This is a genomic window from Botrimarina sp., from assembly GCF_040219535.1.
Classification (GTDB): domain Bacteria; phylum Planctomycetota; class Planctomycetia; order Pirellulales; family Lacipirellulaceae; genus Botrimarina.
The window spans coordinates 398,609-454,236 of the sequence record NZ_JAVJSH010000012.1 but is presented as its reverse complement, the minus strand read 5'-3'; the positions used below and the strand labels follow the sequence as shown (position 1 = coordinate 454,236).

Below are 55,628 nucleotides of genomic sequence, written 5' to 3'. Positions count from 1 at the left end.
GCCGGCGAACGGTCCTACGAGTCACGCAACGGGGTGAGCTCGACCGCCTACTGGGCCGGCCCCCCCGGCGCGGTGAGCGACGGGCTCGCCTGCTTCTCCGCGACCATGATCGCCAGCACGATCACGCAGTGGGGCACCGCGGACCACAAGAAGATGATCAACGGCCACGGGTTCGGCTTCCACAGCCTCCACCCCGGCGGGGTCGAGGTCGCGATGGCCGATGGCTCCGCCCGCTTCTTGCAGGAAAACATCAGCCAGATGACGGCGGTCCAGCTGCTGGAGATCGCCGACGGCGCGGTGATCGACCTGCAATAGCCCCCGAACCCCGTGCGCACCATGCCCGCTACGCTCCGATACGCCCTCGGCGCTGCTGCGCTCGCGGCCTCCGTTGCGGGGTGCGGCGAGGGCGGCCCGCCGCGCAGCCCGGTCAGCGGCCGCGTGACGTTCAACGGCGAGCCGATCGACGAAGGGCGTATCTCGTTGCTGCCGATCGCGGACACCGGCGACGGCACGGTCACCGCGCCCATCACCGGGGGCGAGTACGCTCTGCGCGGCGACAACGCGCCGGCCGTCGGCGAGTACCGCGTCGAGATCGAGGGGTTCCGCAAGACCGGCAGGACCGTACGCAACCTCGCCAGCCCCGATCGCAACAAGGCGGCGCCACCCACCGTCGACGAGGTGACACCCTTTGTGCCCCCCCAGTTCAACTTGCAGAGCACGCTCTCGATCCGGGTCACGGCGGAGCCCACCCAGAAAGACTTCGACCTTGTCGCTCGGAACCGCTAACACCAACCCCACCGCATGTCGCGCGCAAAACAAATCCGCCTTTGCTTCCCCGACGAGGGGGCCTCGGCCAGCGCGCGGCTGCTCTGGACCGAAGCGCCAGCCACTTGCGAGGCCGTCCTCTCGGCGCTGCCGGCGCGCGGCGACTCGCACCACGCGATCTACTCCGGCAGCGAGTGCGTGCTGCTGCTGCCCGAGGTGTTGCGATTGCCGAAAGAGAACGCGACGTCAAAGGTGCGGCGCGGTCAAGTCGCGTTCACCTGGATGCAGGCGGGCGCCGCCTACGGTGTGGAACAAGACTTCGCCGAGGTCTGTTGGTTCTACGACCTCGACGCCGAGCCGCGCATGTGGGGCGGGGTGGTCGAGGTAAACATCTTCGCCGAGATCACCGAACCGGCCGACGACTTCTACCGCGTCTGCTTCCGGATGCGGCGCGAAGGGGTCAAGCCGTTGCTCATCGAGTCCGCGCCGGAGGAGGACACCCCCTGATGGCCGACGCCCCGATTCTGCCCGCGTTCGACGCGGCCGCTTTCTGCCGCCAGCACTACCGGCTCGAGCGGGCCGAAGTGGTCGGCGTGCTCCAAGGCGGCATGTTCGCCAAGCCGCTGCTGCTGCGCGCCGGGGAGGGTCGGTTCGTGCTCCGCCGCCACACGATCCGCTCGACCAGCGAAGCGTTCCGCTTCCAGGCCGAGTCCATCGACGCGGCCGCGCGGGCGGGCGTCGCTTGCGCGGAGGTCGTGCCGGCCACGTCCGGCGCCTGGAGCGTCCCGGCCGGCGACGGGTCGCACGTGGTGGCGCTGCACCGGTACGTCGACGGGGAGGTGATCGACTGGCCGCGGTGGCGCGAGCGGTGCGAGCGCGAGCCCGGTTTCCTCGAGTCACTCGGCCGCGCCGTCGGGCGGCTCCACACGGCGCTCGCCGAAGCGCGCCCCGCGGGCGACCCGGAATTAAGCGTCGGCGCGCCGCCGATCCGGTTCGATCGCCTCCCAGAGATCCGCCGCCACTGGGAGCGGTCGGTCCTCACGCTGCTCGCCCGCGGCGAGCGCGACGACGAGGCCCGCGCGGCGATCCTCGGCTCGCGGGCGCGGATCGACGGCCATTGGGACTGGCTCGAGCGGCAAGTGGCGCGCTGCGAGGTGGCGTCGCTCCCCCGCCAGCCCGTGCACGGCGACGTCTCGGCGGTGAACATCGTGTGGGCCGCCGACGGGCAGCCGGCCTTCATCGATTGGGACGCGGCCCACGTGGGTTGGCGGCTTTACGACGCGCTCGGCGACATCCTCAACCGCACCCCCAACGGCCGCCCCGACCAGAACCGCTTCCGTGTCGACCACGTGGCCCGCTATCTGGCGGGATACGAGTCCGCGCTCCGCTCTCCGCTCACCCAGCCCGAGCGCGAGGCGATCCCGGCCTTCTGCCTGGCGCGGCAGCTAGAGGACCTGCGACAGCGCGTGGCCACGCTGCCGACACTCCCCCCGGCAAACCGCCGCCTGTACGCCGAGCTGATCGCGATGCGCGTCGACATGATGGACCAGATCGCGGGGGCCGAGTTCCCCTTGTTGCAGACAGCCTGACAAAAACACGACCCACCTATCCTGGGGCAACCGACATGAAACGACTCAACATGCGCAGCGACACGCAGACGCTGCCCACCCCCGGCATGCGGCAGGCGATCTTCGAAGCCGTGCTGGGCGACGACACCTACGGCGAAGACCCGACGGTCAAAGAGTTCGAGTCGCTCGCCGCCGAGATGGTCGGCATGGAAGCCGCCCTGCTGGTGCTCAGCGGCAACATGGGCAACCTCGTGGCGTTGATGGCCCACGGCGCCCCGGGCGACGAGGTGATCCTCGACCAAGACAGCCACATCTTCTACTACGAAGTCGGCGGCCTTGCGAACATCGCCGGCCTGATGCCGATGCCGGTCCGCAGCCACGCGGGCATGCTCGATCCGCAAGAGGTCGCCGCGGCGATCCGCTCGCCCAACCTCCACTACCCGACTCCGCGCCTGCTCTGCTTGGAGAACACGCACAACCGCAGCGGCGGGCGGGTCGTGCCGCTGGACCTCCACAACGAGCTGTGCGCGGTCGCGCGCGAGCGCGGGCTGTCGGTTCACCTGGACGGCGCAAGGATCTTCAACGCGGCCCAGGCGGCGGGCGCCGCGGTGACGGACTACACCGAGAACGTCGATTCGATCCAGGTGTGCCTGACCAAGGGGCTCGGCTGCCCGCTGGGGTCGTTCGTGGCCGGGAGCCGGGAGTTCATCGAGCGGGCGGACCGCGCCCGCAAGCGCCTCGGCGGCGGCATGCGGCAAGCGGGCCTGATCGCGGCGGGTGGGACCTACGCGCTGCGGAACCACGTGGACCGGCTGAGCGAGGACCACCGCCGCGCACGGACCCTGGCCACCGCGCTCAACGGGATGCCCGGCCTGTCGGTCGACATGGCGACCGTCGAGTCCAACATGGTCTACATCGACCACACCGGCCTCGGCATGTCGACGGGCGAGTTCACCGCGGCGCTGAAGGAGGCCGGCGTGATCGTCAGCACGCGCCCGCCGCACCACGTGCGGATGTGCACGAGCCTCGAGCACGACGACGCCACGATCGAGGAGGTCATCGACCGGGTCGCCAACATCGTGCAGGGGGCGCCCGCATGCGTATGACCGCCGAGAGCGGCGCCGCGACCAGGGCAACCGAGTTGCTCACGGCGCTGGTGCGTGTCGATTCGATCAACCCGATGGGCAGCCCGTACGACCGCAACGAGCCCGTCGAGCGACGCGCCATCGAGGTCGTCGAGCGCTGGCTGGAGCCTTGCCGGAGCCGGCTGAGCTTCGAGCGCCAGGCCTGCGGCGGCCGCCACGAATCGCTCATCGTCCGGCTCGAAGGCCAGGCCGACACGGCCGCCGCGCTGTTCGAGTCGCACCTCGACACGGTGCCGGCCGACGACTGGCGCGACCGCGCGCTGCACCCGGTCGTCTGCAACGGCGAGCTCTTCGGCCGCGGCGCGTGCGACGACAAGGGGAGCGCCGTCGGGATGATCTTGGCCCTGGAGCGGCTCGCCGAGTCGGGCGTCACGCCGCCGAGGCCGATCGTGTTGCTGCTCGCCGGCGACGAGGAATTCGCCCAGACCGGTATCCGCCGCTTCCGCGACACGCACGACCGGCCCCTAGCGTACGGCGTGTTCGGCGAGCCCACGCAGCTCTGCCCGGTGATCCAGCACAAGGGCACGATCCGCTGGGACGTGACCGTGGCCGGCGCGAGCGCGCACACGTCGCAGCCCGAGCTGGGGGACAACGCAGTCCTCGGGATGATGCAGGTGGTCGCCGCGCTGGGGCGGTACCAAGAGTCGCTGCAGCTCGCGTGGACCAGCCCGTTCATGACCGGGCCGCTCGTCACGGTGACGATGATCCGCGGCGGCCGCACCCGTAACGCCACGCCCGACGAGTGCACCATCGCGGTCGACTTCCGGATCCTCCCCGGCATGGACCCGACGGCCGAGAAGCAGCGCCTCGTGGAGTACCTCGACCGGGAACTCGACCTGAAGATCCGGCATGGCGAGAACCAACTGATGACCCCCGCCCTGGCGACCGACCCCGAGTCCGAGCTGTGCGAGGCCGCCTTAACCGCGTGCCGCGCGGTGGCCGGAGACCACGTGCGGCTGCGTGGCGCCCCCTACGGCACCGACGCCGCTTGGGTGAGCGACCTCTGCCCCGCGGTCGTGCTCGGGCCGGGCGACATCGCCTTCGCGCACGCGATCGACGAGCGTGTCGCTATCAGCCAGGTCGTCGCGTCGGCAGAGATCTACCACCGCCTGATGCTCGAGCCCCTGTCCGACCTCCCCGTGTAGCCCCTGCGAGTCACCGTGCGACACCTCAGCTCTCCTTCTCGCCGGTCAGGAGGCCCGGCCGGACAGATCGACACGACTCCCAGCGTCGTGGGTTGGGCGGCGCTGCTGGCGGCCGCTCTCGCGCCGGCGGCCCTCGCCGCGGCGCCGTCGGCCAGCCTGTCGGTCGTCGCGCCCGGCCGCGTGACCGACCTGACCCGCGCCGAAGCGCGGCTGAGCGTGCGGAACGACTCCCCGTCGGCGGCGACCTACGACGTTGAGCTGTTCCTCGAGTCGACCCAGGGGCGGCAGCCCCTGCGTACCGTGTCGGTCAGCGTGCCCGCGGGAGAACAGGCGCTGGTGTCGTCGTGGTTCCCGACGGCGGGGCTCGGCGGACGCAACCGGGTTGGCTACCGCGTCGCCCCGGCGACCGGCGGCGATGCCCTTGCGGGCGCCAGCCCGCTGCAGGTGGTGGCTAGCGACACCCGCGCCGTGCCGCTGATCTCCGCCGCGTGGATCGACCCCGGCGCGGTGCTCGGCAGCGTTTACCCGAAGGCGCGGCCGATCACGTCGGCCGACGTGCGCGACTCGGTCGACGCCGCGCAGGCCGTCGGCGTCGACACGCTGATCATCACCTACTCCGAGTACGTGCTGAACGGCTGGGGCGCGTTCTACCCGAGCCAGTCGCTGCCCGGGCCGGGCAGCGGCGGCCCCGCGCCGTTCGACCTGGTCGGCACGGTGCTCGACCAAGCGTCTAAGAACGGGCAGAAGGTGTTCGTCGGCCTCGGACGCGGCGACGACCTCTACCTCACCTACGACGGCTTCAACGACCCGGGGCGTAACGCGGCCGCACTGGCGCACACCGGAACGATCGCGTCGGAGCTGTGGGAGCTCTACGGCGACCAGCCGTCGTTCTACGGGTGGTACCTGACGCACGAGGCGGCCGACATCGCGCGGGCGTCGGCGTCGTACTACAACCCGGCGGTGCGGCTGCTGCGGGAGTTCTCTGCGGACAAGCCGGTGATGGTTTCCCCGTCGGGCACGCCGATCGTTTCCGCGGCGGCGCTCAACAGCTCCGAAGTCGACGTGTTCGCCTACCAAGACGCCGTCGGCGCGGGGTATGTCCCCTACGTGTACACGTTCGATCCGCAGCAGCGGATCGACACGCTGCCGCAAGTCTTCGCCAGCTACGAAGCGGCCCACGAGGGCGTCGACAAGCACCTGTGGGCGAACCTCGAGAACTGGCAGATGGACGGCCCGGCGTACGCGTCGGCGTACCCGGCCGCTAGCGAGCGTGTCCTCGCACAGCTCGAGATCGAGAAGAACTACGTCGACACGATCACCAGCTACGAGTGGCTCGGATTCATGGAGTCGCCCGACAGCACCGCCGTGCTGGGCGGCCCGGCGGCGGTCGACGCGTACGTCGGCTACCGCGACTCCTACGAGTCCGTCCGCCCCACGCTCAAGACGGTCAACTACGTCGAGAATCCTGGCTTCGCCGTCGCCGCGGGCGGATCGTGGAGCGGCTCGACCGACCGCTGGCGGCCCTCCGAGGGGCTCGCCGAGGAGGCGATCAGCCTGTCGACCGACACGCCCACCGGCACGGAGGCCTCGCTCCGGCTGGACGTCGACCAGCCCGCGCCGCTCGGCTGGCTCTACCAAGACGTGCCTGTCGCCGAGGGCCAAGAGTACAAGTTTTCGCTGTGGGCCAAGGCCCTCGACCGCGGCGGCGACGGCCGCCTGGCCGCGCAAGTGTGGATGCTCCCCGACCCGCAATCGGGCACGATCCTCGACTCGGCGGCCCTCTTCTTCGAGTCCGCCGACTGGGCCTTCCAGAGCGCCGACCTCACCGTGCCGGCCGGCGCCGGCGTCGCGCGGGTCCTCTTCGCGCCGCAGACCGCCTCGTTCGCCGCGGGGATGGGCGACTACCTGATCGACGGCGTGTCGCTGGTCGGCGCGGCGGGCGGCCCGGGCGACTTCAACGGCGACGCGTCGGTCGACGCCGCCGACTACGGCGTGTGGCTGCGCACCTTCGGCGCCGCCCTCGACCCCCGCGCCGACGCCAACAACGACGGCCTCGTCGACGCCGCCGATTTCACCGTCTGGCGCGACGCGTTCGAGGCCGCGAACGCTAATGGCTCTGGCGGAACGGTCCCCGAGCCCTCGGGGGCCGCCATCGCACTGCTGGGCGGCCTCGTCGCCCTCGCCGGCCTCACCAGGCGACGGCGCCACCCCGCGGTGCTGGCCGCTAGCGTCGCAGCCGTCCTCGGCGCCAGCGGCGCCCTCCCGGCGGCGGCCCAATCGACCGCCCAATCGACCGAGCTCGTCCCGCACGGCTTGAGCCTATCGGTCGTCCCCCCGGCGGCGATCACGCAGCAGGCGCGTTTCGAGGTGCGGGCCGCGCTACGCAACCGCCGGCCCGAGCCGGCGAGCTTCGATGTCCGCGTGCAACTGCACCCGCCTACCGGCCCCGCCGTAACGCTCCTCGAAGAGCGACGCGACGCGCCCGCCAACAGCCAAGAGCTCGTCAGCGTGTGGCGCGAAGCGAAGGGGCTCACGGGGGAATACCGGGTGACCTGCGAGGCCACGCCCGCCGAGGGCGAAGTCCTGTCGGCCGAAGGGCCGCTGCGGGTCGTGAGCGCCGAGCAAGCCGCGCTGCCGCTGCTGCAGGTCGGGTGGATCGAGCCGGGCGCGTACGCGGGCGGCTACCCCTCGCAGCGGCCGCCCGACGAGGCCTACGTGCGTGCGGCGATCGACCGCTACGACGACCTCGGCTTCGGCGCGCTGATCCTCGCCTACCCCGAGTCGATCTACTCGGGCGGCGGCGTCTATTTCCCCAGCCGAACGCTCTCCGGCTACAACCGCCCGCTCGGCTTCGACGCGATCGGCGCGATCCTCGATCAGGCGTCGCAGAACGCTCAGCGGGTCTTCGTAGGAATCGGCCGCGGCGCCGACCTGCACCTCACCTGGACCGGCCTCGACGACGCGCAGCGGCAGCGCGCCGCGCTGAGCCTGAGCCAACAGGTGGCGACCGAGCTGTGGGCGCTCTACGGACACGAGCCGTCGTTCTACGGGTGGTACCTGACGCACGAGGCCAATGAGCTGGAGCGCGCCGGCGAGGCGTACTACAACCCGCTCACCCGCTTCCTGCGCACGCTCTCGGCAGACAAGCCGGTGCTCATCTCCCCCTCCGGCACGCCGGTCGTTTCGCCCGCTGCGCTGGAGAGCCTGGAGGTCGACGTCATCGCTTACCAAGACGCCGTCGGCGTCGGCTACGTGCCTTATGAGCACACGTTCGACCCCGAACGCCGCATCGCGCAGCTCGAAGAGGTCTTCGCCGCGTACGCCGAAGCGCACCGCTCGGCCGACAAGCACCTGTGGGCGAACCTCGAGCTCTGGCAGATGGACGGCCCGGAGTACCGCGGCGCGTACCCCGCGTCGTTCGACCGTGTCCGCCGGCAGATCGCGATCGAGAGCCGCTACGCGGACGTCCTGACGGCCTACGCGTTGCCCGGGTTCATAGAGCCCGCGGGCAGCGGGGTGCAACTCGGCGGCCCCCGGGCGGTGCGGCTGATGGACGACTACACACGGCACGCCGAGCGGGTGCTCGCCCGCGGGACCGCGGAGTCACCCGGCAGCGAGCGCAAGGGCGATTGATCCCACGGGCCAAGCCGGACCGATCTCACTCGGCAAACTCCGGCCCGCCGGCCAAGAGCGCCTCGACGGTCCACGCCATCATCCACATCAGGTTCTCGGAAGGCTTGGTCGTGGTGGCGCCGGTCACCCGCACGTAGCCCTTGTCGGGGAAGCTGTCGCGGCCGGTGTGCTCGAGCAGCCAAGACCACGACTTCTCGATCTTCGGGCCGTAGTCTTCTCGGAACTCCTGTGTGATGAGCTCGCGATCGCGGAGCTCCGAGTGGAGCAGGATCGCGGCCGCGGTCTGGCCGACCCACTTGTCGTCGCGGCCGAACATGCCGTGGGCGCCGTCGTCGAACTGGCAGTTGTCCAGCATCCACTCCAGCGCGCGGAGGCAGTGGTCGTCGATCGTCGCGTGCAGCTCCGGGTCGTCGACCAGGTCGCGGAGCTCGAGGAGGAACTCACCAACCACGAAGCACGACCAACCCCAACCGACCTGGTCGTACTGCTGCCCGGTGAAGTGCTCGGCGCCGCCGCCGGGCCAAGGCCCGACGAGCCAGGTCCCTTGGGCGGGCGACCACACGCCCCGTGCGCTGCCCGGCTGGTGGTCGGTGAGGAAATAGCGGGCGAGGCCCTTGGCGTCCTCCAGGGCAGCCTCTTCGCCGGTCACCTGGTAGAAGCCGACCAACCCGGTCCCGACCTCGCCCAGGTCGCAGGAGAACTGCGCGTCCTCGAAGTCGCCGTTGGGATAGCCCACGCCGAAGTAGCTGTCGTCGCGTCGGTGCCGCTGCAACCAACGGTAAACGGCGTAGGCCTTGAGCGTCAGCAGGTCCTCCTCCGGGTTGTGCTTCGCGAACCACTCGAAGCACGGCGAGAGGGCCTTGCCGTAGACCCAGGCCGAGGAGTTCGTGTCGCGCGTCTCGCCGGCGATCTGGATCTTGTTGGTCAGGGGGGTCGGCGGGTCGTGCAGCGTCGCGAAGACGAACACCGCGTAGCGGTCGGCGGCCACCTTGTACCGCTCGTCGCCCGTCTGCTCGTAAAGCTGGTAGAGCGCGCGGACCTGCGGGCCGATCCCTTGCACCACCGCGATCGTCGGCGTGCCGGGCGGGCTGCGGTGGGGGCACTTCTCGAGGTCGGTGGAGCCATACGGCGACTGCCACTCGACGAACCGGTCGCCCAGCCACTTGGCGTTCTCGAGCCACCGGGGCTCGCCGCTTTCGCCGCTCTCGCCGGCCGGCGCAAGAGCCGGCGCGGCGACCAGCACGGCCAGCGGGAAGAGCCACCTCGCTGCACGACGGGAACGGTTCACCATCACTACGCGGTCCTTATCGCTGCGGGATCGGCGGGGCTACCCGCCGCCCAGAGAGAGAAACAAGATGCCCGCCACCTGCAACGCCACGCCGGCGAGCATCGTCGAGAAAGCCGACGGCGGGGCGCCGCGCCACTCGCTGGTGAGCCAGCCCCACCAGTTGTTGCCGATGATCAGCGTCGAGATATAAACCGGCCAACCGATCGCCGGCCCCAGGTCGCCCATCCTCACCGCGCCCATGCCGTAGCCGACGGTCGCGGTGATGAAGAACGCCGCCATCGCGACGCAGATGACCGCGTTGCGCACCCGCTCGGTGCTGCGGAAGTGGTTCCACGAGCGGTTGCGGTACAGCAGCACCAGGCAATAGATCAGGCTGGGCATCGCCCCGGCCGAAACGGCCAGGCCCCACACGGCGTTCGCCGCGTCGTTCTCGGCGGCGCCCGCCGCGACGGCGATCCGCGCGATCTCCCGGCCGCTGGCCAGCGCGAGGTTCAACAGCGTCGTCAGCACGCCGGCGGCCAAGCAGATCGCGATCCCCCGCGCCGCCGACGCGTCGCCCCCCGCGCCCTGGGCCGCCGCGCGGTTCTGGTCGCGCTCGCGTACGTAGCCCGCGCGGGCGCACAGGGCGACGCCGAGCAGGATCAGCCCGTCGGCCACGAGCACGCGCGTCGTTTGGCCCGCCGTCACGGCGTCCGCTTCCAGCCACAGCAACGGGATCAACGACCCCAGCGCGATCGAGCTCCCCATGATGATGCCCGTGCTCACGGCGAGGCCCATCGAGGCCACCGCCAGGCCCAGCATCACCACGCTGATGCCCCATCCGAAGCCGTAGGCCACCACCGGCCACACCTGCGACCAGCCCGCCTCGACGTACACGCTGCCGAGCTGGGGGATGGTCCACCAAGCCACGATGAGGGGGAAGATGAGGTACGCGTGCGCGGCGTAGAGCAGCCACGTGTTCTCCCACTCCCAGCGGCGGACGAACTTCATCGGGAGCAGCGTGGCCGAGCCGATCACACCGGCGATCACGATCGTGGTCATCCCGACAGCGGTGGCGCTCATCCAGCGGACCTCCAGGGATCAGGAAGCGTCTCGCGCGGCGGCGTCGTCCGCCAGCGCGACGGCCACGCGCATCGACTCGATCGCCTCGGCGGGCGTGGCGCCGCGGTACTCGGTCTCGCCGCGCAGGCACTGAACGAAGTGCCGCAGCATCGCGCCGAACGCGCCCCGCGGCTCGCCGTGGATCGTCGCCCACCCGGTCTGGTCGAGCACCCGCTGGCCGTGCTCCGACGTGTTCATCCGCAACCCGTCGCTATCGGAGCGGACCTCGAGGACGCCCCCGTCGGCCATCACCTGCACGCCCGTGTTCCACTGCAGCAGGTCGTGCCGCTGGTCCGGGTACAGCCACGACGTGTGCACCACCGCGATGGCGCCGTTCTCGAATTCCAACACCCCCCAGTTGATGTCCGGGTTCTCCAGGCCCATCGTGTTCCGGCAGTAGCCGTGGGCGCGGGTGACCTTGCTGCCCACGTACCAGAGGACCAGGTCGATGTCGTGGATCGCGTTCTCGATGAAGCTGTGCGTGCGGCTGTAGAGCCCGAAGAGGCTGCGGTCGAAGTTGCGGTACGCGTACACGTTCCGCGCCGGGCCCAGGCCTTGCAGACGCTCTTTGACCTGCGCGTAGCGGTAGTCGAAACGCAGCAGGAACGAGGTCATCAGCAGCTTGCCCGACTCCTGGGCCGCGCCCAGCATCGCCAGCGCGTCCTCCTCGGTCGTGGCGAGCGGCTTCTCGACGATCACGTGCTTGCCGGCCCGCAGCGCCGGCTCGGCGACCACCCGGTGCAGCGACTCGGGCGTGACGACGATCACGGCGTCGACGCCCGGGTCGTCGCACACCTCGGCCGCGTCGGTGGCGACCCTGGCGCCCGGGTGGCCCTCGGCGGCCGCGGCGGCGCGGTCGGCGTCGCGGTCGCAAACGCAGCTCACCCGGACCCCGGACACCGCCTTGAGGGCCTCGAGGTAGCGGGCGCCGAACTCGCCGGCCCCCACCACAGCCACGTTGACCAAATCCATGCTAGGCTCGCCTTGGATACCAAGAAAGCACTTGTATACTTGCGCCTCGCAGGAACTTAAGCGCCCCGGCGGGCCAAGTCAACCTTTTCTCGCGCAGCCGGCTTTCCCCATCGGCACGCAAGCGACGCTCAGCGCTCGCCGGCGGCGCGCAGCTGCCGGTCCCGCAGCGCGCGGCCGATCCCTTCGTCGGGCGCGAGTTGCACGTAAACCCTCGCCACGCCGCGCCGGTCGGCTTCCCGGAGGAACTCGTAGAACGCGGCCGCGTACTCGTCGGGCGTCGGGTACACCGCGTACAGCTCGAACGAGCCGCGCAGGCGATCGACGGCTTGCAGCCCGCAGTAAGCCGCACGCTCCGACCCGCCAAGGGTCAACGACTCCGGCGCGTCGACCAGACGGACCTCGGCCCGCGGCTGGTAGTGCGGGTGGGCCACGCCGGGCGAACGGACCGCCTCGTGGGCGCCGCTGGTTGGGGCGCCGCTGCTTGGGGCGCCGAAGCTCTCGCGCGCGTCGGGGAGCACGCGGCGGATCTGCTCGGTCGTGACCGCGCCGGGGCGGAGCACCGCGGCGACGCTTCCCGTGCAGTCGACCACCGTCGACTCGAGCCCGAGGGAAGGCCCGTCCTGCCGGTACACGGCGTCGATCCGCCCGTCGAGGTCCTCTAGGACCGACCGCCAACGCGTTCCGCTCGGCCGCCCCGAGCGATTCGCCGACGGTGCGGCGATCGGCGCCCCGGCCAAGCGCAGCACCTCGCGCGCGACCGGGTGGTCCGGGACCCGCACGCCGACCGTGCCGAGCCCCGCGGTCACCAGCGACGAGATCTCCGGCCGCTTCGGCAGAACGACCGTCAGGGGACCCGGCGCGAACGCGGCCAGCAGGGCTGCGGCGCTGGGGGTGAGGGCCGAAGCCGCGAGGCGCCACTGATCGATCTCCGCGACGTGCACGATCAGCGGGTTGTCACTCGGCCGGCCCTTCGCGGCGAACAGCCGCCGCACGGCCTCGTCGCTGGTCGCGTCGACCCCCAAGCCGAACACGGTCTCGGTCGGGAACGCGACCAGGCCCCCCGCGTTCAGCAGGCGGGCCGCTTCGCTCGGCGAATCGATGAGGGCGGTGCGAGTGGGCGCCAAGGAAAGAGAGCCTCCCGTGTCACAACCCTACCCGCTCACCGAGGCCACCGGGCTCGGCCGAGATCGACCAGCCCCAAACGGCGCCAGCGCCGCAGGGCGCAGCGCCCGGCAAAGCGGTCGGGGTGGGATTCGAACCCACGGATGGTTGCCCATCGCCGGTTTTCAAGACCGGTGCATTCGACCACTCTGCCACCCGACCCATGGCGGCCCGCTGGGCGACCCCAGCCGATTCTAGCAGGCGAAGTCGCCCGCGCCAGTCTGGCGCCGACCGCGGCCGAGACCGTGATCTCTTGCCAGAGCAAGCGGCCGGTCACCGGCCCCAACCCCGAAGAGCCAAGCGAGGCGCCGCTTCTGCGGGGCTTGGGCGACTATTTCCTGTGCGGTCGTGGCTGTCGGGGCATGAAGCCACGGCGCTTCGCACCGTGCGTCGGTGTCCCCGCGAGGCGGATTCTCTCGGCTAGAGTCGCGCCTAGGTGATGTCCACCGACGCCAGTTCCGCGATTTTCGAAGCTGCTAAACTGACGGAGGTCAGCAGCACTGCGATCTACGGTCGCGACGAACATGCTGGCGTTGCTCCAGCCGATGCGACTTCAGAGGTACGGGTCGTTGCTGAGGTAAATGAGCATTCCCTAGTAGACACGGTCGCCAAAGTCGGAGCAGTCAACTGCCCTCCCGAGGATCGCTCCACAGCAGTCGCCGCGATTGCAACTCGTCCCAACCTCCAATACGCTCGTTCGCAGACAATGAAGCCAGTAATCGGCGATTTTTACGAGCAAAGCTTTCCCTTAACGACTCCGAGCAAGGAAACATAATGCCACACAGCATTAAGGCGACGGCTCGTCGGCAAACCATTACCTTTCACGTAGACTACGCTTTCTTATTCGCAATGGTTGCAATGCCGCTCAGCACCTTCGCTGAAGTCATTACATCGACCTACTCAACCGCCCGCTTTACGCATGACGGCGGGAGCCAATTGTCTGTCGACGAGTGGTCATCAGCATCTTCAAAAAACGCCAGTACGAGCTTTGCGAAGACTTTTATATCGCTGAATGCCCAAGCATTTGAGTCCGGCGGATTTGCGACTATTGACACGGCTAGCTCAGTATCAACCGGACCAGTGGCAGATTTGTTCGCGAATTCGATATCAAGAGGCGATATGACTGTGGGATTGCGCCCGGGCCCCGGTAGATCAACTGCAGATGTGCGAATTGCTTTGAGCGCAACGTATCGCAACGGCATCCCTGGTGCGAGCAGTGGTGGGGATTTTCAGTTCTTCAGGCAGAGACGTTCTAGCCCCAACTTGCTGGGCTCGTCGGGCGATGGCTACCACGAATATAACGGGCTGCCTGTGCGTGTCGAAGAAGGGTTAATATTCGACGGGGCGTCATCACAAGTGCACGACTGCAACCTCGATGACTGCGCGGGCGTCACCACACGGCCCACATCACGCTACCGAATGTCATTTGTTTGGAGGTACGACGACGAACCGTGGATTGGCAGCGCCGACAGTTTCCCCATTCCGGTCAGTAATCTCGGAGGCAACGATTCAACGAACGAGGACGAAGCGATATTGCCGGCAAATGTCATTGGAACTTACCTGACGGAACCCACTTCTGCAGGCAGCCAGATTGCCCCCATCTCTAACCAGGATGGCTTCGTCTATTTCCAGGGGCAAAACTCAGCGGACCCAGAGGGCAGTTCTGAGGAACCAGCGCTGGCATACGCAGTAAGTTCTAATGCAGGAGTTCCAATCGAGAGCATCAGGTTGGGTGAGCTTCCCGGAGACAACTCGCGTCTCATGATATTTGACGGTGCTGATGTGAGTCCATACCTACCTGGTGAGACACATACGTTTCCTTCTCCTGTTACGACGTTCCTAATCGGTGGCGTTGATCCGAGTGCTGGACTGCCTTCCGATGAACTGCTTAATTCTACTATCGGACTTGATTTTTTTGGAGAAGGGCTTGCCGACGTTGCATTTTTCACAATCGGTCCACCTATCCCTGGCGACACGAATGCCGACAATCTTGTTGACGCAATAGATTATGGTGTTTGGATGCGGTCTTTCGGTGCCAACGTAGGTTGGTATACCAATGGCGACCTCAATGGCGATGGCGTCATAAACGCAGCTGACTACACCGTCTGGCGCGACAACCTTACATCGCCGGCCGTTGGAGTTCCCGAACCGACAGGCTTTGCGTTGGTCGCAGTCGCCTTCATGTCCATATGCAGGCCCCCTCACCGATAAGCCCCAACCCGCGCCACAACCCGCTTCTCCCCGTCGAACACCACCAAGTCCCCCGCCCGCAACGATCGAATCGGTTTCAGCGGCACGGGCCTGATCAGCGGCTTACGATCCCGGTGAACGATCACCTGCGTTGATTGCGGTGGTTCAGTAGCGAGCCAGACTTCGACGCTCTCGCAGTTGTCGAGCGTGAGGTTGGGTCGCCCTTGGCTTGGATAGCTGCTCGGCGAGATCATTGACACGGCTTCCATGCTCGCAGCGTAGTGCGATCAACCAGGGCGTCTACGGCGCCAATTGCTGGGGCTGGACTGGGTGGCGGCACAGCCGGTTAGTGGGCTCCGAGATCGCTGCTGCCATCGGATGACAGCTGCGAAGTAGAGGGGACCCGCCAACCCGCGTCGGCAGTGACGGCGAGCGGCGCCGAGGTGAGTCTAGGGCGCCCATGACGACGCCAACTTTGCTTGATGGCGGTGGGCCAGACCTACCAGGAAGTCGCGTTCAAAGGGGTCGGGCGATCTGTCGCAAGCTCGCCGAGGTTGAGCTGCACGATGCGGCCTAGCGACCTCCAGAAAGTGGCCTAGCACTGCCCGGTCGGGTGCCGCCTATCCTCGGAGGTCGTCACGACCTCTGAGGCTGGGCGGCGCCCCATAGGAGAGCTCCAAGCCAGATTCCCGGGGCCGCGAAGTCCCCGCGGTGCGGCTCACCTCCGCAGGTTGGCCGGCCGCACTAATCGCCTCGGCTTCATCGCTCTAGGCAGGTTCCGGCGCCGCTTAGGCTAGATCGTAGAGCCGCGTGGCCGATTTCTCCACGCGGGCGCGCTCGCCGCTCGCCCTTTCAGGAGCGGCGGCGCCATGCCCACCGCCAAAGCGGTAGAAGCCCGGCTTCGGCGACGCCGTCGGCGGCCAATTCTCCGGCCAGAGAGAGCACGTCGTCGACGGCGACTCGGCCATCGGAGGAGCCCCGTAGCGAGAGCAGAGAAACGCTACGTAGGCCGGTACGGCGCGCGTTAGAGCGCGGACCTAGCCCGCCTATCGGCGGAATTTCGCGGAGCCGACAACCCGATCAAGACCGCTGCCGTCGGCCACGACGCCGCCCGACCAACAGCGGCCTTCGCCCGCTTTCAGCGTTCTTCCAAGCCCCAGCGTGTGATCAGGACCTCGGCGCCGGGCGTCATCTGGCGGAGCTTCCGGGCCATCTCGGCCTTGTCGCTCGGCGTGGCTTTGTCGAGCTTCGACTTCATCACGGCGATCGTCTCGCGCCGCTTGCGGCGGCGGCGGATTTCACGTTGGCGTTCGGATCCAGCCATAGGGGAAAGCTAGCGGAAGGGTCAAAAACGGGCGGCCGAGGCGCAGCGCCCCGTAGCCCGGCGACTCTAACCTGCCGGCCGCCACGCCGGCAAGGGGCTGGGAGGGGTCAGTGGCCTGTAGCCGGTGGTCCTTCGGTCACTTTTCGCCAACGCGGTTGGCTCACGCGCCGACTTGGAACGTGAACTCGTCGTCTGCGAAGTCGACCCGAACGGTCGCCCCCTCCGCTTGCTCGCCGCGGAGCAGCTCGGTGGCCAGCGGGTTTTGCAGGCGCTGCTGGATGACCCGCTTTAGCGGCCGCGCGCCGTAGGCCGGGTCGTAGCCGAGGTTGGCGATCTCTTGGCGGGCCGCCTCGGTGACCTCCAGGCCCAGGCCGTTGCGGTCGAGCAGCCGCGCGAGCGCGGCGAGCTGCAGGTCGACGATCCGCCGAACCTCTTCGCGCCGCAGCGGGTGGAAGACGATCGTCTCGTCGATGCGGTTCAGGAACTCTGGCAAGAATTGCGCGGCCAGCGCCTGCTCGACCCCGTCGCGCATCTCGTCCACCGTGCCGCCCTCCTGGGCGATCTGCTGGATGAGCTGCGAGCCGACGTTCGAGGTCATCACGATGATCGTGTTCGTGAAGTCGACCGTGTGCCCGTGGTTGTCGGTCAAGCGGCCGTCGTCGAGCACCTGCAGGAGCAGGTTGAACACGTCGCGGTGCGCCTTCTCGATCTCGTCGAGCAGGACCACCGCGTAGGGCCGGCGGCGGACGGCCTCGGTGAGCTTGCCCCCTTCCTCGTAGCCCACGTACCCGGGGGGCGCGCCGATCAGGCGGCTGACGGTGTGCTTCTCCATGAACTCGCTCATGTCCAGGCGGACCATCGCTTGGTCGCTGTCGAAGAGGGTCTCGGCCAGCGCTTTGCACAGCTCGGTCTTGCCCACGCCGGTCGGGCCGCAGAAGAGGAAGCTGCCGATCGGGCGGTTCGGGTCTTGCAAGCCGCTGCGGCTGCGGCGGACGGCGTTGGCGACCGCCTCGACGGCCTCGTCCTGCCCGACCACCCGTTGGTGCAGGCGCTCTTCGAGCACGAGCAGCTTCGCGCGCTCGGTCTCGAGCATCCGCGTGACCGGCACGCCGGTCCACGCGCTGACGACCTCGGCGATCTCGTCGGGGCCGACCTCTTGGCGCAGCAGCTTGCGCCGCTCGGCCTCGGGCTTCGCGTCGGACTCGGCCGTGCGCGCGTCGGCGGCGGCCATCTCCTCTTCCAGTTTCTTCTGCCGGTCCCAGGTCTGGCTGAGCTTCTGGATCAGCTCCTCGATCGGCTCGCCGGCCGCTTGCCGCTCGCGGATCGTCGCGTTCAGCCGCTCGTACTCGTGCTTCACCTGCTCCAGCTGCTGGCGCACGTCGGCCGTGGAACCGACGCCCAGCTTCTCGGCCTCCCACTGCTCGTTGAGGCTCGCCAGCTCGTGGCGGAGCGACTCCATCTCCTCGTTGATCTCTTCGAGCCGCGCCTTGGCGTGCTCTTCGGTCTCGTCGGCTAGTTGCCGCGCGGCCAGCTCGAGCTGCACCAGGCGGCGCTGGCGCTGGTCGATCTCGGCGGGCACGCTCTCGAGCTCCATCGCCAGGCGGCTCATCGCTTCGTCGACGAGGTCGATCGCCTTGTCGGGCAGCTGCCGGTCGGCGATGTAGCGGCTGGACAGCTCGGCCGCGGCCACGAGGGCCGAGTCCTTGACCTTCACGCCCTTGTGGTGCGCCTCGTACCGCGGCTTCAGGCCCCGGAGGATGGCCAGTGTGTCTTCGACCGAGGGTTCGCCGACGAAGACCGGCTGGAAACGGCGCTCGAGCGCGGCGTCTTTTTCGATGTGCTTGCGGTACTCGTCGAGCGTCGTGGCGCCGATGCAGCGCAGGTCGCCCCGCGCGAGAGCCGGCTTCAGCAGGTTCGCCGCGTCGGCCCCCCCCTCGGCCGCGCCGGCGCCGATCACCGTGTGCAGCTCGTCGATGAACAAGATCACGCTGCCCGCCGCGTCCTCGATCTCCTTGAGCACGGCCTTCAGGCGCTCCTCGAACTCGCCGCGGAACTTGGTTCCGGCCACGAGCGCACCCAGGTCCAGCGCGATGACGCGCTTGTTCTTAAGGCTGACGGGCACGTCGCCCTGCACGATGCGAAGGGCGAGGCCCTCGGCGATGGCCGTCTTGCCGACGCCCGGTTCGCCGATCAGCACCGGGTTGTTCTTGCGCCGGCGGGAGAGCACCTGGACCACACGCCGGATCTCCGCGTCGCGGCCGATGACCGGGTCGAGCTTGCCCGCTTCGGCGCGGTCGACCAGGTCGATGCCGTACTTCTCCAGCGCCTGAAACTTGCCCTCCGGCGCTTGGTCGGTCACGCGGGTGCTGCCGCGCACCTGCTTCAGCGCGGTGAGCAGCTCGCGCTCTTCGATCGCGTTGAGCTTCAGCGTGTCCTTGGCCTTGCCGGGCGTCTTGACGAGGGAGAGCAGCAGGTGCTCGGCCGACGTGTAGTCGTCGCGCATCGCGGTGGCCTCGGCCTGGGCCGCGTTGAGCACGTTCATCAGCTCGCGCGACGGGCTCGGCGGCGCGCCGCCGGAGGCCTTCGGCAGGTGGCCGAGCTCCGCCTGGACGATCTGCGCGAGCTGCCCGACGTTCGCCCCCATCTTGTCCAGCACGGGCCGCACCACGCCCTCGGTCTCGGCGAGCAGCGCGCTGAGCAGGTGCAGCGGCTCGGTCTGCGGGTTGCCCGCGTCGGCCGCCAACTCTTGGGCGTTCTGCACCGCTTCGGCGGCTTTGATGGTCAGCTTGTCGGGGCGGAAGGGCATTGCCGGGATCGTTGGTGGGGCGGGATGGAGGTCCTGGGTTGCTCGGACTTTGGCTCTACAAACACGCGTCGCACGGCCGCCCGCGCCTGCAAGAACGGCAGTCCTCAGCGGCCCACACAGGGGGTGCGAATGGCGTGCCACGTGAAGCCCGCAGCCGGGGCCCTCGGCGTCGCGTTGTGACGGATAGTTCGGCTGTTTCCGAGGCTCGCCGGAGGGCCCCCGCGTTCCGGGGTGATCCGGCTGGACTGGGCGGCCGCGTGAGACACAGTTTCGGCGGACTCCTCGCATCAACCGGACCGACTATGTCTGCCGCGCCGCAAGCCCCGGCGGGTTCTCCCGCCCTCGAGTCGATCCTCCCCCCCGACCTCGCGGCGGCGATCCGGGCCCGGATGGACGCGGACGAGCACACCGCTGCCGGCGGCGCGGTCGCCGACGCGGTGCTCGGCGCGAAGCCCAAGATCGCTTTCCCACCGCCCCCGACCGAACCGAAGTCCCTCGCCGAAGCGGGCCTCGGCGAGGGCCTGGTCGACGCGCTGCTGCTCAAGGCCCTGCTCGGCGCGGTCAACGCCACGACCGGCGAACTCGCCCACCAGGTGCGCCTGTCACGCGCGATGGTCAACGAGGTCCTCGGCCGCCTGCGCGACGACCTGCTGGTGACCATCAAGGGCCAAGCCGGCGGCGCCGACTACGTTTACCAACTCACCGAAGCCGGCCAAGCCCGCGCGCGCGGCCACGCCGAGCACGCCAACTACGCCGACGCCGCGCCGGTCCCGCTCGCCGCGTACCAGCGCGCGATCCACGCGCAGGCGCTCGGCCAGACGCGGGTGACGGTCGACCGGCTCCGCGACGCGTTCGGCGAGCTGCAGGTGTCCGACGAGCTGCTCGGGTCGGTGGCCCAAGCCGTGTCGGACGGCCGCGGGCTGTTCCTCTACGGCCCGCCGGGCAACGGCAAGACCACGATCGCCGAGCGGCTGTGCGAGGCCTTCGGCAAGCGGCTGTGGATCCCGCGCACCGTGTCGGTCGGCCCCGACCTGCTGCGTTTGTACGACGAGAGCTGCCACCAGGCGGTCGACGCCCAGGAGCTGGCCGGCGTGGAGTACGACCGGCGGTGGGTGCTGATCAAGCGGCCGACGGTCGTCGTCGGCGGCGAGCTCACGCTCGAGCAGCTCGACCCGGCGTTCAACCCGACCTCCGGCGTCAGCGAGGCGCCCGTCCAGATGAAGGCCAACGGCGGCGTGCTCGTGATCGACGACTTCGGCCGCCAACGCGTCGGCGCGACCGAGCTCCTGAACCGCTTGATCGTGCCGCTAGAGAAGCAGGTCGACTACCTGTCGCTCGCGTCGGGCCGTCAGGCGCGGATCCCGTTCGAGATGCTCTGTGTGCTATCGACCAACCTCGAGCCGCGGCAGCTCGTCGACGAGGCCTTCCTCCGCCGCATCCCGTACAAGATCGAGGTGGTCGACCCGTCGCTCGAGCAGTTCCGCGACCTGTTCGCGATGTACGCCGCGCAGCTCAAGCTGGAGCTCGCCCCCGGCGTGGTCGACGCGCTGCTGGAGGAGCACTACCAACCGACGGGCCGCCCGATGCGCTTCTGCCACCCGCGCGACCTGCTGCGCCAGGTGCGGACCTACTGCCTGGTCAACGACATGCCGCCGCGGGTCGACGCCGACGCGATCAACGCGGCGGTGAAGAACTACTTCGCGGGGTTGTGATCTCTGGAACCGCGCCTCGCCGGCGCCCGACGAGCCGCGGCGCCTCGCACCGTCAGTAGCCGAGCAACCGCCTGAGCTGAACCCGGTCGGGGTCGTTCATGCAGAGCACGTGGACGGTAGTTCTGCCGACGTTCGACACGCCTTCTATCCGCGCGCCACGTAGCACGAAGTGCTCGTCCCAACGATCGGAACGCGGGTCGAAGAGGGGCGCCATTTCGCCCGTAACGGGATCGACGCCGGCTAAGTTCGACCCCTTGTGCAGGTTGCAGTTCTGGCACGCCAGCGCGAGGTTGTCGCGCGAGTCGGTTCCGCCGTGTTTGCGAGGGACCACGTGCTCCACGTGAAAACGCAGTGCGTCGTCTTCTTCGCGAAGCCGACAGTATTCACACCGACCACCCGCACGCTCAGCAACGCTTTGCCGGGTCGCTCGGTCCATCAAGCCCCGCCGACCGACGTCTTTGTCGCCTGCGCCTTAATGACGGACAAGACGTTGCCGTAGCGGACGAGCATCTCGTACTCGGCGAGCTCGTCTTCGGTCATTTCGCCCTCGTTCCTCTTGGCGGCGAGGTCCGCAACGCGCTGCTGAACGGGCTCGGGAACTTCAATCGATGCGAGCTCTCCCGCCGTGGCGGCGGTAAGTTCGCCGAACGGCGCCAGCAGGCTCGTCAACATCGAGGATTCGCGAGTCTCCATACGCCGATTGTAGCACACCGGCGGTTTACTCGGCAAAACACCCGCTAGCAGGCTGTTGACTTATCAGCGACCTGCGATGCCGCCAGGAAGGCGTTATTCAACGGATGCTATGCAAGTATCTCACGCACCACTCGCGCTTCCTCCACGCCGGTCAGCTTCTGGTCGAGCCCCAGGTGCGGGAAGACGAGCCGCTCGTGGTCGATGCCGAGCTGGTGGAGGATCGTCGCGTTCAGGTCGCGCACGTGGACCGGCCCCTCGGCGATGTTGTAGCAGTACTCGTCGGTCGCGCCGTGCACGGTCCCGCCCTTGATCCCGCCGCCGGCCATCCAGATCGAGAAGCACCGCGGGTGGTGGTCGCGGCCGTAGTCGTCGGCCTCCAGCTTGCCCTGGCAGAACGTGGTCCGGCCGAACTCGCCGGCGAACACCACGAGCGTGTCGTCGAGCAGGCCGCGCTCCTTGAGGTCCTTCACGAGCGCGGCGGCCGGCTGGTCGACGTCGTACGCCTGGCCGCGGACCTTCTTCGGCAGCCCCACGTGGTGGTCCCAGCCGCGGTGGAAGAGCTGCACGAAGCGCACGTCGCGCTCCGCCATCCGCCGCGCGAGCAGGCAGTTGCGCGCGAACGAGCCGGTCTTGCGCGACTCGGGGCCGTACATCTCGAACACGTGGTCCGGCTCCTCGGACAAGTCGGTCAGCTCGGGCACCGACGCCTGCATGCGGAAGGCCATCTCTTGCTGGGCGATCGTGGTGCGGACCTCGGGGTCGCCGACCTCTTCGGCGTGCTCTTGGTTAAGCCGGTTGACCAGGTCGAGCATCGCCCGCCGCGTGGGTCGGGTGACGCCCTTCGGGTTCGACAGGTAGAGCACCGGGTCGCCGGTCGACTGGAACGACACGCCCTGGTGCCGGGACGGCAAGAACCCCGCCCCCCACAGCCGGCTGTACAGCGCCTGCACGTTGCTCGTGTCGCCGGACCAGTAGGCCGAGGGGAGCACGATGAAGTCGGGCAGGTTCTCGTTCATGCGGCCCAGGCCGTAGCTGAGCCACGCGCCGAGGCTCGCCTTGCCGGGGATCTGCGAGCCGGTGCAGAGGAGCGTCTTTGCCGGGTCGTGGTTGATCGCGTCGGTGTGGAGCGAACGCACCAGGCACAGGTCGTCCGCCACCGTGCCCAGGTGCGGGAGCAGCTCGCTGAGCTCCATGCCGCACTCGCCGTGCTTGCTGAACTTGAAGCACGACGGGGCGACCAGCTGCTCTTGGCCGAGCGTCATCGCCGTGACGCGTTGGCCCATCGACACGCTCTTGGGCAGCGGCTCCTTGAACCGCCCGGCGAGGGCCGGCTTCGGATCGAACAGGTCGAGCTGGCTGGGGGCGCCGGCCATGAACAGGTAGATCACCCGCTTGGCCTTCGGGGGGAAGTGCACGCCCCCCGCCCCGGCCGACCCGCCAGAAGCGAGCGCGCCCAGCGCGACCGACCCCAGGCCCATGCCGGAAGCCTGCAAGAAGTGGCGCCGGTTGACCGCGCCGAGGATGTCGAAGGAGGGGGGCATGCGGGTAAAGGCCTCGGGCTTCGGGCTTCGGGCTTCGGGTTTCGGGCTTCGGGCACTTTTTGGGGAGGCGTGCTTCCCGAGGTCCGAGGCCCGAGGCCCGAAGCCTGCCCGAAGCCCCACCCGGTCACTCCCGGTTGCGGGTCTGGTCGAGGTTCAGCAGCGAGTGGCACACCATGGTCCACGCCGCGCGTTCGTCCGCGTTGCCGTCCCCGCCGGCCGATACGGCCTGGGCGGCGTCGGCGTCGGCCGCGTAGCGGGTGCGGAACGTCTCGAGCGCGTCGGCTAGGGCCGCAAGCGTTTCGGCCGATGGCGTTTGGATCGTCACGGCCTCGTAAGCTTGTCGCAGTCGTTCTCGGTCGTCCGCGTCGGAGCCTTCCAGCAACCGGCCGGCCAGCGCGCGGGCGGCGGCGAACTGCTGCTCCTCGTTCATCAACAAGAGCGCCTGCAGCGGCGTGTTGGTCCGCTCGCGGCGGGCCACGCACGACTCGCGGTTCGGCGCGTCGAACACGGTCAGCACGGGCGGCGGCAGGCCGCGTTTCCAGAACGTGTAAATGCTCCGCCGCACGGCCTCCGCGCCGGAGTCGGCGTCGTAGGCCTTCGGGTAGCTGGAGGGCATCGTGACCGCTTCCCACAACCCCGGCGGCTGCGGCGGTTTGACACCGGATCCGTACATCTGCGGGTTCAATAGCCCGCTCACGGCCAACGCCTGGTCGCGGATCACCTCCGCGTCCAGCCGGTAGCGCGAGCCGCGGGCGAGCCAGCGGTTGCGGGGGTCGTTGGTGAAAGCCTCCGTCGGGGCGGTCGACGACTGGCGGTAGGTCTCCGACAGCACGATCTCTCGGAGCAGCTCGCGCACGTCCCAGCCCGACCCGACAAAGCGGCTCGCCAGGTAGTCGAGCAGCTCGGGGTGGCTCGGCGGCTCGCCCTGCGCGCCGAAGTCCTCGGACGTCTTCACGAGCCCCACGCCGAACAGGTACTGCCAGAAGCGGTTCACGGCGACCCGCGCGGCGAGCGGGTTCTCGGCGCCGACGAGCCACTCGGCCAGGTCGAGCCGCGTGGCGGGCCCGTCGCGGTCGGGCAACGGCGGCAAGAAGCCGGGCGTGCCGCGCTCGACGGGCTCGCCCGGCGCGTCGTACTGGCCTCGCAACAGAACGTGGGCGGGCCGCTGCTCGGACCGCTCCTTCATCACCAGGGCGGCGGGCACGTCGCGGCGGACCCGCTCGGCCTGCTCCCGCAGCGACCCGATCTGCTCCCGCAGCGCGGCGCGCTCCGCCGCGGCCGGGTCGTCGGCCGACGGCTCGGTCTTCAGCGCGACTTGCTCGTCGGCTTTGCTCGGCTCCGCCGCGGGCGCGGGGGGGAGCGACTCCAGCTGGGCTTCGAGCCGCGCGATCTGCTCCTGCAGCCGGCCGAGCTGCTCGCGCTGCGAGTCGGAGGGCAGTTCGACATACGGCGGCTGCAGGCCGCGCCGGAAGTCGGGCGTGCCGCGTTTGCCGGTCTCCGGCTCGCCGTCGAAGTTGTTGAAGAACGCGTACAGGCGGTAGAAGTCTTTCTGGGTGATCGGGTCGTACTTGTGGTCGTGGCACACCGCGCACTCGACCGTGAGGCCGAGCATCGCCGTGCCGAACGTCGACGTGCGGTCGACCACGTTGCGGTTGAAGCTCTCCTCGGGGAGCGCGGTGCCCACGTCGATGATCAGGTGCAGCCGGTTGAAGCCCGACGCGATTAGCTGGTCGGTCGTCGGCTCGTCGTACAGGTCGCCTGCGACTTGGTAGGACAAGAACTTGTCTAGCGGCAGGTTCTCGTCGAACGCGCGGATCACCCAGTCGCGGTACGGCGTCATCTGCCGGTAGTGGTCGTGGTGCAGGCCGTTGGTGTCGCCGTAGCGGACCAGGTCGAGCCAGTACCGCGCGAGGTGCTCGCCGTGACGCGGGCTGTCTAGCAGCCGGTCCACCAGCCGCTCGTACGCGTCGGGCCGCTCGTCGGCCAAGAACGCTTCGACGACCTCGGGCGACGGCGGCAGGCCCGTCAGGTCGAGCGCGAGGCGGCGCACCAGGGTCCGCTTGTCGGCGCGGGGGCTCGGCTCGAGGCCGCGCTGCTTCCACCGCTCCGCGACGAACCGATCGATGGCCCGGTCGCTCCAAGCGGGCCGGCCCTCGGGCGCGTCGGGCTGGCGGACCGGCTGGAACGACCAGTGCTCCTCGTACGGCGCCCCCTGCTCGACCCACCGATTGAGGATGTCGACCTGCTCGGGCGTGAGCGACTTGTGCGACTCGGCCGGCGGCATCTGGTAGCCCGGCTCGTCCGACTCGATGCGGTAGGGGATCTCCTCGACGTCGACCTCGCCCGGCACGTCGAGCCGCACGCCGGCCGCGCGGCTCTCGCCGTCCGGCCCGTGGCAGTGGAAGCACTTGTCCGAGAGGATCGGCCGCACGTGCTGGCTGAACCGCAGCGGCGCGTCGTCGGCCGGGGCGGTCGTCGCCAGCAGCGCGGCGGCCGCGCCGAGGAGCCGAGGCAAGAGCCGTGTGCAGAGGGGCATCGCGAAGCAGAAAGCGGGAAGAGTTTCAGAGCCGGCTCGCCGACCGGACCGGGCCCCAGGTGAAGGCCTCACTTGGGCAGCTTAGCCGGCCCGGCGGGCGCCTGCCCGAGGGTTCGATGGGAGGGCCGACGCCAACGAGCGACCGACGGCTTCGGGGATCAGGAGCGTGGTTCGATGAGGGCCGGTCAATAACCACACCGCCACGCCCCCGCATCTTACGCGGTTTCCGGCGATCGGTGGACCATCCCCGGCCGTTCGGCGGAACCGCCGCCGCGCCGAAACGCCCCCAGGGCGGCCAGCAATCCGCTGCGAAAAGGGCTACCTCAGGGGCGATAATCGGCTTCGCTTGCTGACTGCGGGAAACGGACACCCGTGCTCGGCTGGGTGGGCGTGTAACGCTTCGCTAACCCGTTGCCCCACAGGGCTTTAGCAGCGGTTTTTGGGCCGCTTTGCGTTACACAGCGAATTTTTGGTGTGTGTCGCGTTTCAAACGGGCCGAACCGCGTGGCGAGCCGCAAATCCAATCCTGACAACGGTTTGCGTCACGCTAGGCGACTTCGGCGGTCTGCCGCACCGTTACACCGCGCTCGGCCATGATGCGCTTCGTCTCGGCGATCGAGTACTCGCCGAAATGGAAGATGCTGGCCGCCAGGGCGGCCGACGCTTTGCCCAGGAGGATCGCATCGGCCAGGTGCTCCGGCTTGCCGGCGCCGCCGCTGGCCACGACCGGGATCGACACGGCCTCGGCCACCGCGCGGGTGATCTCCAGGTCGTAGCCGTCTTTGGTGCCGTCGGCGTCCATACAAGTGAGCACGATCTCCCCCGCGCCGAGCCGCTCGACCTCCCGCGCCCAGGGGACCGCGTCGAGGCCGGTGGGAGTCCGCCCGCCGGAGATGAACACCTCCCAGCGGGGCGAGCCGTCGGGGGACTCGACGCGCTTGGGGTCGATGTTCACGACCGTCGCACACGAGCCGAACGCGCGGGCGACCTGGGTGATGAGCTCCGGCGTGCGGACGGCGGCCGAGTTGATGCTGACCTTCTCCGCGCCGGCCTGGATCAGCCGCCGCACGTCGTCGAGGGTGCGGATGCCGCCGCCGACGGTGAACGGCATGAAGCACTCCTCGGCCACGTGGCGGACCATGTCGGCCGTGATGTCGCGGCTCTCGTGGCTGGCGGTGATGTCGAGGAAGACCAGCTCGTCGGCGCCCTCGGCCTCGTACCGCTTGGCGACCTGGACCGGGTCGCCCGCGTCGCGGAGGTTGACGAAGTTCGTGCCTTTGACGACCCGGCCGCGGTCGACGTCCAGACAGGGGATCACACGGGCGGCTAGCATGGGAGTGGATCAGCGGCGAGGCTGGCGGAAGGGAACGAAATGAACAAGGCCGCGGACCTCGACCGGCTCGAACGCAAGCGTCAATTCGCTGCAGAAACGGACGACGTCTCCGACCTCGACGAACATGGGGTGAGCGAAGATCACACCAGGATGCTCGACGATCGTTTTCGTGAGCCGCAAGAAGTCGCGATCGTGGGTGATCAGCAATCTGCCTTCGCGAATCGCGTAGTCGAATTGCGATTCGTCGGAGGACTCGATGAGCCTAGCTTCGGTCGACGTCGTCACATCGACGCCGCGTTTTCGCAACCCGTCGGCGATCGAGTGGTCCACGCATTCGTCGAGGTGGAACCGAATCACACGTCGGCCTCACCCACCGCACGCGTCAATTCGGCTCGCCTTTGCTCGAGCGGGCCCGGGCCCGCCTCCCGCTGGAAGCGGAGGGCCTCTTCGTGGTCCCGCCGCATTCTTTCTTCGATCTCGTCGCGATGGTCCCAGTAGTACGCCATCGCCCCATACACGTCGGCCAGTGACAGCCGCGGGAAGGCCTGGATGACTTCGTCGGGCGTCTCGCCCAACCGCTCGATGTGGTGGGCCACGTCCCACACGCGCACCCGCGTGCCCGCGACGCACGGCTTGCCGCCGCACTTGTCGGGGTGGCTGTCGACGTGGGGAGCTAGCAAGGTTGGTTCCATGACCTCAACTCTACACCAAGGGGGGGCCCGTCGCCCGCGGCGACGCGGCAGTTCCTCGCCCGCACTCCGGCAGGCTCTCCAAGAACAGCCGCCCATACGACTTGGTCTCGACGCGTGGGTCGAGCACCACGACGGTGCCGCGGTCCTTCTTCGTGCGGATCAGGCGGCCGAAGCCTTGCTTGAACTTCAGAACGGCCTCCGGGAGTTGGTAGTCGCTGAAAGGGGCGCCGCCGGCCGCGCGGATCGCTTCGAGCCGGGCCTCCAGCAGCGGGCGGTCGGGCACGCTGAAGGGGAGCTTCGCGATGATGACCAATTGTAGCGCGTCGCCGGGCACGTCGACGCCTTGCCAGAAGCTGTCGGTCCCCAGCAGCACGCTGCGGGGGTTTTGCTTGAACTCGTCGACCATCTGGCTGCGCGGCTGGCCGTCGGCCTGGGAGAGCAGCCGCAGGTTCCACTCGGCGAGGAACGGGGTCAACGCCGACGCGGTGCGGCGCAGGTGGTCGTAGCTGGTGAACAGCACGAACGCCCGGCCGTCGGTCTCGCTCACGTGCCGCTCGATCCGCCGCACACACTCCCGCTCGTACGCGGCCCGGTCGGCGGTCGGGTCGGGCATGTCGGGGCAGGTCACCAGCCGCGCTTGCCTGGCGTAGTCGAACGGGCTGCCGAGCTGGGCCGTGTCGCACTGCGTGAGGCCGATGCGGGATTGGAAGAACTCGAAAGCCTTGGCTCCCCCAGCGCTCGGCCGCGAGCCCCCGACGTGAGTCCGAGGTGTTGCCGCTCGTTCCACCCCCGACTCACGTCGGGGGCTCGCGGCCGGGGAGCTCTCATTGCCTTTTCCCACAGCGAGCGTCGCGCTGGTCAGCACCACGGTCGATACCGTGTCGAACAGCTGCTCGCGCAGCGCGGGGCCCACGTCGAGCGGCGCCGCGCCGAGCGACACCCTGGGAACCCCATGCCGACTCGTGCGGGCGTCCATCCAGTAGACGGCCGACTCGTCCGCCTGCGTGCGCCAAGCCTCGAGCGCGCCGGCCAGGCCGATCAGTCGGTCGTGGGCGGCGAGGTAGTCTTGGCGTTCGACCTCGTTGTCGAAGCCGTCGCCGGCCCGTTTGACCTTGCTGGCGAGCGTGAGCAGCTCGGCGCCGAGCGTGGCATCGACCAGCTCCGGCTCGGTCACCCGGCCGTTCTTCGGGCCGCGGCGGGCGCCCCACTCCCACAGGCCGCCGAAGAAGTCGTCCGCCGCGTAGCGGCAGCGGTCGACCTGCCGCATCGCGTCGGTCAGGTTCGCCGCGACGAGCAAACCCTTCTGGGTCCGGTCGTTGTAGAGCCGGTTCAGCAGGTACTCGACTTGCCCGACCGACACGTTCAGCCCCAAGTGGTCGCCGGCCACGCCCTCGACCGTGTGGGCCTCGTCGAGCACGACGATATCGTAGTCCGGCAGCAGGCTCGCCCCCTGGCGCCGAAGGGCGATATCGCTGAACAGCAGCGCGTGGTTCACGACCAGCACCTGCGCGTGCTGCATCCGCCGGCGCGCCGCGTAGTAGTGGCACTTCGCGTGCGTCGGGCAGCGTCGGCCCAGGCAGTTGCCCGAATCGCTCTGGACCTCGTCCCACACGCCGGGGTCGGGCCGGCGGGCAAGGTCGGCGAGCGAGCCGTCGACCGTTTCGCCGGCCCAGCGCTTCAGCTCGCGCAGCTCGGCGACTTGGTCGTCCCGGTCGAACAACGAGCCGGCCCGGCTGAGGGCCGCGTCCAGGCGCCGCAGCGACACGTAGTTCCGCCGGCCCTTGGCGAGCACCGCGGTGAACTCGCGCGGGATCACCGCGTTGAGCAGCGGCAGGTCCTTGGCGATGAGTTGCTCTTGCAGCGCGATGGTGTGCGTAGAGATCACCACGCGACGCTGCTTCTTTGGCTTCGGCTTCTCTCCGGACGCCGACGCTTCCGGCTCCCCTTGGTTCTCGGTGGCGGCGAGGATCGCCGGGACCAAATAGGCGAAGCTCTTGCCGACGCCGGTGCCGGCCTCGGCGATCAGGTGGCGGCGGCCGGCGATCGCCCGCTCCACGGCCTCGGCCATAGCGAGCTGTTCGGGGCGGTCCTCGTAGCCCGGCAGCCGCCGAGCGATCGCGCCGCCGGGGCCGAGGATGTCGCGGGCGGTGATGGTCTGGCTATCCATAGAGACTTAACCGCCAAGACGCCAAGAGCGCGAAGTTCGCCAAGGAACACAACAGCTTCGCGGCCTTAGCGGCCCGACGGTTCATTCCGTTGGCTGCCAGGTGATCACGCCCTCGTCGGGGCTGCTCGCGGTGGCGTACAGCCGCTTCGGGATGCGGCCGGCCAGGTAGCTGTCGCGGCCGGCCGTGCAGGCGGCGCGCATCGCGTCGGCCATGCGCAAGGGGTCCTTGGCGTGGGCGATGGCCGTGTTGAGGAGCACCCCGTCGACGCCCAGCTCCATGGCGGCCGCCACGTCGCTCGCGGCGCCGACGCCCGCGTCGACGATCACCGGGTAGTCCGGGTCGTTCTCCTTGAGGTACTCCAGGCAGATCGTCAGGCTGTTGCGGTTCAGCACGCCCTGGCCCGATCCGATCGGGCTCCCCGCGGGCATCACGCTGACCGCGCCGGCCTCCTTCAGCCGCTTGGCGACGACCGGGTCGTCCGACGTGTAGACCAACACATCGAACCCGTCGGCCACGAGCTGCTCGGTCGCCTTGACGGTCTCGATCGGGTCGGGCAGCAGGGTCCGCTTGTCGGCCAGGCACTCGAGCTTCACCCAGTCGGCGCCCGGGTTCTCCAGGCCCAGCAGCACCTCGCGGCCCAGCCGGGCGACCCGCACGGCGTCGTCGGCGTTGAAGCAGCCGGCCGTGTTGGGGAGGATCGTGTACCGCTTCGTGTCGAGGTGATCGAGCAGGTTGTTCCCCTCGGCGTCGATCAGCCGCTCGCGCCGCACGGCGACGGTCACGCAGTCTGTGCCCGACCGGTCGAGCGCGTCGGCCATCAGGCCGTAGCTCGAGTACTTGCCGGTCCCCACGATCAGCCGGCTGGCGAGCGTGTGCGAGCCGATCTGGAGGGACTGCGGATTTCGGATTGTGGATTGCGGATTGGACATGTGGCCATCATCGCTCCGCGGGCCGTTCGGTAAAAGCGGCCCGGAATCCACCAGCGGATTGCCGAGAGCGGATCCGCAATCCGAATTCCCCAATCCGCAACCGAAGTCAGCCACCGCCGACCAGCGTGACGACCTCCAGCCGGTCGCCGGCCTGGAGCTTCGTCGCGGCGTGCTCGCTGCGGGGCACGACCTCCAGGTTCCGCTCGACCGCGACGCCTTGCGTGCGGATATCGAGCAGCTCGAGCAACGCCGCGACGGTCGTGCCCTCGGGCACGTCGCGCGTCTCGCCATTGACCTGGATCGGCACGCGGTCGCTCCTGCCTGCTGCTCCTGCCTGCTGCTCTTGCTTCTGCCCTCTGCCCACTGCCTACTGCCTACTGCCCTCTGCCCTCTGCCTACTGCCCTCGCTCTTCTGGCGTTCACTGGTCGCGGACAAACTCGGTCCTCAGCATCGCGCGAGCGATCGGGATGAACGTTCCGCGTTGCGGCTTGTTCGCCGAGTACATCGACGGGTTCCAGGGCAGGCCGTACACGACGGCTTGGCCGCTCGTTGCTTCAACCACGTACAGCACCGAACGGCCCATCCGCCCCGCTCCGCCCGTCTGCAAGTCGCGGGCGAGGCCGGTCACCATCAGGTACTTGGGGTTCTGCACGTTGCCGACGTTGAAGTCGGCCGCGATGTTGTAGGTGAAGTAGCCGTTGAACCCCGGCCCGCGGCGGTTGATCACCGCACCCTTCAGGTCGCCGGTGAGGAAGTCGAGGAAGAACAGGCCCTCGACATCGTCGGCGACGAGTCCCGTGGCGACGACAAAGTTGTCGTGGGCCGCGGTGGCCATCGCGTCGGCCACGATCGGGGGGAGCCCGACCGTCGGCAGCTCCGCGTCGCTGCTCCAGGGCCCGGCGCCCCGTTGTCCGAGCAACAGACCGGCCGCCAGGCCGCTGCTGAGGCAAGCCACGCCGAGCAGCCACAGGTTCGCGTTACGCATCCGCCCTCGTACTCCGGTCGGGGGTCCGCCCCGCCGGTGTGGTGCGGGGCTGTGCTAGCCGGACCCGATCGTACCGGGCGGCGCTCTGCCGGACCAGACGAGGGGCCGGTCCGCTGCGCGGACGGCTGTCGGATGTCGGCTGTCGGCCGTCGGCTGTCAGCGGGTGGAGGCCCCGGCGTCAGTCGTTCGAGCCGCCGAACCGCATCAGGTAGTACGCGAGCGTCAGCACCGCTTGCAGCGCTCCGGCCACGTACGTCCACGCGGCCGCGTTGAGCACCGCGTTGACGTGCTCCATCTCGGCCACGGGCACGATCTGGTGGTCGACAAGCTGCGCCTTCGCGCGGTTGCTCGCGTCGAATTCGACCGGCAGGTTGACGAGCTGGAAGAACACCACCGCGGAGAACGCCGCGATCCCGAGCAGGATCAGCGGCTGGAAGCTCATAATAAGACCGGCGATAAGCAGCAGCGTGCTGAAGCCCCCGCCGAACTGAGCGGCCGGCACCGCCAAGTTGCGGACCACCAGCGGTGCGTACTGCTTGGCGTCCTGCAGCGCGTGGCCCGCCTCGTGGGCGGCGATTCCTACCGCGGCCATCGTGTGGGCGCCGTAGACCCCTTCGCTGAGCCGCAGCACCTTGTGGCGCGGGTCGTAGTGGTCGGTCAGCTCACCGCGGATGGGCTCGATCTCGACGTTCTGCAGCCCGGCCGAGTCGAGCAGCAATCGGGCGGCGCCGGCGCCGCTCAATCGGGCCCGCACCTGCGACGCCGCCGTGTACGCCGAGCGGGTCCGCGCCTGGGCCCACATCGAGAGGATGAACGCCGGGGCGATCCAGAGGAAGTAGCTCCAGTCGATTCCGATCATAGCAATAGTCCTGGTAAGGCGAGCCCACGGCCGGGGCCTATTCGGGTTCAGTACGCCGGCCCTGGTCGGCCGGTTCGTTGTCGTCGGTCGGCGGCTCGTCGCTCGGGAGGGCTTGCGGCGGCGTCGTGGGCGGCTGTGTCGTGGACGGCTGTGTCGTGGGCGGCTGGGGGTCAGCCGGGTCAGCGGGACGCTCTTGGGAGGGGAGGACCTTCACGGCCTCGCCCGGCGGGGGCACGACACCCTGCGGCAGCCGCATGCGGCCGAACAGCTGGAACAACTGCTGCAGCAAGAGCCGCGGCGTGACGACCGGCTCGCCGTTTTGGAACAGCCCCGTGGCGTTGACCGTGTTGGACTCCACGTGGCCGTTGGTCTGGTCGCCGAAGGGCTGAAAGTCGAGCACCCGCCCGTTGAGCACCGCCTGGGGGCGGCCGTCTTGGTCGACGAGGAACAGTTGCTCGCAGAGGATCTGCTTCGCGCGGGTCTCCTTGAACAGCTTGTCGCGCAGCGCCGAACCCAGCGCGAGGAACAGCAGCGGGTACACGATCCATCGCTCGCGGTCGCTCACGGGGGCGCCTCGATCGGGCTGGAGGGGGCGTCGGCGGCCGGCGCGGCGGCCACGGGCGGGGGGGCGCCCTGGCCGGTCGGCCGGGGGCCTTCGTCGGCGGGCGTGAACAGCAAGCGGCCGAACCGCCGGTCGGCGCCCGCTTCGCGGAGCACGAAGCCTCGGCCCCGCTGCAAGAATTCGATCTCGAACCGCCGCCGCTCGGTCGGGTCGCCGGCCGACTCGGGCAGGGGGGTCTCGTCGCCGTTTGGGCCGTCCTCTTCGGAGCGGGGCGGGGCCTCGGCGGGCGCCGTCAGCTCGATGTCGAGCAACGCGCGTCGGCCCTCCTGGGGGATGAGGCTCCAGGTCCCGGCCAGCGGCGGCTGGTCGGCGAGGGCCAGGGTGGCGTCGCCCTCGGCGCCCAGACGCATCTGGACCCGCACGCCGGCGGCCGATTCCAGGTCGGTCGGCGGCTCGTCCGCCACCGCGGCGGCGACCTCCGCGTCGGCCGGGTCGATCGGCGTGTCGGGCGACGACCGGGGCCACTCGCGCACGACCCGCTCGGCAGCCGACTCGGGCCGCCCGGTCCACACGCCCACGACGCGCTGCGCCTTGGGAGTCGCCCCACCGCAGCCGGCGAGAGCGGCCAGGGCGAGGGCCGCCAAGCAGCCGAGCCGGCGGTGCGGCGAGCACGGTCGCTTCATCGGGCAAGGGGGCGGGGGAGTGGGGGCGGGGGGTCCGGAACGCGTCGGTAGGAAGTCTAGGCCTTGGCCGCCGCGCCGCGAAGCGTCCGCGGGCGAGCCCAGGCGAGCCCGGTCGGGCCCGCTAGGCATCGGACTGGCGCCAGCCGCGCTCAGCGGGCGAGGGAACTTAGGCCAGGCGGCTGGGGAGCTTTTCCCACCCGGCTCGGATCCGCTCGCTGACGGTCCGCAGGTCGGGCACGCCGCTGGTCGCGTCGACGCTCTCGACCGAACAGGCGCCGACGGCCGTGGCCGTACGCATGGCGTCGTCGGCCGATTGACCGCGCAACAGCGCTAGCAAAAAGCCGGCGATCGTCGCGTCGCCCGCGCCGGTCGTGCCGACGACCGGCACGCGGTAGCAGGGCTCGTAGAGCGACCGGCCGGCTTGCTGGGCGAAAGGCTCGCCGACTCGGGAGAACCGCGCGGCGTCGGCGCTGAGGCCGGCGAAGAGGCCGTCGTCGCCCAGCTTGATTAGCACGACCGCCGGGCCGAATCCGAGGACTTCGTTCGCCAGGCGCGAAAGCGCGGCGAGGCTCTGCGTCGCGGTGGCCGGGCGGCCGAGCATCTGCATGAGCTCGTCGTGGCTCGGCGTGAAGCAGTCGACGTGCGGCAGCACCCGGCGGAAGAAAGCCGGCCAGTCGCACCGCGAAGCGGGCCCGCCGGGGCTGATCCCGCACATGTCGAGCGACGTCACGAGCCCGGCCGACTGCGCGCGGCGGAAGAGGCCCGCGAGCGCGGCGCCGCCGTCCTCGTAGGTGCGACGCATCACGGGCGGGTAGCCGAAGTGCAGCACCGACGCGTCGCGGAACGCGTCGTCGGCGATCATCTCCGGCGAGAACTCGTCGTTCGCGCCGGGGCAGTGCAGGAAGCACCGGTCGGCGCCAGCCGGGCTGAGCACCACGCTGTACGAGGTGGCCGCGTGGGGCGTTTCGACGAGGCGCACGTCGGCGCCTTGCTGGAAGAGGCGATCGCGGACGAGCTCGCCGAACGGGTCGCGTCCGACGCCGCACACGAGCCGGGTCCGCGCTCCCAGCCGCTGCAGCGCGAGGCCGGTGTTGCTGACGGCGCCGCCGGTCGAGATCGTCGCGGGCCCGATCTCGATCAGCGCGCCGGGCTGGTAGGCCTCGTCGAGCGGCATGCGGGGGATGATGTCCAGGCAAGCGTGGCCCGCCACGACGGCCTCGGCGCCGGCTTTGTTATCCATGCCCAAGCTTCACCCGAGCGGCCTGGCGATGGTCTGGCCGCGAAGGTAGTCGAAGAAGGTCTCCGGGCTGTTCACCCCGCCGCCCACGCCGCTGAGGTTGACCCCGCCGTAGGGCAGGCCGTAGGCGAACACGTTGTGCGCGTTGATCCAGCTGTTGCCGGCGACCATCCGCTCGGCCACGCGGCCCGCGCGGGCGAGGTCCGAGGTCCACACGCTGTTGGCCAGCCCGTACTCGAGGCGGTTCACGGTGGCGACCGCTTCGGCCTCGTCGCTGAACTTGGTGAGGAACGCGGCCGGCCCGAAGATCTCTTCGCGCCAGCACACGTTGTCGACGCCGCCGGTGAGGAGCACCGGCGAGACGAAGAACCCTTCGTCGAAGTCGGTCGGCCGGCGCTCGAGCAGAGCCGACGCGCCGCCCGCGAGGCCGCGCTCGTAGTAGCCGAGCACCCGGTCTCGCTGGGTCTGGCTGACGAGCGGCCCCATCTGTGTCGACTCGTCGAGGCCCGGGCCGATCTTGGTCGCGGCCAGGCGCTGGCGGGCCAGGTCGACGAAGTCGTCGAAGACCTTCTCGTGCACGACCCAGCGGGTGGCCGTGCAGCAGACCTGGCCGGTGTTCAGGGTGATCGCGTCGGCCAGCGAGTGGGCGGCTTGGGGGAGGTCGACGTCGTCGAACACGACGGCCGCTCCCTTGCCCCCCAGCTCGAGCTTGGCCGGGATCGGCCGCGCGCCGCACGCGGCGCCGATCTTCTTGCCGACCTCGGTCGACCCGGTGAACGACATGCGGCGGATCAGCGGGTGCTCGGGCATCGGCGCGCCGACCGAGGGGCCGTCGCCGAGGACCACGTTGATCACGCCGGCCGGCAGGCCGATCCGCTGCGCGACGTGGCAGACGTACAGCGCCGACAGCGGCGTCACCTCCGAGGGCTTCACCACCACCGTGTTGCCCGCCGCCAGCGCGGGCGCGACGCCCCACATCAGCAGGTCGAACGGGAAGTTCCACGGCAGGATGAAGCCGCACGCGCCGTAGGGGGTGCGGTGGGTGCGGGCCTCGATGCGGCTCAGCGGCAGGGGCACGTCGTACAGCGTGTTGACGGCCAGGTCGGCGAAGTACCTCAAGCACTCGATGCCGAACGGGATGTCGAACCCCCGCGCGGCGGTGATCGCCTTGCCCACGTCGAGCGACTCGAGCTCGGCGAGCGCCGCCTGGTCGTCTTCCAGCGCGTCGGCCAGGCGGTGCAGCCAGACCGATCGCTCGTTGGGCGCCAGCGCGGACCAGTCGGCGAACGCCCGGTCGGCGGCCTCCGCGGCTGCGGCCACCTCGGCCGCGCCGCCCATCGCGATGCGGGCGATCGGCTGGGCGGTCGACGGGTCGAGCACGTCCAGCTCGGCGCCGGCCTCGCCGGTGTGGGGCGCGCCGTCGATGACGCTTCGCAGCACGCCCGAGCCGAGGAATTCGGCCGCGGCGGGCTGCAGTTCGCGTTGAGTCATTGTGGGCATAGAGAAGACCTCGTGCCGATGAGGAGTTGGCCGGCGGCCGGTCGCGCCGGGCGGGGCGCCGGCACGCCGGGAGCGACTGCTACTTGTACGATAGGACCGGATCGGTGAGCCGTCGATCTTCGTCGATCGGGCGTAGGGGCGTCACCCCCTTGGCGGCCAGCGCGTCGTGGTACGAAGCGAGCGCTTCTCCCGCGGCCATCCGGCCGTCGACGATCGCCCGCAGGTGCTCGATGAACAGGAGAGGGTCTTCGGCGTTGCGGATCTTGCGGCCGAACAGGGCCGCCCGCGCGCCGTGCCGCTGGGCGTCTTCGAGGAGCTTGAACGCGTCGAGCGTGGTGCCGCTCGAGCCGCCGAGGATGCCGACCACCTGCGACGGGTCAAACCGGGTGAGCTCCTCGCAAGCGGCCGGGCCCAGGTAAGGGATCTTGAGGAACTCCGGCCGCTGCCCGAGGGCGACGCCCGCCAGCGTGCGGCAGATCATGTCGTTCATGTAGGCGCCCAGGTCGCTATCGGCCAGCCCCGCGTCGACGTTCGGTGGGAACACCTCGAGGAAATGCCGGAAGCCGGTCTCGGCGCACTCGGCGCGGAAGTCGCGGTAGGCCTCGAGCGCTTCCAGGTCGCGCCGCAGGTCGTTGTTGAACGTGATCGAGTAGAGGCCCAAGTTGACGCGCGGCGGGCCCGGCGGTTCGCCGTCGGGCCCCGCTCGGCCGTGTTGGGCTTCGCGCAGGCAGCAGGTCCGGAACGGGCGCGAGGGCTGCTGGTGGTAGCGGGCGCCGCGGGCGAGCCAGATGTCGGTCGTGTCGTTGGCGCGGACGGCCGGCGTCACGTCGGACGACTCGAACAGCCGCTCCTGGTGCGCAAGCACGCTCATCGTGCTGACCGAAGCGAGCAGGATGTCGATCTTTCCTTGGGCGACGACCGTCCGCGCGTCGGCCAGGAACTCCGGCTTGGTCAGCGGCCGGCCCTCCCCCGAGTGCGAGGCCCGGGCGCCGAACGCCTCGACGCCCCACGCCATGTCGGAGTCCTTCGCGTCGGCCAACACGAACTCCCCGCAGGCCGGGTCGTTCCGGATGCGGTCGAGTTTGCTTCGGAGTCGCTCGTGCATGGCTTTACGCGATTCGGGAACAGCGGTGGGCCGCCACTATAGCCCGAACGGGCCCCCTGCGGCAGCGAGAGAAGGCCCGGGGCCCACCGGTGCGGTGCGGCGGGTTTGACGCGCGGAGTTCCCGCGGGTCCGCGCAGAAAGCCGTCTAGAAACAAGGCGGGCGCGTCCCGCGGCGGTGTGGCGAGCCGGACTAGGATCGAACTATCCGGCCGCGCGGGGCGGTTCACTGCGGCCGCAACGCGGCTCGCGGCACACTCCCGACTCCCTTTTCCCCAGCAGACCCTCTTCGCCATGCCGCCTCGACTCCCGGCGCTCGCACGCGGCGGGCTCTCCCTCGTCGTATCACTCTGCGCTGTCTCGGGCTTCGCGCAAGAGACCTTCACGTACGTCGGCCCGAGCGGCCAATCGACCTGGGAAACGCCCGCCAACTGGTCGGGCGGCAGCGGCGTGTTCAGCGGGTGGCCCGGCGAATCGCCGGAGGCCGGCACGCTCGACAGCGCCGACCTCACCGGCCCCCGGTCGGGCGCGCTCGAGCTGACGATCTCCGCGCCGCAGGTCGCGCTGGACACGCTCACCCTCGGTTCGACGGCGGGCTTCGTCGAGACCGTGGTCGCTGGCGCAGAGGGGAGCCTGCTGTCGGTCGACGAGATCCACCCGCGGGGCGGCGTGTTCGCCATCAACCGGGTGGCGATCGACTTGCTGTTGGAACGCGACCTGGACGTCCGCAACGCGCTCAACGCCCTGACGATCGACGGGCGGATCATCAACAGCGGCTCGACGTCGCGACGCGACGTGGTCAACGGCACCGACCGCACGCTGTCGCTCAACGGCGACATCCTCCTTTCGGACACGCCCGGCCTGCCCGGCACGGTGCGGTTCCGCAACGAGGGACCGGCCGACACGACCGTCAGCGGCTCGATCGGCGATGGCCAAGCCGCCGGCGGCGGCGTCGTGTACGCCCGCGGCCTCTTCGACCTGCGGGGCGAGAACACCTACACGGGGCGGACCGTGCTGGGGGACAACGACCCGAACGTCAACACGACGCTGGTCATCCACACCGACACGCCCTTCGGCAGCGGGCGCCTGGTGATCGGCGGGGGCAACGCGCTCAAGACCATCCGCCCCGCGTTCGGGAAGGGGACCCGCACGCTGGTCAACGACATCGAGATCGCGCGCGAGGTGCGGTTCGACGGCGAGCAGACGATCGTCCTCAACGGCGACGTGTGGCAGAGCAACGGGCGTCGGCTCACGAACGACCTGGCCGGCGACTCCCGGCTCGTGATCAACGGCGACGTCTTCGCGGCCGACTCCAACGACGTGCGCGAGTGGGTGTTCGACGGCCTCGGCCTGACGGTCGTCAACGGCGTCATCGACGACTCGCTCGCCAACCCGCTGCTGACCGGCGCGTCGGTCGCCAAACGGGGCGCCGGCACGACGGTCTTCACCAACCCCGCCGTCGCCGCCTACAGCGGCCCCACGCGCGTGCTCGAAGGCGTGCTCCAGCTCGGCGACGGCGGCGCGCCGGTCGACCTCAACGACGACACCGTGTCGGGCGACGGAGAGCTCCGCATCAACCACTCGGGGGTGCTGGCGTTCTCGGCCGCTTGGACCGACGGCTTGACCGTTCGGCACGCCGGGCCGGGCGTGACGCGGCTGTCGCGCGTTAGCGACGGCTCGGGCCCCGTGCTCGTGGAGGCCGGCGAGCTGGTCGCCAACGCGGGGGGCGGCGGCGGCTCGGCGACCGGCGCGGGCGACGTTGTCGTCAGCGGCGGACGGCTCTCCGGCGATGGCGCCATCGCCGGGCGGGTGCGGGTCGACGACGGCGGCCGGATCTCCCCGGGCGACGGCCTGGGCAGCCTTGCGATCGGCGCGTTCGACCTGAACAGCGGCGCGACGCTCGCCGTCGAGATCGCCGGGCCGGCGGCCGATCACGACTCGCTCGTCGTCGCGGCCGACGCGCAGCTCGCCGGCGACCTGGAAGTGTCGCTGCTGGGCTTCACCCCCGACCGGCGCACGCAGTTCGAGATCCTCAGCGCAGGGGCGATCGCCGGGAGCTTCGCCAACGCGGCGCCGGCCACGCGGCTATCGACCACCGACGGCGGCGGCACGTTCTTCGTCGACTATGGTCCGAGCGGCGGCGTGGTGCTGAGCGGCTACACCGCGACCACGCTGCCCGGCGACTACAACGGCGACGGCGCCGTCGACGCGGCGGACTACGTCGTCTGGCGAGACAACCTCGGCGCGCCGGCCGGCGCCTTGGGGAACGACCCCAACGCCGGGCCCATCGGCCAGGCCCAGTACGACACCTGGGCAGGCGCCTACGGCGACAGCCTCGCCCAGGCGAGCGCCGTGCCCGAGCCGTCGGGCGCGCCGCTGCTGGCGGCGGCAGCCGCGGGCGTGTCGGCCGGGGCCGTCAGTCGACGGCGAACTCTTGCAGCTCTTCGAGCGTCGCGAACTCGAGCGACGAGATGTGGCACGCCTTGAGCACCACCGGCGGCGCCACGCCGGCGTCGTAGGCCTCCTTCCAACGGGCCGCGCAAAGGCACCAGCGGTCGCCCGGGGCGAGGCCTGGGAAGTGGTACTCGGGGACCGGCGTCGAGAGGTCGTTGCCGCGCGAGCGCGTGAACTCGAGGAACTCGGCCGTCATCTCCGCGCACACGGTGTGCACGCCGGTGTCGCCCGGGCCGGTCCGGCAGTAGCCGTCGCGGTAGAAGCCGGTGATCGGGTCGGCGCAGCAAGCGGCCAGGGGCTGGCCGAGCACGTTCTTGGGGGCGGGCTTGGTGGTAGGCATGGTGTCGGTTTGCGTGTTGAACGGGGGCGAAGCCGACGGGCTCGGTTGCGACGCTGCGAGGAACACCGGAGCCGACGGCGTCAGCCCTCCAAGCGGATCCCCATCTCGCCTGCCGAGCCGACTCTAAACCGATCGCCGCCAGACCGGCAGGCGCCCCCCCGGGGGGGACGGTCTTCTCAAGCGGCCGACCGGCTCGGGCCCTCGGCGTCGGTCCCGCCGCCGGCCTCCTCGCCGGCCTCCCGGGCGCCACGCGACGCCCGTTCCGGCTTCGTGATCCGGTCGATCAAGCCCAGCTCGAGCGCTTGTCGCGCGTCGAGGTAGTACTGGTGGTCGCCCGGCGCGTCGAACCATGCCGGCGGCACACGGGTGTATCGCCGGTACAGCTCGCGGAAGCGGGTTAGCTCTTGGCGGTCGACGTCGTAGGGGTCGCCGTCGCGGTGGTAATCGTTCACGTGGATCGACAGGATCGTGTTCGGCGTGGCGGCCCGCTCGCCCGTGGCGGCCGCCAGCACCACGGTGCCGGCCGAGTAGCAACCGCCCAGCGCGGTGACGTTCACCGGCGCGTCGAGCGACTGCATCACGTCGACGATCGCGAAGGCCGAGTCGGTCCAGCCGCCGGAGGTCGAGATCCGCAGTTCGATCGGCGAGTCGGGGTCGAGCCGGTCGAGGTACAGCAGCCGCTGGATCACGTGCCGCGCGACGCGCTCGTTCATCCCCTCGCTGATGAGGATCGAGCGCTGTGCGAGCAGCGGCTCGTCGGGGTCGACCGGCGACAGGTCGTAGCCGGACTCGTTGAGCCGGTCGACGAGCTGATCGACCGCCGGCCCGGCCAGGTGCTCCACACCGCCGCCCGCGTCGACCGCAGCGCTCACCCGGTCGGTCAGCACGGCGAAGTGCATCGCCGCGACGCCGATCGGCACGGCGGCGGCGAGCAATCCGGCGATGGCCACGGCGGCCAGAACGAGGGCGAGCGGCTTCACGGCTAGCTTCGGGCGGAGGGCGGGGCGTAGATTCTTCCGGCGTGGAGCCAACACCCTACGACGACGCCCGCCGCGACGCCATCGCCTGGCTGATGGGGCGCGTGAACTACGAGCGAACCCAGCCGATCCCCTACGCCGAGCAGTCGCTCAAGCTCGACCGCGTCCGGGAATTGCTCCGCCGGCTGGGCGACCCGCAGGACCGCTTGCGGCTGGTGCACATCGCCGGCACCAAGGGGAAGGGGTCGACCGCCGCGATGATCGCCGCCGCGTGCCAAGAGGCGGGCATGGCGACGGGCGTCTACAGCTCGCCTCACCTGGAGCGCCTGGAGGAGCGCTTCGCGATCGACGGCGCGCCCTGCTCGGCCGACGAGCTGGTCGCGTTGGTCGACGCGGTGAGGCCGATCGCCGAAGCGATGGACACACGCGACGCGGGCCCGACTTACTTCGACCTCACCACCGCGATGGCGCTGGAGCACTTCGCGCGGCGTGGGGTCGACGCGGCCGTCGTCGAGGTGGGCCTGGGCGGGCGGCTCGACTCTACCAACGCCATCCGGCCCGACGTGGCGGCCGTCACGAGCATCAGCCTCGACCACACGCGCCAGCTCGGCGCGACGCGAGCGGCCATCGCGGCCGAGAAGGCGGGCATCTTCAAGCCCGGCGTGCCGGCCGTCAGCGGCGTGGCGGACGACGAGGCCGGGGCCGTCATCCGCCGCGTGGCGGCCGAGGTGGGATGCCCCTTGTACGAGCGGGGCCGCGACTTCGAGATCGCCCCCGCCGGCGGCGCATGGCGATTCCAGAGCCACCGGCTCGGAACGATCGACCAGGTGCGCCCCGCGCTGCCGGGCGCCGCGCAGGCGGCGAACGCGGCCGTGGCGCTCGCCGTGCTCGCGGTGCTCGCCCAGCGCGGCTGGCCGCTGCCCGCCGACGCTCGCCGACGCGGCGTCGGCCGCGGCAAGCTGCCGGCGCGGATGGAGCGCTTCGCCGGCGAGCCGCTGGTGGTCGTCGACGGCGCCCACAACGACGCGTCGGCGCAGGCCCTCGCCGAGGTGATCGACCAGCTCTGCGGAGAGGCGCCGCGCGAGCGGCGGGTGTTGGTCGTTGCGATCAGCAGCGACAAAGACTCGGGTGCGATCCTCGAGCCGCTCGCGCGACGCTTCGCGCAGGTCGTTTGCACGCGGTTCCTAGAGAACCCGCGAGCCGCCCCCCCGGAACAACTGGCCGAAGCGTCGCGCGGCGTCGCGCCGGGCACGCCGGTCGCCCTCGCCGCCACGCCCGAGGAGGCTTACCGCCTGGCCTGCGCGACGGCGGGCGAGCGGGGGGCGGTGGTGTTTGCTGGGTCGTTGCTGTTCGCCGCCGAGGCGCGGCGGCTGGTCGTGGCCGAGCGCGGCGAGCCGCCGGCTTGAGGGGCGGCTCAGCGGGGGCGGCGCGACCCGCCGCCGGCGCCGAGCAGCTCGTCGTCGAGCTCCGCCCAACGCTCCAGGTCGCTGCTGCTGGGACGGGTCTGCCGGCGGGCGGCTTGCTCGTCTCGGACTTCGTCCTGCAGTTGCTCGACGAGCGAGCGGATGTGCGGGTCGGCCCAAGGCAGCAGGTCGCTCGGGCGAAACCTGGGCTGCTGGGTGTAGTGGACCTGACCGTCGGAGTCCGTTTCGGCGACGACGACAAGGCAGCGAATCTTCCGTGCGGTGACCATGGGTATCCCTTCTCTTAGTAGTCGGCTTGACGAGTTTCGGTGACAAGCTGCGGGCCATGAGACAAGCGTCGCTCGCGCCGGGGCTGGGGGTGGCTGCGAGCGTCCCGCTTTGTCGTCGTGCTGGCCTCGCGATTGGGTTGCGTTGGCGCCGCGTGTCCCTCACGCGGCCGCTTCGGAAGCTCCTAGTTGCAGGAAGCGTGCCAAACCGATCGGGCCCGGCCCGCACAGGGGCGAAGGGCCAGAAACGCCGGGGTTTCGCCCCCTGGGCCGCACGCGGAGCGCGGCAACAGCGATGGGAAGAAGTTACAACGGCGGAGCAACCTTGCTCGCCGAGGGGCTCGCTAGCGGCGCTCAGCGGCGCGGCCTGGTCGCCCGACCCGCGCGCCACGCCCGCCACAAGAACCGCGGGTTTCCCAACACGTACCGCCGCCACAAGCGGGCCGGGTCTGCTAGCAGCCGCGCGGCCCACTCGTGCCCGGCGCGTCGCAGCCACGCGGGGCCGCGGGCTTGTTCGCCGGCGGAGTAATCGAACGCCGCGCCGAGCGTCCACACGACCGGGGCGGCGATCCGATCGCGGTGGGCGAGCACCCACCGCTCTTGGTGCGGCGTGCCCATGCCAACGAGCACCACGTCGGGGGCAAACTCCGCCAGCCGGGCGAGGCACGCGGCGTTGCGTTGCGGATTGGACAGGTAACCGTCGTGCGAGGCGATCGGCCCGAGGCCGCCGGCCGCCGGGGCGATCGCTCCGAGCGCGCGATCGACGACCCCTTCCCTCCCGGCGACGACAAACACCCGGAGCCCCTCGTCGCGGCAGCGCACGAGCAGCTCCGGCAGCCAGTCGGCGGCCGTCATCCGCGGCGGCGCCGGCGCCCCTTGCAGCCGCGCTCCCCAGGCCACGCCGCGGCCGTCGCAGTAGACGAGGTCGCACAGCTGGTTCAGGTAGCGGGCCACGCCGGCGTCGCCGTGGGCGATGTTGGCCACGTGCACGTTGAGGTAGCCCACGGTGCGTCGGCGGGCCGCGCCGGTGCGGGCGGCCTCGGCCGCGTCGACCACGTAGTTGAAGAGCGTGTCGCGGTCGATCGGGTCGAGCGCAACGCCGGCCACCGACAGCCGCGCGGGGAGCCGATGGGCGAGCGGGTCGTTGTCGAGCGGCTTCATCCGATGGCCCTCAACTCGGCGGCCCATTCGAGCAACGCGGCGGCTTGCTTGAGCCGGTCGTACTCGTCCGGCAACGCCGCGAACGCGTGCCGCGAACGGTCCCCCGAAGCGAGGAACCGCCGCAGCGCCGCCTCGATGCCGGGGCGGTCGTCGTGGCGGGCGACCAGCGGGTCCTCGACGTGCTCGCGCACCAGCCGCACGGTGGCCGAATCGTCCGGCCCCAGCACCAACAGCGGCCGACGCACCGCGGCCGCGTCGAAGACCTTGATCTTGATGTCCTGCGATTCGGGGCCGGTGTGCACGAGCAACAGATCGGCAGCGCGCGTGGCGGCGAGCGATTGCTCGTACGGCTTCCAGCCACTCGTGACGACCTCGACCAGGTCGCGTCGCGGCGGCGCCGGGACCGGCTGGACGACCCGCCCGGCGAGCTCGAACCGGAACCGCCGCCCGGTTTCAGCGGCCACGGTCCCCAGCGCGGCCACTAGCGCGTCGACCGGGTGGCCCTGCCACAGCGTGCCGCTGAAGAGGAGTTCGACCGGCGCGTCGGGGCCGCGCCGCGGCGGGGCGGACGAGAGGATCTCCTCGACGCCGGTCCGGTCGAATCCGTTGGGCGCCAGGCGCCATTTGCTGCGGCCGCCGCGCTCCCACATCGGCGGGTCGGTCCGCTGGGCGTGGCGCTCGCGCACCTTGTTGATCGTCGCTTGGCTGACCGCCGTCAGGCCGTCGGCCGTCCGCAGCACGCCGGCCTCCAAGCGGCGGTTGTACGCGCGATAAAGCTCGTTGGGGTGCGGGAAGAAGACCGGGTGGAACCAGTCGTCGCGGAAGTCGGCGATCCAAACCACGCGGTCGCCGAAACGCCGCTTCAGCCCTTTCCCGGCGAGGTGCACGCTGTTGTAGGGGCTCGAAGAGAGCAGCAGCACCTTGTCGGAGTCGGCCTCGATGGCGCGCCGCGCGGCCTTGTGGAGCCGGCCGTTCGCGAGGCGCCGCTGGTCGGGCAGCAGCAGCCACGGCCGCAACCGACCGGCCAGGCCCCGACGCTCACCCCGGGCCGCTTGCTGGGCGACCGGCTTCGCGCCGTCGCCGCGCGCCAGCCGCGCGGGGTCGAAGATCGCCGGCGACACGACCCGCGCGGGGCCGTCGTACCGCTCTTCGGGTTGGTAGTACGGGTCGCGGGGGTGGGCCTCGGGCGTGACGACCGTCACCCGGCAGCCGGCGGCCGTGAAGCCGCGCACCCACCCCAGCATCCGCCGTGCGCCGGGACCGCCGATCGGCGGGAAGTAGTGGGTGAGGACAATCGCGTGCATCGGGGACCCATCGCGAGCGGGAGGTCCCCCCAGGATCGCCGCGCGGGCTTGCCGGGGCAAACGCCCGCCGCGCGGTTTCAGATCGACTCGACGTGCAGCCCGCGGCTGCGTCGCTCCTTGCGGCGGGCGTCGTCGATGAGGTTGGCGACCTCGCGCACGTTGTCGATCCCGGGCAGGTGCAGCTCGGGCGTGGTGCGGTCGCTGCTGTTCACGACGATCGTGCCCACGCTGAACAGCCGCTCGACCGGCCCCTGGCGGTAGGTGACGTCGTCCACGTCGATCAACTCGACGCGGTCGACTGTCCGCCAAAGCAGGCCCGACTCGTGGATCAGGCGCTGCGTGGTGAGGTTGTAGTGCACGCTGTAGCGCCGGTACGCGTACCAGCCCCCGAGCACGAGCCAGAGCCCTACCACGCACGCCAGCAAGATCATCCAGCCCGCGCCGGTCAGGCTCGCTAGCAACCCGACGACCACCGCCGCGACGGTCGCTGCCGCTCCGCCGATCCACACGCCGAGCATCGCCAGGTGCGAGTAGCTGCCGGACCACAGGTCCGACTCGGGGTCGACGTCGGCCGATTGGCGTGCGGACGCCGCCCGCTGGAAGCGCTCCCGCGGGTCGAGCGGCCGCTCGTCACGACCGGCGTGGTTATCCGGCGACGATAGGGCCTCGGCGTCTGGGTCGTCTGTCATGGGGGCTGGCGTTGCTAGCGATAGAAGGAGAGCCCGTCGCGCGAGAGTATAACCGATCCGACCGAGCCGCCGTGGGGGTCGCGCCCGCGGCGGTGCTTCGTTGCGGGGAGGAGGAGATTGCTCGGCGGCCCGACGATTTTGGAAAAGCCGCGGGCTGCCCGCGTGACCTGGCCGCTTCGGATCGGTATCTTCTCGCCATGAGGTGCCCCTTTTGCCGCAGGGACAACGACCGGGTGATCGATTCCCGGGCCAGCCAAGACGGCGCGGCGATCCGCCGCCGCCGGGAGTGCCTCGGATGCGGCCGCCGGTACACGACCTACGAGCGCCCCGAAGAGGCGACCATCAAGGTCGTCAAACGCGACGGCTCCCGCGCCCCGTTCGAACGGGAGAAGATCCAGCGGGGTCTCGAGCGGGCGTGCTGGAAGCGTTCGATCAGCACTCGTCAGATCGAAGCGACGGTGACCGCCATCGAGAACGATGTTTTCCAGTCGTTCGAGACCGAGATCACGTCGGCCGAACTGGGGAAGCTTGTGCTGGAGCACCTGCGCGAGCTGGACCAGGTGGCATTCGTCCGCTTCGCGAGCGTGTACCGCAAGTTCAACGACGCGCGCGACTTCTTCGAAGAGCTCCGCCCGATGCTCGAGAACCACCCCCGCAAGGCGCCGCGGTGAGCCGCCGCGCGTTGGGGGGCGGCTGTGGACAGGCCGAATCTCCCGGCGTAAATTACCGGGCTACGAACACGGGGCGGTAGCTCAGCTGGGAGAGCGCTGCGTTCGCAATGCAGAGGTCGGGAGTTCGAATCTCCTCCGCTCCACTGGTTTTCTGGCCGGCTCGGCTTGGCTGACGCCAACACCTCGCTCGGCGATCGGCGCCGCTCTCTGGCCGGCTCGGCTTGGCTGACGCCAACACCTCGCTCGGCGATCGCAGACGTCATCGCTCGACGCGGGACGGAGTCGCGGGAATCGGTCTGGCGATTCTCGGCGAGGGTGACGCCCTCCACCTCGGCCTACCGGTTGCGGTCAGCCCCGTGGCCGCACCGGAGCGAAGCGGCGAGGCGGTCGATTTTGGAGGCCGTGCGGGAGGCCTGCGTCGGGTAGGCTGAAGCAATCAACCACTCGCGAAAGGTCCGGCAGCAGCATGGGGAAATGGCGGCTTATCACGCTGGCGGCTTGCTTGGCGTTAGCTGGCGGCTGCGGGCCATCGGAGAAGGAACGGATCCTGATCGACATCGCGTTGCAGAGAGAGATCGTGGCGGAGCGTCGGCGGGAGCACCTGGAGGCTCTCGCCGATCAGGTCGACGAAGAAACGAACACGAGCCCCGACGGGCCGGCGGCGGTCGGCTTGCGTCGGATGACCAGAGAGGCCGCGGCGGTGTTGAAGGACGCCGAATGGAAGCTGTCGGTGCTGCGCGAGGCGCTGGTCGCTGGGTAGCTGGCCGCAGAGTCGGAACTCGCGGCCAGGGTCGCTCCCGGTCGTGACGGTCTACCAGCGGTCGGCCGCCGTCCCGGCAGTCGGCGACCTGACGCCGGAGCCCAACGCCGCACGGCTGGGGTTCGGTGCGACGGCCGAGCGGGGCTGGCGTGCTCGATGCCTCCCCGCTCGCAATGCTCATCCGCAAAGCCGGCCTAGAGCCGTGGCCGCGACCCTGGCACAAACTTCGGGCGAGCCACCACCCGGACGAAAAAACCCCGGGAAACTCGCCGTTTCCCGGGGTCCAGACGTGCGTTTAGCTCCCCCGGCTGGGGGCGAACTACCCCCGAAAACGCCGGGGAAAACGGCGATTCTTGCCGAGGGTGGCACAGGGGGTGGCACAATCGACCCCGGCCTCGCCGTTGTGGTCGACGCTTGGCCGCACCTGAGCGACGCCGACCGGCGGGCGATTCTTCGCGTTGTTCGGGAAGCGGCGGCGGTCGGGTAAGCTACCGGCACGAACCACGCGGCAGGCTAGGGCGACGGCCCGAACCGGCGGACCTCCCATCCGCCTTGCCTACCGCGACACAAAATGGGAGCCGCGAGGGAGGCGGCGAGCGATGGGCGATGCATGGCGTCGGACGCTTGAGCGTTCGCAGGCGGACTTCGAGAGCCTGAGGGAGCCGCGGTTCGCGGCGTTGCTGTCGGCGGAAGGCAGCGGACCGGTTGTCGTCGGCATAACGCAACAGGCGTTGGCCGACGCTGGCTACGGCTCCCGGTTGGATTCGTGGTTCGGCGTCGAATGGCTCGACGTATCCCCGTCGGCTGTCACCATCGAAGCCTTCGCGGATACCGACGCCGACGCTTGGCGCGGCTGGAATCGGTTTCTTGCCGCCGCCGAGCGAGCCGCACGTGCGACGCTCGAAGCCCCCGAGGGGTTGCTCGGCGAACTGCCTCCGCCCGATGGGGCCCCCGGCTGGCTTTGTCTGCTGGCGTCGGTCGGCTGGCTGGACGGCACCGCGAGCTGCCGCAGCCTCAGCACCGGCGAGGAAGTTCTGCCGGACGGCGGCTCGCCGTGGTTCTCGATTGTGCCAGACCTCGCCGCGGCGTCGGTCGAGCTAGTCGACGTGCTGCTGGCTGCTGAGGCGGCCCCAGCGGCAGAGCAAACGCCGGCGAGCACCGCGAGCGGTCTAGAGCGACTGTCGGCCGAAGAGCTGAAGAAACGGATTGCGGATGTTCGCGTGTTCGTCGCGTGGAAGGAATACCTCGCGTCCGACGACGCCACAGACAAGCCGGCGTTTGATGCCGACTGGCTAGACGCTACCGACCGCCGGCGAGACCGATGCGGCTGGATACCCCAACCGAACCGCGAACCGATGATGCCCGGCAGCGAGTGGCACCAGGGGATACGGCGGACAATCGACCGCGTAGACAAGCAGTTTCGGGGCGAAGGAATCCCGCCGGAGCAACGGCTCGACCACGCCCGCGACTACCTGCACCAACTAGGCGAAGAGCTGTCTGCCCGGACCCTCGCCGAAGTCTGACCCGACGATCGGAGTCGGACGAAAAAAATCGAAGCCGCCAGAATCCGCACGCCGCTGAGGGAATCCCTCGGCGGCGTTTTCTTTTTGGTCCGACCGCCTACCCGTTTGGTTTGAGGCACGCGGCGGCACCGGGGAAAACACACTCGCCGCGAGTGAGTTCGCCGCGGCGATACACACTCCCCGAGGGCCTGACCCGTGGTGATTCAACCGAAGAAACCGCCGGCGGCTGACGACGACGTTCTCACGCTCGCTGAAACCGCCGAGCTGCTGAAAGTCTCCGAGCGGACCGCCGCCAAGCTTGTGAAGTCTGGCGACCTCCCCGCCAGGCGTGTTCGCGGTCAGTGGCGGCTGCTGCGGCCGCTCGTGCTGGCCTACATCGCTGGCGACACCCTCCCCGCCGCGACCTACCGCGGCGAGCCCGGCTCGGCAATCGACACCTTCGCCGCGGCGAGCGGAGCGGACGCCGAGTGCCGCGAGTACGAAGCGAACCGGCGAACGCCCGATTCGGCGGCGGAGGCTTGAGCTATGCCCGACCCCCTCCTGATGACTGTCGAGCGGATGCTCAACGAGAACCCGGCTCTGCGGAAGCTGGCAAAGCCCAAGCCGAAGCCCCGCGAGAGCGTTGAGAACTACCTGCGGCGAGTCGGTTCGATTTACACGCCCAAGCCCGCACGCGGCGTGAGGCAGCCCAAGTCGCTGCCGGGGCAAAAGGGACTCTTCAGCGAGTAGATGGCAACGCCGAACACCCCGGCGGCGTGTGTATCCCGGGGTGAATCACAAACTCACGAGCGAGAAGCAATGGAATCGACATTTACGATGACCGCCGGCGGCGTCCCCGTCGGCAGCTACGACGCCGAGTTCGTTGGCGTGGAACCCTTCGAGGAACACAACGAGCAATACGGTCCCGCCGTCATGCTCAAGTGGCGAATCACCGCCGGCGAACATGAGGGAGCCGAGGCGAGCCGCATTTGCTCGAAGAAGTTCTCGCCGAAGTCGACGCTCGCGAAGCTCGCCGTCGCCCTGAAAGGCGGGGCGATTGCACCCGGCGAGTCGTTCTCTTTCGACGCTGTCGTCGGCACGAGGGGTTCGCTGCTGGTCGAGCAGACCGACAGCGGCTCTACCCGCGTGGCGACCTTCATTCGCCGGGCCTAACGCAAGCGGCCCCGGTCGGAGCGTCACCTCCGGCCGGGGCCTTAACTCTCACGAGCGAGCAAGAATGAGCATAACACAAACCGGCCGCCGAGCCGGTATCGAGCTGGCGGAGCTAGGCTACCGCGTCACGATTGCGCACGGCCTGACCGGCGGCGGCTGCACGTGCAGCAAGGGAGCGGCCTGCACAAGCCCCGGCAAGCACCCGCGGCATTCGGCATGGCAGCAGGAAGCGACACACGACCCGGCGACCGTGGAAGGCTGGTTCAACCGCTGGCCCAACTCTGGCGTCGGTATCGTGCTGGGGGAGAGCGTCGACGGTTCGCGTGGCGTCTGCGACGTAGAGTTCGACGGAGCCGAAGGGGAAGCGACCGCACGCGAGAAGATAAACGGCACGGCGACGCCGACCTGGTGTTCGGGACGCGGCGAGCACCGGCTCTTCGAGCTGCCGCCGAACCCGCCGGCTAAGGCGAAGCACGAAGCGGCCGGCCTAGAGTTCCGCCTCGGCTGTGGCGGACAGGGAGCCCAGAGCATCGTCCCGCCGACGCCGCACCACAGCGGCCTAGTGCGACGCTGGGGCGACGGCTTGTCGCCGTGGCAAGTCGAGCCGGCGAAGTTCCCGCCGGCGTTACAGAGGCTGCTAGGCGGCGAGAAGTCGACCCCCGGCGACGTGCTGACGATGGGCCACGGGATGCCGTTCGCCGAGCATCCCGGAGCCGAGGAAGGCTCCCGGCGGTCGGCTCTCTGTGCTTTGGTCGGCTACCACCTGCGGACGTTCGGACCCGACCACGGCTTGCCGGCGTTGGCTCTCGAATGGGCCAAGCGTTGCCGACCCGAGTTCCCCGAATCGGAAGTCGTCGAAGTCGTCGCGGACCTCATGCAGCGGCACCACGCCGACCCGAAGGCGGCGGCGAAGGCTGGGGCGAGGCTTATCGCTCGAAGCTTCGGGTCGATGACCGCGAAGCCTATCGAGTGGCTGTGGCAGGACCGGCTGCCGCTGGGGAAGTTCGGTCTGCTGGCCGGCGACCCTGGCAACGGAAAAACGATGATGACGTGCGACCTCATGGCGAGGGCCACGACCGGCGAAGCGTTCCCCGACGGCTCGCGATTGATGCAAGGCGAGGCGGCGATTCTGTCCGCCGAGGATGACCCCGAGGACACGCTGCTGCCGCGGCTGCTGGCCGCCGGAGCGGACGCGGACCGGGTTCACTGTATCGAGCCGCTGTATCGCGACGGCACCGGCAAAGAGCAAGTGCTCGCTCTCGAAGAGCAGGCTCCGCTGATTGCTCGATTCTTCAGCGAGCACCCCGAGCTGCGGCTCTTCGTTGTTGACCCGCTAGACGCATTCTGCGGCGAAGTCGACGGACACAAAGGCGGCGAAGTGCGGCGGATGCTCGCACCGCTCACGAAGCTAATCGCCGAGCACCGCGTCTGCCTTCTCGGCATTAAGCACCTGAGCAAGCGAGATGGCTCTTCGCTGAATCGAATCGGCGGCTCGATTGCGTTCGTCGCTGCGGCTCGTGTCGCTTGGCGGCTGGGGCCTGACCCGGACGAACCCCGCCGCCGGCTCGTGCTGCCGGTGAAGTGCAACATCGCGAACCCCAACGGCATGGCGTTTTCGCTCGAAGGGGAGCCGCCGTCGCTCGTGTGGGAATCGGAACCCGTGTTCGTGTCGGCTGACGAGCTAGACGAAGCCGACGACACCCCCCGCGACGAAGCCGAGCGATGGCTCCGCGGCAAGCTGAGCGACGGGCCGGCGAAGGCTGCCGGGATTCTCAAGGCGGCGAAGGCGGACGGAATCAGCGAGCGGACCCTGCGGCGTGCCAAGAAGTCGCTCTTCATCGCTAGCGACCGCGTCGGCGGCGAGTGGCTGTGGAGCCTGCCGGACCCGGTCGACACCCCCGCGAGCGACGACACCGAAGCCGACCCCGGCTTGTACGTGGTCGGGTAAGGCTGCCGCTCGAAGGCTGCCACCCCCTAGGAGCGTGTGTGGCAGCCTTACAGGCAACCTTACGGAAACCCCTTGAAAACAAGCGGGAAAACAAGCCTCCCCCGCAACCCTGCCACCAAGGCTGCCACACGCACCCCTAAGGGGGTGGCAACCTTCCCCCGGAGCCTTAGCGATGGACATCGCGACCCTGACCGCCGAGCTAGCCATACGCGGCCTGACGCCGACCGTCACCGACGGCAAGCTCGCTGTCGCCGGACCGACCGACCGCCTGACGGCTCCGCTGAAGGCGGGTCTCGCTGAGCACCGCGACACGCTGCGGCTGATGCTGACGCCGAGAGCGACCCGTTCCGTTCATATGACCGGGACGGGAGCCGCCGGAAAAGGTCCGGTCAAAAGAACGGACCTTACCGCCGACCTGCCACCCGAGGACGCCGACGGACAGACCGACGCGGCGTTCGCTGACACCCCGGCTGCCGACGACGGACTGCGGACGTGCGGCGATTACTTCATGCGGCTGGCTGAGGAAGTACGCGACCGCAACCCGCGACACCTCCGGAACCTGGCTATCGACCCGCGGGGCGACCCCTGCCGCCGCTGTGGCTTCACCCCGGCGAGCCTGACGCTCATTCACCACGGCGAGAGCGTCCGCCGCGACTGTGCCACCTGCGGGGCGTTCGCCGGGTTCACCGCCTGGCACAACGCCGACGCGGCGGCCGGGGCGATGGCTGAGGCTAACGAGCGAGCACGCGAGCACCGCGAGGGGGTGGCATGACCGTTGACCCGGTTCACTGTCCCCAATGCCGCCAGCGGATGCGACAGACACACTCGGCCCCTTACGGTCGGCTCCGCCGCAAGTATCGCACCTGCCCCGGCTGCGGATGCCGCGACGTGGTTCTCGTGAGACCGGCTGAAGTTCTATCTCGGCGAGTATTGCGTACACACAACACGAGCGACCCGACCACCAACGGCGACCCCGTAAACTAGCGGCACACGAGTCGAACCCCATCACCACCCCGCGAACATGAAAGACCTAATCGACCGCCTGCGCGGCCGCAGCGAGAAAGCGTTCGCATCGTTCACCGAACTGGCCGAGCGCGTCGCCGCTGGCGAGACCGTGAGCGAGAAAGCAATCGAGGCCGCGTGCCTCGCCGCTGGCGTGTCGCTTTCGGCGTTCGCCGATCAGGCAGACGTGATGATGACCCGCAAGCAGGCGTGGGACGGCTACCACGCCCGCGACTGGACCCGCGAGAAGCACGACCTGGCCGCGACGCTCCGCGAGACCCGGGCCTCGGCCGAGGCGGTCCGGGAAGAGATCGCCGCTTTACGCGGCGAGCTGAAGAGCCTCGGCGACGCCGAGCGGAGCTGGTCCGGCAAGCTCAACGAGTTGAACCAAGAAGAGCAGCAGGCCCGCCGGCGGATGATCGACACGCTGCGGCAGACCGGCAGCCCCGGCGACTGGCGAGCCGTTGGCGAACCAGAACCCCGTCCCCAGCGGCCGCAACCGGGCGAGCGGTTCAACATCGGCAGCGGCCAATCGACCAACGGTAACCCCGTCAACATCGAATCGAAGCAAACATGACCACCCCCACCAAGCGGCCCGCCTGGGCCAACCAATTGAGCACCGAAGCGGCCGCCGCCGTTGGCGCCGCTCTTCAAGAGTACAAGCGAGACCACGAGACGCTCCGCAAGCGTGGCGTGTCGCTGGTCGACTATTGCCGCTCGGCTGTGCTGGACCTCGGCGACCCGGGGCTCGGCCAAGAGCTGCCCGAAGCGTTAGCCGCTGAGTTGGCTGCGGCTGAGGCTGGTCTGCCCCCCGTGTTCGATTCTTCGAGCCCGTTGCAGCCGGTCGACTGACGAGAGCTGTCGTCGCATGGGGCCGCCCCAAACTGGTTGGGCGGGGCGGCTCCGGCGGCGGCACACCCCCCCGGTCGGGTCCTTTCCGCCCCCCCGGCCCACTTCCGCGGTTAAGGCGATCGAACGTGGTTTACGTGCCAGATTTTCCACGGCGAAGCCTTCAGAATCTCTCTCTCGCCACCACGCGGCCGCCTGAGAGCCGCCAACAGGTTCCGCCATGCCGACGACCCGCAAAGCGAGCAAGCCGTCTAGCGACACGCAGCGAGCCGTGCTGCGTTCTCTTTCGCAGCAAGTAGCCGCCGAGCTAATCGACAGGCCGGCTGTCTGGCTGAGGGACAATCCGCACCTGGCAGCGAGGACCGATGGCGACCGCTACAACGCTCGCGAGCTGGTCGCCAACGTGCTCGCGACGCAGCCGCCTGCGGAGCTACCCGACGGGATGCTCGAAGCGGTTCGGCAAGTTGTCGAATGCGTCTATCCCGACGGCAACCGATTCGACGTGGCTCTCGCCGTGGTCGAGTCGGTCGAGAAGCGTTTCGGCAACGCCGGTCTGGCGGCTGTCGGAGCCGCGTTGCTGCGGCACCTGCGGGAGTGGAACGAGCTAGACCCGTGGCGACCGCCGTCGCTGCCGTCGGAAACCGAGTTCGTCGCCGAGGCGGTCGAGAAGGCGAAGGCCGAGTCGAAGGAAAGGCACCGCACGCTCGCCGAAGGATGGGAAGCGACCGAAGCCGGCCGGCTGGTCTATGTCTGTCCGCATTGCAAGCGGCACCGCTTCGGCCGGTCGTGGAACCCGCCGCCGATACCGACCGGCTACGCGGAGCACGAACACACGATGACCTGCGACGGATGCCGCTCGAAGGGTCGCTTGTAACCTGAGCGTCTGTGCGGCTCTCTGTGGCGTTCTCGCCGTTCCGCGGCAAACGAGTCGAGCCGACCCCTCGCGTCGCGTTAGGCGGCGGCTGAGGGGCTCGGTTTGACGTACCGCGTCCCCTTTGGTACAAACTATCCCTGCCATGCCAAGCCGACAGATAGAAACCGCCTTACGCGACGCCATCATGGCGGACCCGCGTTCGTTCAATGAGCTGGCGAGGGTCACGGGTCTATCACGACCGACCATCGTTCGGTTCGTGAAGGATGAGCACTCGCTGCGATTCGATAAGGCGGCGATTCTCTGCGAGCACTACGGGCTAGAGCTGGTCAAACGAAGGAACCGAGACAATGGCTAGCGTGTCGACAGAGACAACGAAGAGCGGACGCAAACGCTACCGCGTCACGTTCCGCGACGAACACGGCAAGCGACGCTTCATCCGCCTGCCTGGCGTCACGAAGAAAGACGCGGCGGAAGTCGCGAGCAAGGTTCAAGCTATCGTGTCGGCTCGAATCACCGGAGCACCGCTAGGCAACGCCGTTGCCGAGTGGCTCGCGGCGATAGGCGACGACCTGCACGCGAAGCTGGCGGCGGCGGGACTGACCG

The 55,628-nt window shown here is 69.7% G+C and carries 54 protein-coding genes, 2 tRNA genes and 1 pseudogene (2 of these 57 running past the window's edge); 26 read left to right on the top strand and 31 right to left on the bottom strand.

Annotated features, from left to right (window positions below):
* The 7 genes in view from RIC11_RS06060 to RIC11_RS06030 are tightly spaced (at most 35 nt apart) and all read left to right on the top strand, a layout consistent with a single transcriptional unit that may run on beyond the window.
* Window positions 1-315, top strand: partial view of a DUF1559 domain-containing protein gene (locus RIC11_RS06060; RefSeq protein WP_350209347.1) — the final stretch only. 672 nt of this gene lie to the left of the window's left edge; the window shows 315 of its 987 coding nt (coding positions 673-987); its start codon lies off the left edge, out of view; it ends in the stop codon at window positions 313-315.
* A gap of 21 nt (window positions 316-336) precedes the next feature.
* On the top strand, window positions 337-786 hold the full coding sequence (locus tag RIC11_RS06055) for a hypothetical protein (protein ID WP_350209345.1): 450 nt from the start codon (window positions 337-339) through the stop codon (window positions 784-786).
* Window positions 787-801: 15 nt separating this feature from the next.
* Window positions 802-1,272, top strand: a complete 471-nt coding sequence (locus RIC11_RS06050; RefSeq protein WP_350209343.1) for a DUF3830 family protein — start codon at window positions 802-804, stop codon at window positions 1,270-1,272.
* Window positions 1,272-2,354 carry a phosphotransferase gene (locus tag RIC11_RS06045; RefSeq protein ID WP_350209341.1) on the top strand — a complete coding sequence of 361 codons (1,083 nt, stop codon included), beginning with the start codon at window positions 1,272-1,274 and terminating at the stop codon, window positions 2,352-2,354. Before RIC11_RS06050 ends, RIC11_RS06045 begins: the two co-directional genes overlap by 1 nt.
* A 35-nt stretch (window positions 2,355-2,389) precedes the next feature.
* Window positions 2,390-3,439 (top strand): GntG family PLP-dependent aldolase, encoded by a 1,050-nt coding sequence (locus tag RIC11_RS06040; protein WP_350209339.1) that lies wholly within the window; start codon window positions 2,390-2,392, stop codon window positions 3,437-3,439.
* Window positions 3,430-4,623 carry a M20 family metallopeptidase gene (locus tag RIC11_RS06035; protein ID WP_350209337.1) on the top strand — a complete coding sequence of 398 codons (1,194 nt, stop codon included), beginning with the start codon at window positions 3,430-3,432 and terminating at the stop codon, window positions 4,621-4,623. Before RIC11_RS06040 ends, RIC11_RS06035 begins: the two co-directional genes overlap by 10 nt.
* Window positions 4,624-4,638: 15 nt before the next feature.
* On the top strand, window positions 4,639-8,256 hold the full coding sequence (locus RIC11_RS06030; RefSeq protein ID WP_350209335.1) for a DUF4434 domain-containing protein: 3,618 nt from the start codon (window positions 4,639-4,641) through the stop codon (window positions 8,254-8,256).
* A 25-nt stretch (window positions 8,257-8,281) separates the two neighbouring features.
* Here the strand turns inward: RIC11_RS06030 and RIC11_RS06025 are convergent, their stop codons facing one another.
* The 5 genes from RIC11_RS06025 to RIC11_RS06005 form a co-directional block, all read right to left on the bottom strand.
* Window positions 8,282-9,547 (bottom strand): glycoside hydrolase family protein, encoded by a 1,266-nt coding sequence (locus RIC11_RS06025; RefSeq protein ID WP_350209334.1) that lies wholly within the window; start codon window positions 9,545-9,547, stop codon window positions 8,282-8,284.
* 36 nt (window positions 9,548-9,583) lie between these two features.
* Window positions 9,584-10,606: an L-rhamnose/proton symporter RhaT gene (locus RIC11_RS06020; RefSeq protein ID WP_350209332.1), complete on the bottom strand. Its 1,023-nt coding sequence runs from the start codon at window positions 10,604-10,606 to the stop codon at window positions 9,584-9,586.
* 18 nt (window positions 10,607-10,624) lie between these two features.
* Entirely contained in the window at window positions 10,625-11,617 is a 993-nt protein-coding gene (locus tag RIC11_RS06015; protein WP_350209330.1) for a Gfo/Idh/MocA family oxidoreductase, read from the bottom strand.
* A gap of 128 nt (window positions 11,618-11,745) precedes the next feature.
* A complete protein-coding gene (locus RIC11_RS06010; RefSeq protein ID WP_350209328.1) occupies window positions 11,746-12,741 on the bottom strand; it encodes an L-threonylcarbamoyladenylate synthase in 996 nt (331 codons plus the stop codon).
* A 114-nt stretch (window positions 12,742-12,855) separates the two neighbouring features.
* Window positions 12,856-12,940 (bottom strand) — tRNA-Ser (locus RIC11_RS06005).
* A 277-nt stretch (window positions 12,941-13,217) separates the two neighbouring features.
* Between RIC11_RS06005 and RIC11_RS06000 the strand changes: the two genes are divergently transcribed.
* Window positions 13,218-13,553, top strand: a complete 336-nt coding sequence (locus RIC11_RS06000; protein WP_350209326.1) for a hypothetical protein — start codon at window positions 13,218-13,220, stop codon at window positions 13,551-13,553.
* Window positions 13,553-14,989, top strand: a complete 1,437-nt coding sequence (locus tag RIC11_RS05995) for a dockerin type I repeat-containing protein (RefSeq protein WP_350209324.1) — start codon at window positions 13,553-13,555, stop codon at window positions 14,987-14,989. The genes RIC11_RS06000 and RIC11_RS05995 overlap by 1 nt, the downstream gene beginning before the upstream one ends.
* Here RIC11_RS05995 and RIC11_RS05990 read toward each other — a convergent pair.
* From RIC11_RS05990 to clpB, 3 genes are all read right to left on the bottom strand, one after another.
* Window positions 14,980-15,237, bottom strand: a complete 258-nt coding sequence (locus RIC11_RS05990) for a hypothetical protein (RefSeq protein ID WP_350209322.1) — start codon at window positions 15,235-15,237, stop codon at window positions 14,980-14,982. The genes RIC11_RS05995 and RIC11_RS05990 overlap by 10 nt on opposite strands.
* An 869-nt stretch (window positions 15,238-16,106) precedes the next feature.
* Complete coding sequence (locus RIC11_RS05985) at window positions 16,107-16,292, bottom strand: DUF6800 family protein (protein ID WP_350209320.1); 186 nt, start codon at window positions 16,290-16,292, stop codon at window positions 16,107-16,109.
* Window positions 16,293-16,452: 160 nt separating this feature from the next.
* Window positions 16,453-19,098, bottom strand: a complete 2,646-nt coding sequence (gene clpB, locus RIC11_RS05980; RefSeq protein ID WP_350209318.1) for an ATP-dependent chaperone ClpB — start codon at window positions 19,096-19,098, stop codon at window positions 16,453-16,455.
* A gap of 302 nt (window positions 19,099-19,400) precedes the next feature.
* Between clpB and RIC11_RS05975 the strand changes: the two genes are divergently transcribed.
* Window positions 19,401-20,810, top strand: a complete 1,410-nt coding sequence (locus tag RIC11_RS05975) for a DUF8689 domain-containing protein (protein WP_350209316.1) — start codon at window positions 19,401-19,403, stop codon at window positions 20,808-20,810.
* Window positions 20,811-20,862: 52 nt separating this feature from the next.
* Here the strand turns inward: RIC11_RS05975 and RIC11_RS05970 are convergent, their stop codons facing one another.
* The 17 genes from RIC11_RS05970 to RIC11_RS05890 form a co-directional block, all read right to left on the bottom strand.
* Window positions 20,863-21,246: an HNH endonuclease gene (locus tag RIC11_RS05970; protein ID WP_350209314.1), complete on the bottom strand. Its 384-nt coding sequence runs from the start codon at window positions 21,244-21,246 to the stop codon at window positions 20,863-20,865.
* Window positions 21,246-21,503, bottom strand: coding sequence for a hypothetical protein (locus RIC11_RS05965; RefSeq protein ID WP_350209312.1), 258 nt, complete (start codon window positions 21,501-21,503; stop codon window positions 21,246-21,248). The genes RIC11_RS05970 and RIC11_RS05965 overlap by 1 nt, the downstream gene beginning before the upstream one ends.
* Window positions 21,504-21,610: 107 nt before the next feature.
* Window positions 21,611-23,044 (bottom strand): DUF1501 domain-containing protein, encoded by a 1,434-nt coding sequence (locus RIC11_RS05960; RefSeq protein ID WP_350209310.1) that lies wholly within the window; start codon window positions 23,042-23,044, stop codon window positions 21,611-21,613.
* Between the two features lie 124 nt (window positions 23,045-23,168).
* The gene (locus RIC11_RS05955; RefSeq protein WP_350209308.1) at window positions 23,169-25,580 is read right to left on the bottom strand and encodes a PSD1 and planctomycete cytochrome C domain-containing protein; all 2,412 of its coding nucleotides are present in this window, start codon (window positions 25,578-25,580) and stop codon (window positions 23,169-23,171) included.
* A 547-nt stretch (window positions 25,581-26,127) separates the two neighbouring features.
* Window positions 26,128-26,913 (bottom strand): imidazole glycerol phosphate synthase subunit HisF, encoded by a 786-nt coding sequence (gene hisF / locus RIC11_RS05950; protein WP_350209306.1) that lies wholly within the window; start codon window positions 26,911-26,913, stop codon window positions 26,128-26,130.
* 9 nt (window positions 26,914-26,922) lie between these two features.
* Entirely contained in the window at window positions 26,923-27,270 is a 348-nt protein-coding gene (locus RIC11_RS05945; protein WP_350209304.1) for a DUF5615 family PIN-like protein, read from the bottom strand.
* Window positions 27,267-27,605 (bottom strand): DUF433 domain-containing protein, encoded by a 339-nt coding sequence (locus RIC11_RS05940; RefSeq protein WP_350209302.1) that lies wholly within the window; start codon window positions 27,603-27,605, stop codon window positions 27,267-27,269. Before RIC11_RS05940 ends, RIC11_RS05945 begins: the two co-directional genes overlap by 4 nt.
* Before the next feature lie 10 nt (window positions 27,606-27,615).
* Entirely contained in the window at window positions 27,616-29,772 is a 2,157-nt protein-coding gene (locus RIC11_RS05935) for an ATP-dependent DNA helicase (RefSeq protein ID WP_350209300.1), read from the bottom strand.
* 81 nt (window positions 29,773-29,853) lie between these two features.
* Complete coding sequence (locus tag RIC11_RS05930; RefSeq protein WP_350209298.1) at window positions 29,854-30,702, bottom strand: thiazole synthase; 849 nt, start codon at window positions 30,700-30,702, stop codon at window positions 29,854-29,856.
* A gap of 106 nt (window positions 30,703-30,808) precedes the next feature.
* Window positions 30,809-31,009 (bottom strand): sulfur carrier protein ThiS, encoded by a 201-nt coding sequence (gene thiS, locus RIC11_RS05925; RefSeq protein WP_350209296.1) that lies wholly within the window; start codon window positions 31,007-31,009, stop codon window positions 30,809-30,811.
* Between the two features lie 112 nt (window positions 31,010-31,121).
* Entirely contained in the window at window positions 31,122-31,688 is a 567-nt protein-coding gene (locus RIC11_RS05920; RefSeq protein ID WP_350209294.1) for a hypothetical protein, read from the bottom strand.
* Between the two features lie 178 nt (window positions 31,689-31,866).
* Window positions 31,867-32,547, bottom strand: a complete 681-nt coding sequence (locus tag RIC11_RS05915; RefSeq protein ID WP_350209292.1) for a zinc metallopeptidase — start codon at window positions 32,545-32,547, stop codon at window positions 31,867-31,869.
* A gap of 37 nt (window positions 32,548-32,584) precedes the next feature.
* A complete protein-coding gene (locus RIC11_RS05910) occupies window positions 32,585-33,112 on the bottom strand; it encodes a hypothetical protein (protein ID WP_350209291.1) in 528 nt (175 codons plus the stop codon).
* Window positions 33,109-33,792, bottom strand: a complete 684-nt coding sequence (locus RIC11_RS05905) for a hypothetical protein (RefSeq protein ID WP_350209289.1) — start codon at window positions 33,790-33,792, stop codon at window positions 33,109-33,111. The genes RIC11_RS05910 and RIC11_RS05905 overlap by 4 nt, the downstream gene beginning before the upstream one ends.
* Window positions 33,793-33,958: 166 nt before the next feature.
* A complete protein-coding gene (locus RIC11_RS05900; RefSeq protein ID WP_350209287.1) occupies window positions 33,959-35,032 on the bottom strand; it encodes a carbohydrate kinase family protein in 1,074 nt (357 codons plus the stop codon).
* A gap of 9 nt (window positions 35,033-35,041) precedes the next feature.
* A complete protein-coding gene (locus tag RIC11_RS05895) occupies window positions 35,042-36,529 on the bottom strand; it encodes an aldehyde dehydrogenase family protein (protein ID WP_350209285.1) in 1,488 nt (495 codons plus the stop codon).
* A 79-nt stretch (window positions 36,530-36,608) separates the two neighbouring features.
* Window positions 36,609-37,634 (bottom strand): hypothetical protein, encoded by a 1,026-nt coding sequence (locus RIC11_RS05890; protein ID WP_350209284.1) that lies wholly within the window; start codon window positions 37,632-37,634, stop codon window positions 36,609-36,611.
* Between the two features lie 291 nt (window positions 37,635-37,925).
* Between RIC11_RS05890 and RIC11_RS05885 the strand changes: the two genes are divergently transcribed.
* Window positions 37,926-40,118 (top strand): hypothetical protein, encoded by a 2,193-nt coding sequence (locus tag RIC11_RS05885; protein WP_350209282.1) that lies wholly within the window; start codon window positions 37,926-37,928, stop codon window positions 40,116-40,118.
* Here RIC11_RS05885 and RIC11_RS05880 read toward each other — a convergent pair.
* Window positions 40,048-40,425 (bottom strand): DUF2237 family protein, encoded by a 378-nt coding sequence (locus tag RIC11_RS05880; RefSeq protein ID WP_350209280.1) that lies wholly within the window; start codon window positions 40,423-40,425, stop codon window positions 40,048-40,050. The genes RIC11_RS05885 and RIC11_RS05880 overlap by 71 nt on opposite strands.
* A 176-nt stretch (window positions 40,426-40,601) precedes the next feature.
* On the bottom strand, window positions 40,602-41,405 hold the full coding sequence (locus tag RIC11_RS05875; protein WP_350209278.1) for an ATP-dependent Clp protease proteolytic subunit: 804 nt from the start codon (window positions 41,403-41,405) through the stop codon (window positions 40,602-40,604).
* A gap of 41 nt (window positions 41,406-41,446) precedes the next feature.
* Here RIC11_RS05875 and RIC11_RS05870 point away from each other — a divergent pair, with 41 nt between their 5' ends.
* The gene (locus RIC11_RS05870) at window positions 41,447-42,808 is read left to right on the top strand and encodes a bifunctional folylpolyglutamate synthase/dihydrofolate synthase (RefSeq protein ID WP_350209276.1); all 1,362 of its coding nucleotides are present in this window, start codon (window positions 41,447-41,449) and stop codon (window positions 42,806-42,808) included.
* Between the two features lie 8 nt (window positions 42,809-42,816).
* Here RIC11_RS05870 and RIC11_RS05865 read toward each other — a convergent pair whose 3' ends face one another.
* The 4 genes from RIC11_RS05865 to RIC11_RS05850 all read right to left on the bottom strand — a co-directional run bounded on the left by RIC11_RS05865 (window position 42,817) and on the right by RIC11_RS05850 (window position 46,246).
* The gene (locus RIC11_RS05865; protein ID WP_350209274.1) at window positions 42,817-43,095 is read right to left on the bottom strand and encodes a hypothetical protein; all 279 of its coding nucleotides are present in this window, start codon (window positions 43,093-43,095) and stop codon (window positions 42,817-42,819) included.
* A gap of 351 nt (window positions 43,096-43,446) precedes the next feature.
* The gene (locus RIC11_RS05860) at window positions 43,447-44,253 is read right to left on the bottom strand and encodes a WecB/TagA/CpsF family glycosyltransferase (RefSeq protein WP_350209272.1); all 807 of its coding nucleotides are present in this window, start codon (window positions 44,251-44,253) and stop codon (window positions 43,447-43,449) included.
* Entirely contained in the window at window positions 44,250-45,557 is a 1,308-nt protein-coding gene (locus RIC11_RS05855; protein WP_350209270.1) for a glycosyltransferase family protein, read from the bottom strand. Before RIC11_RS05855 ends, RIC11_RS05860 begins: the two co-directional genes overlap by 4 nt.
* A gap of 77 nt (window positions 45,558-45,634) precedes the next feature.
* A complete protein-coding gene (locus RIC11_RS05850) occupies window positions 45,635-46,246 on the bottom strand; it encodes a PH domain-containing protein (RefSeq protein ID WP_350209268.1) in 612 nt (203 codons plus the stop codon).
* A 197-nt stretch (window positions 46,247-46,443) separates the two neighbouring features.
* Here RIC11_RS05850 and nrdR point away from each other — a divergent pair, with 197 nt between their 5' ends.
* The 14 genes and pseudogenes from nrdR to RIC11_RS05785 form a co-directional block, all read left to right on the top strand.
* A complete protein-coding gene (nrdR, locus tag RIC11_RS05845) occupies window positions 46,444-46,917 on the top strand; it encodes a transcriptional regulator NrdR (protein ID WP_350209266.1) in 474 nt (157 codons plus the stop codon).
* A gap of 70 nt (window positions 46,918-46,987) precedes the next feature.
* A tRNA-Ala gene (locus tag RIC11_RS05840) sits at window positions 46,988-47,060 on the top strand.
* A 323-nt stretch (window positions 47,061-47,383) separates the two neighbouring features.
* On the top strand, window positions 47,384-47,677 hold the full coding sequence (locus RIC11_RS05835; protein WP_350209264.1) for a hypothetical protein: 294 nt from the start codon (window positions 47,384-47,386) through the stop codon (window positions 47,675-47,677).
* 458 nt (window positions 47,678-48,135) lie between these two features.
* Window positions 48,136-49,200, top strand: coding sequence for a hypothetical protein (locus RIC11_RS05830; protein WP_350209262.1), 1,065 nt, complete (start codon window positions 48,136-48,138; stop codon window positions 49,198-49,200).
* 195 nt (window positions 49,201-49,395) lie between these two features.
* Window positions 49,396-49,722 (top strand): helix-turn-helix domain-containing protein, encoded by a 327-nt coding sequence (locus RIC11_RS05825; RefSeq protein ID WP_350209260.1) that lies wholly within the window; start codon window positions 49,396-49,398, stop codon window positions 49,720-49,722.
* Between the two features lie 3 nt (window positions 49,723-49,725).
* Complete coding sequence (locus RIC11_RS05820; RefSeq protein WP_350209258.1) at window positions 49,726-49,929, top strand: hypothetical protein; 204 nt, start codon at window positions 49,726-49,728, stop codon at window positions 49,927-49,929.
* 87 nt (window positions 49,930-50,016) lie between these two features.
* Window positions 50,017-50,352 carry a hypothetical protein gene (locus RIC11_RS05815; RefSeq protein ID WP_350209256.1) on the top strand — a complete coding sequence of 112 codons (336 nt, stop codon included), beginning with the start codon at window positions 50,017-50,019 and terminating at the stop codon, window positions 50,350-50,352.
* Between the two features lie 64 nt (window positions 50,353-50,416).
* The gene (locus RIC11_RS05810; protein ID WP_350209254.1) at window positions 50,417-52,300 is read left to right on the top strand and encodes an AAA family ATPase; all 1,884 of its coding nucleotides are present in this window, start codon (window positions 50,417-50,419) and stop codon (window positions 52,298-52,300) included.
* Between the two features lie 172 nt (window positions 52,301-52,472).
* Window positions 52,473-53,072 carry a hypothetical protein gene (locus tag RIC11_RS05805; protein WP_350209252.1) on the top strand — a complete coding sequence of 200 codons (600 nt, stop codon included), beginning with the start codon at window positions 52,473-52,475 and terminating at the stop codon, window positions 53,070-53,072.
* A 249-nt stretch (window positions 53,073-53,321) separates the two neighbouring features.
* Complete coding sequence (locus RIC11_RS05800) at window positions 53,322-53,879, top strand: hypothetical protein (RefSeq protein ID WP_350209250.1); 558 nt, start codon at window positions 53,322-53,324, stop codon at window positions 53,877-53,879.
* Window positions 53,876-54,154 (top strand): hypothetical protein, encoded by a 279-nt coding sequence (locus RIC11_RS05795; RefSeq protein ID WP_350209248.1) that lies wholly within the window; start codon window positions 53,876-53,878, stop codon window positions 54,152-54,154. The genes RIC11_RS05800 and RIC11_RS05795 overlap by 4 nt, the downstream gene beginning before the upstream one ends.
* Window positions 54,155-54,371: 217 nt before the next feature.
* Window positions 54,372-55,025: a hypothetical protein gene (locus tag RIC11_RS05790; RefSeq protein WP_350209247.1), complete on the top strand. Its 654-nt coding sequence runs from the start codon at window positions 54,372-54,374 to the stop codon at window positions 55,023-55,025.
* Window positions 55,026-55,167: 142 nt separating this feature from the next.
* Complete coding sequence (locus tag RIC11_RS20700; protein ID WP_502879374.1) at window positions 55,168-55,380, top strand: helix-turn-helix domain-containing protein; 213 nt, start codon at window positions 55,168-55,170, stop codon at window positions 55,378-55,380.
* Window positions 55,373-55,628, top strand: a pseudogene (locus RIC11_RS05785) (tyrosine-type recombinase/integrase) (its annotated part continues 800 nt past the right edge of the window); the annotation flags it as partial. The gene RIC11_RS20700 and the pseudogene RIC11_RS05785, both read left to right, overlap by 8 nt.

Bases quoted from the DNA above. Each gene is read 5' to 3' on its own strand.
- RIC11_RS06055 (WP_350209345.1), top strand. From the start codon at position 337: ATGCCCGCTACGCTCCGATACGCCCTCGGCGCTGCTGCGCTCGCGGCC.
- RIC11_RS06050 (WP_350209343.1), top strand. From the start codon at position 802: ATGTCGCGCGCAAAACAAATCCGCCTTTGCTTCCCCGACGAGGGGGCC.
- RIC11_RS06045 (WP_350209341.1), top strand. From the start codon at position 1,272: ATGGCCGACGCCCCGATTCTGCCCGCGTTCGACGCGGCCGCTTTCTGC.
- RIC11_RS06040 (WP_350209339.1), top strand. From the start codon at position 2,390: ATGAAACGACTCAACATGCGCAGCGACACGCAGACGCTGCCCACCCCC.
- RIC11_RS06035 (WP_350209337.1), top strand. From the start codon at position 3,430: ATGCGTATGACCGCCGAGAGCGGCGCCGCGACCAGGGCAACCGAGTTG.
- RIC11_RS06025 (WP_350209334.1), bottom strand. From the start codon at position 9,547: ATGGTGAACCGTTCCCGTCGTGCAGCGAGGTGGCTCTTCCCGCTGGCC.
- RIC11_RS06020 (WP_350209332.1), bottom strand. From the start codon at position 10,606: ATGAGCGCCACCGCTGTCGGGATGACCACGATCGTGATCGCCGGTGTG.
- RIC11_RS06015 (WP_350209330.1), bottom strand. From the start codon at position 11,617: ATGGATTTGGTCAACGTGGCTGTGGTGGGGGCCGGCGAGTTCGGCGCC.
- RIC11_RS06000 (WP_350209326.1), top strand. From the start codon at position 13,218: ATGTCCACCGACGCCAGTTCCGCGATTTTCGAAGCTGCTAAACTGACG.
- RIC11_RS05995 (WP_350209324.1), top strand. From the start codon at position 13,553: ATGCCACACAGCATTAAGGCGACGGCTCGTCGGCAAACCATTACCTTT.
- RIC11_RS05990 (WP_350209322.1), bottom strand. From the start codon at position 15,237: ATGGAAGCCGTGTCAATGATCTCGCCGAGCAGCTATCCAAGCCAAGGG.
- RIC11_RS05985 (WP_350209320.1), bottom strand. From the start codon at position 16,292: ATGGCTGGATCCGAACGCCAACGTGAAATCCGCCGCCGCCGCAAGCGG.
- clpB (WP_350209318.1), bottom strand. From the start codon at position 19,098: ATGCCCTTCCGCCCCGACAAGCTGACCATCAAAGCCGCCGAAGCGGTG.
- RIC11_RS05975 (WP_350209316.1), top strand. From the start codon at position 19,401: ATGTCTGCCGCGCCGCAAGCCCCGGCGGGTTCTCCCGCCCTCGAGTCG.
- RIC11_RS05970 (WP_350209314.1), bottom strand. From the start codon at position 21,246: ATGGACCGAGCGACCCGGCAAAGCGTTGCTGAGCGTGCGGGTGGTCGG.
- RIC11_RS05965 (WP_350209312.1), bottom strand. From the start codon at position 21,503: ATGGAGACTCGCGAATCCTCGATGTTGACGAGCCTGCTGGCGCCGTTC.
- RIC11_RS05960 (WP_350209310.1), bottom strand. From the start codon at position 23,044: ATGCCCCCCTCCTTCGACATCCTCGGCGCGGTCAACCGGCGCCACTTC.
- RIC11_RS05955 (WP_350209308.1), bottom strand. From the start codon at position 25,580: ATGCCCCTCTGCACACGGCTCTTGCCTCGGCTCCTCGGCGCGGCCGCC.
- hisF (WP_350209306.1), bottom strand. From the start codon at position 26,913: ATGCTAGCCGCCCGTGTGATCCCCTGTCTGGACGTCGACCGCGGCCGG.
- RIC11_RS05940 (WP_350209302.1), bottom strand. From the start codon at position 27,605: ATGGAACCAACCTTGCTAGCTCCCCACGTCGACAGCCACCCCGACAAG.
- RIC11_RS05935 (WP_350209300.1), bottom strand. From the start codon at position 29,772: ATGGATAGCCAGACCATCACCGCCCGCGACATCCTCGGCCCCGGCGGC.
- RIC11_RS05930 (WP_350209298.1), bottom strand. From the start codon at position 30,702: ATGTCCAATCCGCAATCCACAATCCGAAATCCGCAGTCCCTCCAGATC.
- RIC11_RS05920 (WP_350209294.1), bottom strand. From the start codon at position 31,688: ATGCGTAACGCGAACCTGTGGCTGCTCGGCGTGGCTTGCCTCAGCAGC.
- RIC11_RS05915 (WP_350209292.1), bottom strand. From the start codon at position 32,547: ATGATCGGAATCGACTGGAGCTACTTCCTCTGGATCGCCCCGGCGTTC.
- RIC11_RS05905 (WP_350209289.1), bottom strand. From the start codon at position 33,792: ATGAAGCGACCGTGCTCGCCGCACCGCCGGCTCGGCTGCTTGGCGGCC.
- RIC11_RS05900 (WP_350209287.1), bottom strand. From the start codon at position 35,032: ATGGATAACAAAGCCGGCGCCGAGGCCGTCGTGGCGGGCCACGCTTGC.
- RIC11_RS05895 (WP_350209285.1), bottom strand. From the start codon at position 36,529: ATGCCCACAATGACTCAACGCGAACTGCAGCCCGCCGCGGCCGAATTC.
- RIC11_RS05890 (WP_350209284.1), bottom strand. From the start codon at position 37,634: ATGCACGAGCGACTCCGAAGCAAACTCGACCGCATCCGGAACGACCCG.
- RIC11_RS05885 (WP_350209282.1), top strand. From the start codon at position 37,926: ATGCCGCCTCGACTCCCGGCGCTCGCACGCGGCGGGCTCTCCCTCGTC.
- RIC11_RS05880 (WP_350209280.1), bottom strand. From the start codon at position 40,425: ATGCCTACCACCAAGCCCGCCCCCAAGAACGTGCTCGGCCAGCCCCTG.
- RIC11_RS05865 (WP_350209274.1), bottom strand. From the start codon at position 43,095: ATGGTCACCGCACGGAAGATTCGCTGCCTTGTCGTCGTCGCCGAAACG.
- RIC11_RS05860 (WP_350209272.1), bottom strand. From the start codon at position 44,253: ATGAAGCCGCTCGACAACGACCCGCTCGCCCATCGGCTCCCCGCGCGG.
- RIC11_RS05855 (WP_350209270.1), bottom strand. From the start codon at position 45,557: ATGCACGCGATTGTCCTCACCCACTACTTCCCGCCGATCGGCGGTCCC.
- RIC11_RS05850 (WP_350209268.1), bottom strand. From the start codon at position 46,246: ATGACAGACGACCCAGACGCCGAGGCCCTATCGTCGCCGGATAACCAC.
- nrdR (WP_350209266.1), top strand. From the start codon at position 46,444: ATGAGGTGCCCCTTTTGCCGCAGGGACAACGACCGGGTGATCGATTCC.
- RIC11_RS05835 (WP_350209264.1), top strand. From the start codon at position 47,384: ATGGGGAAATGGCGGCTTATCACGCTGGCGGCTTGCTTGGCGTTAGCT.
- RIC11_RS05820 (WP_350209258.1), top strand. From the start codon at position 49,726: ATGCCCGACCCCCTCCTGATGACTGTCGAGCGGATGCTCAACGAGAAC.
- RIC11_RS05815 (WP_350209256.1), top strand. From the start codon at position 50,017: ATGACCGCCGGCGGCGTCCCCGTCGGCAGCTACGACGCCGAGTTCGTT.
- RIC11_RS05810 (WP_350209254.1), top strand. From the start codon at position 50,417: ATGAGCATAACACAAACCGGCCGCCGAGCCGGTATCGAGCTGGCGGAG.
- RIC11_RS05805 (WP_350209252.1), top strand. From the start codon at position 52,473: ATGGACATCGCGACCCTGACCGCCGAGCTAGCCATACGCGGCCTGACG.
- RIC11_RS05800 (WP_350209250.1), top strand. From the start codon at position 53,322: ATGAAAGACCTAATCGACCGCCTGCGCGGCCGCAGCGAGAAAGCGTTC.
- RIC11_RS05795 (WP_350209248.1), top strand. From the start codon at position 53,876: ATGACCACCCCCACCAAGCGGCCCGCCTGGGCCAACCAATTGAGCACC.
- RIC11_RS05790 (WP_350209247.1), top strand. From the start codon at position 54,372: ATGCCGACGACCCGCAAAGCGAGCAAGCCGTCTAGCGACACGCAGCGA.
- RIC11_RS20700 (WP_502879374.1), top strand. From the start codon at position 55,168: ATGCCAAGCCGACAGATAGAAACCGCCTTACGCGACGCCATCATGGCG.